Genomic DNA, 57,671 nt, shown 5'->3' with positions numbered 1-57,671 from the left:
GAGGTGACGGGGGTACGGAACAGATTCAGCGGGAAGCCATGCAGTTGGCGAATGTGAATGCGTTGAGGCCGTTGCTCTAGTCCACCGGACAACGTGGCCTGAAATGGCCTCAGCGCACGCAATGCGCGTGGCGCATGAAAAAACAGCCAAAGGAACTAAGGCATGAGCGAACCTAACTACACTGTTATCGCGGAACAACGCAGTCGGCTTGTCCCTAATCGACCGGGTGATCGTCTGGTCGCTATCCCACGTGACATGCCCGGCATCGTGATTTTCTTGCATGGCGTTAACGATCCTGGCGCCTCGTATGAGTCGGTGGAAACCGGGTTGCTTCAAGGCTTGAACGAGCGGCTGCACCGCCCGGATTTATACGCGGGAAGTTATGGCGCTGACTTTGCGGCGGCAAAGGCGATTCCGGTAGAGCGCCTGTCTGCACGAAACAAAGACAGGCTCGACGACCCGGACACCTACCTCTACAAACGCAGCACCAACAAAACCACCCGCAGTTGTTTCATCCCGTTCTACTGGGGCTATCGCGCCGCGCCCGACGAAATCAAACGCGACAAAAACGGCGACCCGACCAAACTGCGCACCCAGTACCAGGACAACTTCGACAACCGTCTGGACCGGCACTTCGCCAAGGGCGGTGGGTTCTTCGCCAACGCCACCAACAATCTGTTGGAAATGTTTGGCGAGGGATTCAACAAAATCACCCGGCACGCCGCTAATCTTTCTCTGCCCAATCCACTGTTCATGGGCGCCAACCCGAAGCGCCGCTATTTCGTCCTGGCCGCCCATCGCTTGGCCATGCTGATCAGCGAAGCGCGCCGCCTGGCCCCCGATGAAACCATCACCATCATGGGCCACAGCCAGGGCACGCTGATCACCCTGCTCGCGCAGGCATTACTGGTGGATCGCGGCCAGCGCTGCGCCGACTGCGCGATCATGGTTGCCTCGCCGTATTCACTCTTACCGAATAAAACCCCGGAAGGCTCCGACACCCTCGGCACCCTGCTTGATATCGTGCAGGCCGTTACCGACACGCCTCACCCAGCACCGCCCCTCACGGCGATGCAATACGCGCAACCCGGTTATGGCGGTCGCACCGGCCCGAACTGGTCGCCCGGACAAGGCCAGCGCCTGGGGCCGGACGACCGCACGGTGGTGTTTCCCGAGCGTGACAATCGCGGCAAGGTGTACCTGTATTTCAGCCATGACGACTCGACCGTGGGCCTGAGCGATGTGAGCGGTATTGGCACCTTCGGGGTGCCGCCGCACTTGCCCGATGGCCAGCCTGCCATGGCCGCCATGCCTTCGGGCTTCTATCAGCGGTTGTGGAGCATGCGGCACCGCAATGAACAGCCGATCTACGTGGGTGCAGCGCCAGCCCTGGTGCCGTTGCGGGTTTGGGGTGAGCGCTACGCGGCGGAATATGATCCCCTCAAAGCGATATTGCAGGCCTCCGTCGGCATCGACGAAACCCGCTATATCAACGGCGAAGCGTTGGTGCCGCCGCATGCGCCGCAGATGTTCGGCGGCGAAGCCATCACGGGTAACCCGACCAGTCCAGGTATCGACGCACCGGACGCGGTGTCGCAGAACAATGCGCTGGGCAATAAAAACGCCACGTTCAAATGGGTTGAAGTGCGCAAAAGCCCACAGCGGGTGGACCTTGATCAGGCGTTGATTGCCTGGAATCAGGATAAACACCCGGATGACCAGACCCGTGTGCTGCGCCAGGGGATGTCGGGCAACCCGATGCTCAGCCCGGTCGGTCATTTTTTAATAGAACGCGAAGAAACCCCCAACGAAATCCGCGCCCGTCTGGCGGTAGATCCCGAGGAATGGGACAACAACAGCTATCACTCGGCAGTGTTGCGCAGCCCGGAAAACCATCGGTGGGTGACGGCGATGGATGTGGCGGTGGGGCAGGGTAAATGTTTGGACGATCCGCAGATTCGGGAGGTGTTGATTGCGATGGGGGATTGGCGGACGGATGAAAAAACATTCGAAAACGAAATTACACAAATGCCCGGATGGCCAAAGTTAAGTGCTGAGGCGCAGGCATTGGTTACCGCCAACTACAAGTATTACGACAAAGGAACATTCCCCTCCCCTGAACTGGTGCCAATGACGCCCCCGCCCATGGTCAGAAGACCCGGCAATCCAGGAGGTCAATCATGAGCAGCCGACCGCGTTTAACGGTTTTCCTCTGGATCGGGTTCGTACTGGTTCTCGGGTGGCTGACGTTCGTGACCCACGAAGTGATGAAATATATAGAGATTGAAGAGATGACGATGAGATCCGTTGGGCTGCCCACTCTCGCTGGGCTTGCTGCCATTTTTGGTGTGGTGGCGTTGCTGTATGGCGTGGTGTGGGGTGGCAAGGCCGTGATGCAGTGGGCCAATGGCGGCGCTGCTGTTGTTGCGCAACCCGTGCCATTGACCGCGGAGCAGATTGCCGAACGTGAACGGACTTATGCGTTGGAGATCAGGGCGGCGGGCTTGGCGGTGGATGAAAACCAGCAATCCGGTATTTGGCGCCTGATTCAAAAGAAAAACGACAACTTCAGTTCAATCCATTCACAGAACGCTCAGGATTATCCTTATAGTGCGGGCACCCGACGTGATGATGCCGCGATCAATACCCGCGCCGCTTTCCGCCATTCCGCCCGCGATGCCGTGGCCTACTGGCCCTTGCCGACCTTTGCGCTTGGTCCTCTCAAACGCCTCAATAGTACTGGCTCTGCGAGCAATATTTGGAGTGGCCGAAATGCCGCCACGCTCGGCGTGACGCTGTTTCTCTGGCAAGACGCAGACAACACTACTCACGCCCAACCCATGATCGAAAAGCTGTTTCAGTTTTTTGATGACAACCCAGAAGTACCAGAGGCATTGATCGTTAGCGAAGATGGCGATACGACGCGCAACGGTCTTCGGGTTACCGGAACACCAGGGATGCAGGATGGCTATGCGGTGCCCAAAGTCTATGAAGCCATGACCGGGCTGTTGGTCTCACGCTCAGACAGGGTCGATCAATACCTGCGTCCATTCGCCACCAACGAGGAAGAGGACAACCAGAACAAGCGCACCGACATGGGCAAGTTATGGGCGTTTTACTGGAAGCACACCTATGCATTTGATGATGTCTATGAAGCAGAAAAACGTGCCGAAGGTTTCAAAGCCCCCAATGGCCCCGGCACCATGTCCAGCACCTACTGGCACGCCCAACTCCCCGAACTCTGGCAAACCCTCAGCAATCGCGGCCCCGGCCGTTTCGAACCCACGCCCTGGCTACCCGTGCGCTGGGCCGAACATCAGGTCAAGGAATTCGACGCCGCGCCCATGCTCGGTTACCTGCACCGCCCGATAAAAGTGGCGATGACCGACGAAAACGGCAAACCCCTCAAGCCCGCCCTCCAGGTCAAAGCCCTGCAAGGCGCCTGGCTCCAAGCCCTGAACACCCTGCCCGAAGGCGCCGCCCCGGTGCGGGTGTTCTACGACAGCACCGACAACATCGAAGGCCTGATCGCCCTCAACAACGCGTTGCACGGCCTGAACACCGACGGCACCGGCATCGAACTAGGCAACGTCGAAGAAGGCTACGACCTGGGCCGTCGCCTGGGCAATACCGGCGTCAGTAGCGCACTGGTCGCCATCAACCTCGCCAGCATGGCCAGCTACCTCGACGGCGGCACCAGCGCAGTGGTCTACAACGGCAGCGACGGCAGCACCACCGTACAAATGGTCCGCCCACCCGACGACGCCACCAAAGCAAAAAACGCGAAAACACGCTGGGCCGACCCCTTCCTCTTTGGCGCGCCGGGAGTGACGCAATGAAACGGCCTATCTGGGAGGACAGCATGCTTTCTGGCTTTGATACCGCTTGCCCGTGTTTTCAAGTACGAGCCGCAACAGCTACAGATAAGTGCCAGCCTCTGCATGACCTGCGAGAGCAAATCGGGCGTGCCAATTCAATAATACGTAAGGAGCGAACATGAGCTCTGATCAAAAATCAACTACCGGCGAGCGTGCTTTTCTGATTCTTGTAGGTATCGGCATATGGCTACCTATTATCGGTGTTGCTCTTTTATATATGACAAATGATCGCTCGCTGAACGGTGCATTGGCCTTTGCTTATTTCGTTATCCTTTTAGCGAAAGTGGAATTGGGTGGCATCCTGCTTTTACTCATCTACGCCGCGTGGTTTAAGCCCTGGAGGCTTACCGGTACGGTGCGTGATACATTCTATATCCACGTATTTGCCGCGAGTCTCGCCGTGCTTATTCCAGCGATATATTTCGTGCCTCTGGTGATTCGCGGTCACTGAGTTGAGTGCCTCTCTAGGTTCACATGTCGTTTCTTTTCAACTTCGACCCAGCCGGAGTCACGTAATGAAACAACCCGTTTGTTTAGGCGACGCCACCAGCAGTGGTGGTGAGGTCGTCGAGTGCCAGCTTGCAGGCACTCACCAGATCAACGGCAAAACCGTAGCCGTGCTCGGCGACAAAGTCACCTGCCCGTTGCATGTGGGTATCTACGCGTTCACGGAAGGCCATCCGCATCGACGCATGAACGGCCTAAGCATCGTCATGGATGGGCATCGGCTGGAATGCGGCTGTCATGGGGTAGCGAGCCACGCAGCCAACGTGCAGTTGGGTTGACTGCGAACTTAATACGTTTGGATTTGACCATCAACTTCGTTCCTGGGATTGAAGCAATATCATGTGCTTTCACCAAGGTGACCAGGTTTATCAATAGCTTAGGTTATTTTCCTACTTAAACAGATCCCGGTATGATCAATGACGCAGCAAGCGGAATAGGCCGTAGGGGTGTCCCCTGATCGGAGCGATGCAAAGATCAAGACAGTCCTACGAGCGCTAAGGGCAAAGCCAGCGTCTTGGAAAAAACACAAGTAAAATCAGGCCGCTACGGCAGGTTTATACTCTTAGCGTACGATTTTTTCCGAATTCTGTAGGCTCCGCGTGATAACCCTTGAGCTTGTCGGGGGCTGGCCCGCGCAAGGCGGTCACCCGCTCATTATCGGCATCCGGGTAGCTGGCGAGTGCCAGCCATGTCAATGTTCGATTCAGGCGCAGGGCGCGCAGGTCATTAGCGTTCTGGCGCAACCACCAGGCACAGAGGGAACGGGCTTGTTCCTGCAACGTACGCAGCAACTTGCTGGCGTCTTTTTCGTTGTCCACCACCGCTTCGGGTTTGAGCAATTGGCTGGTCGCCAGCTTGACCTGCGCAATGACGCCACTCAATCCCACCGCCGGGGTGTCGCCCTGCGCAGCCCGCTCCAATCGCTGGGCCAATTGCCTGCGTATCGGCAGCAGCAGCGGCGCTTCATCCCCCAAGTGCTTGGCCCACAGCTCATCGAGGCATATCAGGTGCTCAAGCACGGCACGGAATAGAGGCTGCTGGCTCTGCAGCGGCGGGCCCTGCATAAACAGGGGGTCAAGGCGCAACACCAACCATCCGAATGCCGCGCCGCGGGTGCGCGGTTTTTCAGGGTAGACCACCGACCAATGATGCTCGCAGAGATAACGCAGCAACCCGAGCCCGGCCAGTAAGCCTGGGAAGGATTCACGCTGGTGCAGCGCCCAGGTCAGCCAGACGGCCACCTTCAGGTCCTTGGACTGCTGGCGTAACAGGATCTCGCTGGTTTCCAGGACCTTATGCCAATCGGGCTGACCGTTGCCATGAATCGACTGCACCTTGGCCAGCTCTGATTCCAAGACTTCATACTCACTTGAAAAGCGCATATCGCTGCCCGCAAAACGTGTTTGCGTACACGGCGACCGTGCAACTTCAAGCCAATAATCACACAGCTCGTCCGAATAAGACATTTGGCACCGCGCGCAACTAACCGAGAAAAAAAGGCCAACTAATCGCATTAAAACTGCTTATCAGAAAGCCATCTTTACCTTGCCGAAACCCCTGCAAAGCTCCCAAACCTTAGCCACGCCTATAACATTCAGCAAGCGACGAAATTACACTTAATCCTTTTCCTACAAACATCCTAAATCGACGAATGCGCAACTTTTTGCGCAATTAAACAACCGTAGATGCTCGTCCTCTTCGAAAACTGTAAGTTTTACCAAGCGATCTACCTGAGCAACTAAATGCGCACCACTGCGCAATCAAATACCTTCCAAAGCAATCAAAAACCGCCTATCTCATAGAAACTCCATGCGCATATAACGCCGCCCCCTACTTTTATTGGGCAACGTACTTTCAGGCACGCTTTTTGTTAGAGGTATTTGCCCAGTCGGCACAATTATCGGTTGGGGCTACCTCATTAATCAGGCAAGGAAACCCGTCATGCCAACACCCGCGTATCTCTCCATCACCGGTGCCAAACAAGGTTTGATTACGGCAGGCACGTTTACCCAGGACTCGGTAGGTAACATTTATCAGGAAGGCCATGAGGACCAGATCCTGGTCCAGGCCTTTGCTCATCAGGTGATCATTCCCCGCGATCCGCAGTCGGGCCAGCCAACGGGACAGAGGGTCCACAAGCCTTTGATGATCAGCAAGGTCTTCGATAAGTCTTCACCATTGCTGTTCAGCGCATTGACCAGCGGCGAAGAGGTCAAGTGTCGGCTGGAGTGGTTGCGCACCTCGTCGGCCGGCACCCAGGAACACTACTTCACCATTGAGTTGGAAGGGGCGACCATCGTTGACATCCAGTCACGCATGCCCAATTGCCAGGACCCGGACAACGCCCATTTCACGCACCTGGAAGATGTGTACTTCACGTATCGCAAGATCGTGTGGACCCATGAAGTGTCCGGGACATCGGGGTCTGATGACTGGCGCAGCCCGGTTGCGGGCTAGATAGGATTGATACAGAAACGGCGCCAAGGAAGACGCCGTTCCTGCCAGTTGGCTACACCATCGCCAACGCATGCTTGCGCTTGGGCGCGCCAAACACGTGATCGATAGCGTCCAGGTCGTGCTCATCCAGTACCAGCTTGGCGGCGGCTGCGTTGAGTCGCACGTGCTCCGGGGTGACGGCCTTGGGTATCGCGATCACACCGTCCTGGCGCAACACCCAGGCCAGGGAAACCTGGGCGGGCGTCACCTCGTGGCGCCGCGCTATCTGCTTGAGGGTCGGGCTGGCCAACAACTCGCCACCCTGGGCGATCGGGCAGTACGCCATCAAGGGCAAGTGATGCTGTTGCCACCAGGGCAGCAGGTCGAATTCGATACCACGCTCCTCGATGTTGTAGAGCACTTGGTTGGTGGCGCAGGCTGGGGATGCGAGCTCCTGCAGGTCGGCCACGTCGAAATTGGAGACGCCCCAGCGGCCAATCTTGCCGGCCTCGCGCAAGCGCTCGAAGGCGTCGACGGTTTCTTCAAGAGGATATTGGCCACGCCAGTGCAACAGATATAGATCAATGTATTCCGTGCCCAGGCGCTGGAGGCTGGCTTCACAGGCACGGGGAGCGCCTTTGTGACTGGCGTTGTGCGGGTAGACCTTGCTCACCAGGAACACCTGGTCACGCCGACCGCGAATCGCTTCGCCGACGACTGTTTCAGCACCCCCCTCGCCATACATTTCGGCAGTATCGATCAGGGTCATGCCCTCATCAATGCCCAGTTGCAACGCCGCGACTTCGGCGCGGTGCTGGTCGGGGTTTTCGCCCATGCGCCAGGTTCCCTGGCCGATGACAGGGACGGGAACGCCCGCCAGATCAATGGTACGCATGACAACCTCCTGATGAGTTCGCGGATTAACAGTGTGGCATTGACCGGACAAAAGGGTTCAATCGAAGTATGGTTAGCCTTTGCCAAGTCGCCAGGAAGAACCTGCAATGCTGTTTGTCGTCATGCTTGGGGGCAAGCACCCTCGCGCAAAGATTGAAGTGCACGATGTGGTATTCGCTGTGGCCGACACGCTGGAAGCGGCCTACCCGCAATTACGCGCCGACTGGTTCGGCAGCCCCAAGGGCGTGCATATCGATTCGTGGATGGCAGTGGACGGCGTCGACGGCTGGAAAGTCGAGATAAGCCACCTGGCACCGGCTGCCAGCGCGCATCACCTGTACTTCATCAACCTGGGTGGTTATGAAGCCAACAGCTTTGGCGAGGCTCACCACTACCTGCTGGTGGTCGCACGCAACAAGCAGGAAGCGATGAGCAAAGGCAAGCAACAGATGCTGCGTCACTGGTCCCAGGCCCATACTGACGCTGTGATGGATATAGACGACTGCCTCCCCATCGACCTGGTGGATGGCCGTTATCTGCACTTGGTGCAAGGCCCGCATCGGCCCATCATCCAGCAAAACGACTATATCGTCCTGCTTTGAACGCTTATGAGCGCTACGCCGAAGCAGCTGAACAATGGACAGATGCCTACCCAGGTTTAGCGCAGCACCCGAAACCCAGTGGAACTTTGCCAGGAAATAACCGCCTGAATCCGGTACGCTCACCCTTTTTACTCAAGGAGTTACTTCCCATGGCCAAAGCCACCGCCCGTCACATCCTCGTTTCCACTGAAGACAAGTGCAACGAACTCAAGGCCCAAATCGAAGGCGGCGCCGATTTCGCAGAAATCGCCAAAGCCAACTCCAGCTGCCCGTCCAGCCGCGACGGCGGCAACCTGGGGTCGTTCGGTCCAGGCCAGATGGTAAAAGAGTTCGACACTGTCGTATTCAGCGCCCCGGTCAACGCCGTGCAAGGCCCGGTGAAAACCCAGTTCGGCTACCACCTGCTGGAAGTCACCAGCCGCCAGGACTGATCCAGTCTGCGCTGACGCTATAAACAACGGCCCGCCTTTTGGTGGGCCGTTGTGCATGTGACGACTGGCGACGCTGATGCCGTTAGCGTACAAATCCCTTTTCTACTTCACACGGCGTTCAAGGCTGACAATGCGATTGGCTTTTTCCTACCTTTTTAGCTCGACGCTGGTCCTGTTGCTGACCAGCACCGCCCTGATTGCGGCGCCCCAACCTTACCTTACGGTATACGGCGAACCGGCCAAGTACCCCGCGGGCTTTAGCCATTTCGACTACGCCAACCCGAATGCCCCCAAGGGCGGTAGCCTGAGCCGATCAGCGATCGAAATCGGGCGCTTCGACCATGTGCTGCCGTATATCGACAAAGGCATTGGTGTTTCCCAGGTCGATGGCTGGCTCTATGCGCCACTGGCACAGCGCTCCCTGGATGAGCCCTACACGGTCTACGGCCTGGTCGCCGAGAACATGGAGCGCGCCGACGATGGCCTGTCGCTGCGCTTTTTCCTCAACCCCAAGGCACGCTTTGCCGACGGCAAACCGATCACCGCCGAAGACGTGCGCTACAGCTTCGACCTGTTGATGACCCAAGGCAGCCTGCGCTTTCGCACGCTGTTCGCCGACGTCACGCACGTCGACGTCGAGGGCGAGCGCCAAGTGCGTTTTGACTTCTCTAGCAATGAAAACCGCACCCTGCCCCTGGACATTGCCACCCTGCCCGTCTTCCCGGAGCACTGGTGGAAAACCCGTGATTTCGCCAATGGTGGCGGTTACGAGGCCCCGCTGGGCAGCGGTCCGTACAAAATCAGCAAGATCGACTCCGGCAGCACCATCATCTTTACACGCGACCCGAATTGGTGGGGCAAGGACTTGCCTGTCAGCCGTGGCCTGTACAACTTCGATCACCTGAGCCTGGAGTATTTCGGTGACACCGAAGTGGCCCGCCAGGTCTTGCGCGGCGGCGCCTACGACTTCAACCGCGAGTTTTCCGCCACCGGCTATTCCATCGGCTACAACGGCCCGGCCCTCGACGATGGCCGCTTGCAACGCGCGCATTTGGCCAAGCAGATGCCGCAAGCGGCCCAGGGTTATGTATTCAACGTGCAAAAACCGATGTTCAAGGACCGCCGCGTGCGCCAGGCGCTGGCGATGCTGTGGGACTTCGAATGGGCCAACCGGCAGATGATGCGCAACATGTACATCCGCCAGCAGAGCTTCTTCTCCAATAGCCCGCTGGCTGCCAGCCAGCTACCAAGCAAAGAAGAGCTGGCGATTCTCGAGCCCTTGCGCGGCCAGGTCCCCGACGAGGTCTTCACCCAAGTGTTCAAGGCGCCGGTGACCGATGGCAGCGGCATGGTTCGCGACAAACAGCTGCAAGCCCTGGCCTTGCTGGAAGACGCCGGCTGGAGACCTGAAGGCGATAAGCTGGTGAACGCCGAGGGCGAGCCACTGGCGTTCACATTCCTCAATACGCAGAACGGCCTTGAGCGTCTGCTGCTGCCGTACAAACGCAACCTGGCACAGATCGGCATCACCTTGAATATCCGCCGTATTGACGCTTCTCAGTACGTGAATCGGATCATGACTCGGGATTACGACATGATCGTGATCGGCTTTCCCGTCACCACGTCGCCAGGCATGGAGCTGTACAACTACTTCGGCTCGGCTGCGGCCTATGACCCCGGCGCCAATAACTACATGGTGCTCAAGGATCCGGCCGTCGACACCTTGATCAAAGGCCTGGTCAAGGCCGACACCCAGGCGCAGATGCTCACCTACGCGCATGCCCTGGACCGGGTATTGCAATGGAATTACCTGTGGATCCCCAACTACTACCCACCGGGCACCTCGGCCGCGTGGTGGAACCGCTTCGGTCGCCCGGCCATCGAGGCGAAGAACGACGAAGCCCTGGAAACCTGGTGGGAAATCAGTCCCACGCCACTGACCAATGAACAAATGACAGCCGAGCTGAAAAAACGCGGAGGTTCGCGCTGATGTTTGCCTATATCGTTCGGCGCTTGTTGCTGATCATCCCGACGTTGGTGATCATCCTGCTGGTGAATTTCGTGATCGTACAGGCCGCCCCCGGCGGTCCGGTTGAGCAAGCCATCGCCCACCTGCAAGGCATCGGCGGCGGTGGCGTCGGTGGTTCATCCGGCGAAGGCATCAGCAGCGGTTCCCGCGCCAGTCGTGGCCTGGACCCGAAGTTGATCAAGGACATCGAAAAACAATACGGTTTCGACAAGCCCGCGCCGGAACGCCTCTGGCTGATGCTCACGAGCTATGCCCAGTTGGATTTTGGTAACAGCTTCTTTCGCGGTAAAACAGTGATCGACCTGATCCTGGAAAAAATGCCAGTGACCATTTCCCTTGGTTTATGGGCAACGCTGATCACCTACCTGGTGTCGATCCCCCTGGGAATTCGCAAGGCCGTGCGCCATGGCAGCAGCTTCGATGTGTGGAGCAGCACCGCCATCGTCATTGGTTATGCAATGCCGGCGTTCCTGTTCGCGATGTTCCTGATCGTGGTGTTTGCCGGCGGCACCTCGCTGAACTGGTTCCCGGTGCGCGGGCTGGTCTCGGAAAACTTCGAAGAACTGAGCACCGTGGGCAAGATCGCCGATTATTTCTGGCACCTGGTATTGCCGGTAACGTCGTTGGTGATTGGCGGTTTCGCCACGCTGACGATCCTCACCAAAAACTCGTTTCTCAATGAAATCACGCGCCAGTATGTGGTGACCGCACGCGCGAAGGGCTTGAGCGAAAGACGCGTGCTGTACGGCCATGTATTTCGCAACGCCATGTTGCTGGTGATCTCGGGCATTCCCCAGGCGTTTATCAGTGTGTTCTTCGCCGGTTCCTTGCTGATTGAAGTGATCTTCTCCCTCGACGGCCTGGGCCGCATGAGTTACGAAGCCGCCGTATCGCGGGACTATCCGGTGGTATTCGGCTCGTTGTTTATCTTCACGTTGTTCGGCCTCTTGATAAAACTGATCGGTGACCTCTGCTACACCCTGGTGGACCCGCGTATCGACTTCGCCGCGAGGAACGCCTGATGCTTAATCTGTCTCCCGTTGCCCGTCGGCGTTTCGAGCGGTTCAAGAAGAACCGTCGCGGCTGGTGGTCGCTGTGGCTGTTTATCGGCCTGTTTATCCTGACACTCGGCGGCGAGTTGATCGCCAACGACAAGCCCTTGGTGCTGAGCTTCAAGAACGAGCTGTATTTTCCGGTGTTCAAGCGTTACACCGAGCAGCAATTCGGTGGTCAGCTGCCGTTCCAGGCCGACTATCGCAGCGATTACGTGCAAAAGCTGATCAAGCACGACGGCGGTTGGATGCTGTTCCCACCGATCCCGTTCAGCGATGACACGCCCAACTACGAGCTGACCCGCCCTGCCCCCAGCCCACCTTCAACGGTGAACTGGCTGGGCACCGATGACCAGTCGCGGGATGTGTTGGCGCGGGTGATCTTTGGCGCGCGGGTGTCGATCCTGTTTGCCTTGGCGCTCACGGCGATCAGCGCCGCCATCGGCATTGCGGCGGGTGCCTTGCAGGGCTACTACGGTGGCTGGGTGGATTTGATTGGCCAGCGCGTTCTGGAGGTGTGGTCCGGGCTGCCGGTGCTGTACCTGCTGATCATCCTTTCCGGCTTTGTCGAGCCGAATTTCTGGTGGCTGCTGGGGATCATGGCGCTGTTTTCCTGGCTGGCCCTGGTGGATGTGGTGCGCGCCGAGTTCCTGCGCGGGCGCAACCTGGAATACGTCAAGGCCGCACGCGCGTTGGGGTTGGGTGACGGCAAGATCATTCGCCGGCATATCCTGCCCAACGCGATGACCGCGACGTTGAGCTACCTGCCGTTTATCTTGACTGGGGCGATTTCGACCTTGAGCGCGCTGGATTTCCTGGGCTTTGGCATGCCGGCAGGCAGCGCGTCGCTGGGCGAACTGATCGCCCAGGGTAAACAGAACCTGCAAGCGCCGTGGCTGGGCCTGACGGCGTTTTTCACCTTGGCGCTGATCCTGTCGCTGCTGGTATTTATCGGCGAGGCACTGCGTGATGCCTTCGACCCCCGTTCGTGAGTGCTCCCGTATGAACCTGATCGAAATCCGCGACCTCAGCGTCGCGTTCAGTGGCCAGACCGTGGTGCGCAACCTGAGCCTGGATGTGCGCCCCGGTGAATGCCTGGCGCTGGTGGGCGAGTCGGGCTCGGGCAAGTCGGTGACGGCCCATTCAATCCTGCAATTGCTGCCCGAAGCGGGTACGCAAACCACAGGTTCGGTGAAGTATCGTGGCCAGGAATTGATCGGTGCCTCAGCGGCAACCCTGCAAAAGCTGCGCGGCAACCGCATTGCGATGGTCTTTCAGGAGCCGATGACCTCCCTCAATCCACTGCACAGCATCGAAAAGCAGATCGGCGAAACCCTGCTGGTGCACAAGGGCCTGGGCGGTAAGGCGGCGCAGGCGCGCATCCTCGAATTGCTTGAGCTGGTGGGCATCCAGAAACCCCAGGAGCGGCTCAAGGCCTACCCGCACCAGCTCTCCGGTGGTCAACGCCAGCGGGTGATGATCGCCATGGCCCTGGCCTGCGAGCCGGAGTTGCTGATCGCCGATGAACCCACCACCGCCCTGGACGTGACCGTGCAGCGCAAGATCCTGCTGCTGCTCAAGTCCTTACAGCAACGCCTGGGCATGTCGCTCCTGCTGATCAGCCATGACCTCAACCTGGTGCGCAGCATTGCCCAACGCGTGTGCGTAATGCACGCCGGGGAGATTGTCGAACAGGCCGACTGCCAAACCCTGTTCAATTCGCCTCAGCACCCTTACAGCCGCCTGCTGCTGGATGCTGAACCGGCCGGTGATGCGCTGTGCAGCGATGAGCGCGAGACGGTGTTGCAGGTCGACGACCTGAGCGTGCAATTCCCGCTGAGCAGCGGCCTGTTTCGGCACAAAACCTATCTGCGTGCGGTGGATGGCATCAGCCTCAGCGTGCAGCGTGGCAAGACCCTGGGGATCGTCGGCGAGTCTGGCTCGGGTAAATCCACCCTGGGCCAGGCGATCCTGCGTTTGCTCGATTCCACCGGCAGCATCCGCTTCCAGGGTGCAGCCCTTGACCCGCTGAATAACCAGCAAATGCGCCCATGGCGCAAGCAGATGCAAGTGGTGTTCCAGGACCCTTACGGCAGCCTCAGCCCACGCATGACCGTGGAGCAGATCATCAGCGAAGGCCTGGAAGTACACGCGCCGTGCAGCCTGGCCGACCGCGATGCGCAGGTGGTTCAGGTGCTCGAGGACGTGGGCCTTGACCCTGCTAGCCGGCACCGCTATCCGCATGAGTTTTCTGGCGGTCAGCGCCAACGTATCGCCATCGCCCGCGCCCTGGTGCTCAAGCCGGCGCTGATGCTGCTGGACGAACCCACCTCGGCCCTCGATCGTACGGTGCAGAAACAAGTGGTGGCACTTCTGCGTGAACTGCAACAGAAATACGGCCTGACTTACCTGTTTATCAGCCATGACCTGGCGGTGGTGCGCGCCATGGCACACGACATGATCGTGATCAAGGACGGCAAGGTGGTGGAGGCCGGCGCGAGCCACCAGGTGTTTGATTCACCGCAGCATGCCTATACCAAAGAGCTTTTAGCAGCGGCGCACATTCCCTTATAGGCGTGCGCGCCCACAAGGATCGCGATTCCATGTCCAATTTGTGTTGGTAGCCTAAACATGAACATCACCGATAACCTCAAGGACTACCAACAGGTTCGCGGTCTGGCCATCCAGTCGCTGTTCGAGATTATCGAGCAGTCCAGCGAGGGCACAGTGATTGTCGACCGCGACGCCAATATTGTCTGGATGAACGAGCGTTACGCCAAGCGCTTCGGCCTGAAAAGCGCTGACGAAGCCATCGGCCAGCCCTGTGAACAGGTGATTTCCAACAGCCTGCTGCGCCAGGTGGTGCGCAATGATCAGCCGATCTTGCTGGATATCCAGGACACGCCCAAAGGCCCGCTGGTGGTAATGCGCCTGCCGATCCACAACGACGCAGGCGCAGTGATCGGGGCGATTGGTTTTGCCTTGTTTGATGAGCTGCGCAACCTGTCGCCATTGATCGAACGTTACCTGAGCATGCAACAGGAGCTGGCCTCCACTCGCTCATTGCTGCGTTCGCGCCAGAGCAAATACAACTTTGCGCACTTCATCGGCACCAGCGCCGCCAGCCTTGAAGTGAAACGCCGGGCGCGGCGCAGTGCGAGTGCCGAATCGCCGGTATTGTTACTGGGGGAAACCGGCACCGGCAAGGAGTTGCTCGCCCAGGCGATTCACGGCGCCTCCACGCGGGCGCACAAGGCCTTCGTCAGCGTCAACAGCGCGGCGATTCCCGCAGACCTGCTGGAAGCCGAGTTCTTCGGCACCGCACCGGGCGCGTTTACCGGTGCTGACCGCAAGGGCCGTCCCGGTAAATTCCAGATCGCCCAAGGCGGCACGCTGTTCCTCGACGAGATCGGGGACATGCCCCTGCCGCTGCAAAGCAAATTGCTGCGGGTATTGCAGGAAAAAGAATTCGAGCCAGTAGGCTCCAACGAGATGCTGCACAGCGATGTGCGTGTGATTGCCGCGACGTCCATGGACCTGGAGGCGGCGATCAAGCGCGGCGAATTTCGTGCGGACCTGTATTACCGGCTGAATGTGCTGCCCATCCAGGTACCGCCGTTGCGTGAGCGGCTGGAGGATGTCCCGGCGCTGAGTGAGGCAATCCTTGAGGAACTGCGTAGCCAGCATGAACTGGATCATGAAGCGTTAGCGTTATTGGCGCAGCATGCGTGGCCGGGGAATATCCGTGAGCTACGTAACGTGCTGGAGCGCGCGGCGTTGTTGAGTGATGACTTGGTGTTGGATGCCCGGGAAATTCGTGCGGCAATTGGTACGTTCACCCCGGTGCAGCGTGGCAGTGCGGTGGTGCCGGTGGAGGGGGAGAGTTTCGGTGCGGCGCGGGAGCGGTTTGATCGGCAGGTGATAGGGGCGGCGTTGGAGGCGTGTGAGGGGAATGTGGTGGAGGCGGCGAAGCGGCTGGGGCTTGGGCGGTCGACGTTGTATAAGAAAATGGTGGCGTTGGGCATCAGCGAGTCTCAATAAAGAGACATAACTCTCGAATTCAAGACAATCTAATGTGGGAGCTGGCTTGCCTGCGATCGCTGTGGTTCAGCTTGCATATAGGCTAGCAGGAAGACCGCTATCGCAGGCAAGCCAGCTCCCACATTTGAACTGCACCTGTCTCAAATAAGAGACAAACCTTAGAGCTGTTGTTTGAAATATCTTAAATATCATTATATTTCAATAGCTTGTGATCTTGGCACACATCTCGCTATAGCCCTCCTTCAAGCCTCACCCCACAAAAATAACAACCCGATGGAGACACACCATGAGTGTGATCATTGCCCTGGCAGCCCTGGCGCTGCTGATGCTGGCTGCCTACCGTGGCTATAGCGTTATCCTGTTTGCCCCCATCGCCGCCCTCGGCGCTGTGCTGCTCACCGACCCGTCCGCCGTCGCCCCTGCGTTTACCGGGGTGTTCATGGAGAAAATGGTCGGATTTATCAAACTGTATTTCCCGGTGTTCCTGCTCGGTGCGGTGTTTGGCAAGCTGATCGAGTTGTCGGGCTTCTCGCGCTCGATTGTCGCCGCCGCGATCCGCTTGCTCGGCACGCGCCAGGCGATGCTGGTGATCGTGCTGGTCTGCGCCCTGCTCACCTATGGCGGCGTGTCGCTGTTCGTGGTGGTGTTTGCGGTGTACCCGTTCGCGGCGGAGATGTTTCGCCAGAGCAATATTCCCAAGCGGCTGATACCGGCAACCATCGCCCTCGGTGCGTTTTCGTTCACTATGGACGCCCTGCCCGGCACGCCGCAGATCCAGAACATCATCCCCAGCACCTTCTTCAACACCACCGCCTGGGCCGCGCCGTGGCTGGGGCTGGTCGGCACAATCTTCGTGTTCTGCGCCGGCATGCTGTACCTCGCGCGCCAGCGCAATAAGGCGCAACGTGCCGGTGAAGGCTATGGCACCGAACTGCGCAACGAGCCCGAAACCGCTGAGAACCTGACCCTGCCCAACCCATGGATCGCGCTGTCGCCGCTGATTCTGGTGGGGGTGATGAACCTGTTGTTCACCCACTGGATCCCGCAGTGGTACGGCAAGACCCACAGCCTCAGCCTGCCGGGCATGAGCACACCGGTGACCACCGACATCGCCAAGCTGACCGCAATCTGGGCGGTGCAGGCGGCGTTGCTGGTGGGCATCATCATGGTGCTGGTGTTCGGCTGGTCGGCGATCAAAAGCAAGCTGGCCGAAGGCAGTAAAAGTGCGGTCAGCGGTGCGCTGCTGGCGGCGATGAACACCGCCTCGGAATACGGTTTTGGCGCGGTGATCGCCTCGTTGCCAGGCTTTTTGGTACTGGCAGACTGGCTCAAAGGCATTCCCAACCCGCTGGTCAACGAAGCAATTACCGTGACCCTGCTGGCCGGTATTACCGGCTCCGCGTCGGGCGGCATGAGCATTGCCCTGGCGGCCATGTCCGAGAGCTTTATTTCGGCGGCCCATGCGGCCAATATCCCCCTTGAAGTGCTGCACCGGGTGGCGGCGATGGCCAGCGGCGGCATGGACACCCTGCCCCACAACGGCGCGGTGATCACGCTGTTGGCGGTGACTGGCCTGACCCACCGCGAAGCCTACAAGGACATTTTCGGCATCACGATCATCAAGACCCTCGCGGTGTTTGTGGTGATCGGTACTTTCTACGCCACCGGCATTGTGTGAGGTTTTCATGACGACATTGAACGGCAAGACCGCTCTGGTCACCGGCTCCACCAGCGGCATCGGCTTGGGCATCGCGTTGAGCCTGGCAAAGGCCGGGGCCAATCTGATCCTCAACGGCTTCGGCGACGCCGGCGCGGTGATCGCGCAAGTGCAAGCGTTTGGCGGCAAGGTCGGCCATCACCCGGCCGACGTCAGCGACCCGGCGCAGATCGCCGACATGATCGCCTACGCCGAGCGTGAATTCGGCGGCGTGGATATCCTGGTGAATAACGCCGGCATCCAGCACGTCGCGGCGGTGGAAGACTTCCCGGTTGAGCGCTGGGACTCGATCATCGCGATCAACCTGTCCTCGGTGTTCCACAGCACGCGCCTGAGCTTGCCGGGCATGAAAGCCAAGGGCTGGGGGCGCATCGTCAATATCGCGTCGGTGCACGGGCAAGTCGGTTCGGTGGGCAAGGCGGCGTATGTGGCGGCCAAGCACGGCGTGATCGGACTGACCAAAGTAGTGGGCCTGGAAACGGCAACCAGCAACGTCACGTGCAACGCCATCTGCCCTGGCTGGGTGCTGACGCCGCTGGTGCAGAAGCAGATTGATGATCGCGCCGCCAATGGCGTGGACCCGCAGCAGGCGCAGCATGATTTGCTGGCACAGAAGCAGCCGTCACTGGCGTTTGTCACGCCGCCGCAGCTGGGTGAGTTGGTGCTGTTTTTGTGCAGCGAAGCGGGTAGCCAGGTGCGCGGTGCGGCGTGGAATATGGATGGCGGTTGGCTGGCACAATAAACACAGACTTCCACACCAATGCAGATCCAAATATGGGAGTGGCGGTGCGACGATTCGACTTGCTCGCTCCCACATTGGATCTATGTTGTCTCGTAGATTTGTATAAGAACAAGAGACTCGCGCATGTCCGACATCCTCTGGCAACCCTCCCCGGCACGCATCGCCAACACGCGCATGGACCAGTTCCGTCGCTACCTCAACGAACGCTACAGCGTGCAGCTCAGCGACTACCCGGACCTGCACCAGTGGAGCATCGACCAGCGCGCGGATTTCTGGCGGGCGATCGTGGCGTTCTTCGACGTGCAATTTCGCAGTCCGCCCACGGCCGTGCTGATCGAAGACACCGAGATGCCCAGTGCCCACTGGTTCCCCGGCGCCACGCTGAATTTTGCCGAGCACCTGCTGCGCCGCCGCGACGATCACCCGGCGGTGGTCGCCATCGGCGAAGACGGCCAGCGCGAGCAATTGACCTACGCCGAACTGGCTGCCCATGTCGCCGGCCTGCAAAAAAGCCTGCGCGCTGCCGGCGTCACCCAGGGCGACCGGGTTGCCGCGTGCATGCCCAACACCTGGCAAACCCTGGTGGGCATGCTCGCGACCACCAGCCTGGGCGCGATCTGGTCGTGCTCATCGCCCGACTTTGGCACCCAGGGCGTGATCGACCGTTTCGGCCAGATCGAACCCAAAGTGCTGATCACCTGCGCCGGTTACCGCTATGCCGGTAAGCACATCGACCAGACCGCCAAGCTCAATGAAATCCTCGAGCGCCTGCCGTCCCTGGAACAGTTGATCATTGTGCCTTATGCACGGCCCCAGGCGCGGGTCGAGGACTACCGCACCCACGCCAGCATCTCCCTGTGGCAGGACGCCTACCAAGCCGGTGGCGAGCCGGAATTCGTCGCCGTACCGTTCGATCATCCGCTGTACATCCTCTATTCCAGCGGCACCACCGGTATCCCTAAATGCATCATCCATGGGACCGGCGGCGTGCTGCTCACCCACCTCAAGGAACACGGCCTGCACGCCGACCTGTCGCGCGAGGACTGCCTGTTCTACTACACCACCTGCGGCTGGATGATGTGGAACTGGCTGGTGTCGGTGCTGGCCATCGGCGCCACGGCGGTGCTGTATGACGGTTCGCCGTTTCACCCGGGCCCCGAGCGGCTGATCGACCTGATTGACGCGGAAAAGATCAGCGTGTTCGGCACCAGCCCCAAGTTTCTTGCCACGCTGGAAAAGTCAGGCCTGCAACCGCGCATGACCCACGACCTGAGCAGCCTCAAAGGCCTGATTTCAACAGGTTCACCGTTGTCGCCGCAGAGCTACGACTACGTGTATCGCGAGATCAAGCGCGAGTTGTGCCTGTCCTCCATGTCAGGCGGCACCGATATCGTCTCCTGTTTTGTGATCGGCAACCCAGTGTTGCCGGTGCGGCGCGGCGAAATGCAGTGCAAGAGCCTGGCAATGGCCATTGAAGTGTGGAACGACCAGGGCCAGCCACTGATCGGCGAAAAAGGCGAACTGGTGTGCACCCGGCATTTCCCGGCCATGCCGATCGGCCTGTGGAACGACCCGGAGCGCCATAAACTGCGCGCCTCGTATTTCAGCCAGTTCCCCGGCGTATGGGCCCAGGGTGACTACGCCGAACAGCGGCCCAATGGCAGCCTGCTGATTCACGGGCGTTCCGACGCCGTGCTCAACCCGGGCGGCGTACGCATCGGCACGGCAGAGATTTATCGCCAGGTGGAAAAAGTCCCACAGGTGCTGGAAAGCCTGGCGATTGGCCAACGCTGGCAGGACGACGTTCGTGTGGTGCTGTTCGTGCGCCTCAATGACGGTGTGGACCTGGACGCAGCCCTGGAGCAACACATTCGCCAGGTGATCCGCGCCAACACCACACCACGCCATGTACCGGCGAAGATCCTCGCTGTCACCGATATCCCCCGCACCATCAGCGGAAAGATCGTTGAATTGGCGGTGCGCAATGTGGTGCACGGCGAGCCCGTGAAGAACACCGACGCCCTGGCGAACCCGCAGGCGCTGGAGCAGTTTCGCAATCGCCCTGAACTGGCTGAAGGATGAAAGGTTTCAGCCCCGGCGCACTGTTTTGAAGACAAACCCCGAATGCATGCTATTTTTCGGGGGTAGTCACTCATTCCCACGTCACGGGATAATGGGTGTTGTCATCTTTCAAAGCGTTACGCTCAGGGCTTTTACATGAAGGGAACATCCACCGGTAGCGAAGCCGCCGCTTTAATTGCGCGGCTGGACTGGACGCAAAGCCCACTCGGTGAGGCCAATGATTGGCCACAAAGCCTGCGCACTGCCCTGGATATTGTCGTGCACTCGCCGATGCCGATGCTGCTGCTGTGGGGCAGCCAACTCACGCAACTCTATAACGACGGCTTCGCACTGCTGGCGGGTAACAAACACCCCGAAGCCATGGGCAAACCCGCGCACCATACCTGGCCGGAGCTGGAAAGTTTTGCCGCGCCGGTCTACGACGCTGTGCTCAGCGGCGAGGTGCGCACGTTCAGCGAGCAGCGCTTCGTGCTGCAACGCAATAATCGCGACACCGAGATCTGGCTGGACCTGACCTACAGCCCGGTCCGCGATGAAAGCGCCAACGTGGCTGGCATCCTGGTCACCGCCATCGAAACCAACGAACGCCGCCGGGCCCAGCACAACACGGAACAACGCCTGCAACTCGCCCTGGCGGCCACTGACGCCGTAGGCACCTGGGACTGGGATATCGGCGAAGACCGTTTTATTGCCGACGCGCATTTCGCCTACCTGCACGGCGTCGAGCCCAGCGATGCAGGCCTGCTGCCGATCAGCGACTACCTGAAAGGCGTGCACCCCGAAGACCGTGGCACGGTGACGCGCAGCATCAAACACTGCATCACCTTCGGCACCGAATACGCTGAGGAATACCGCCTGCTGCAGGCCGATGGCAACGTGCGCTGGGTGTTTGCCCGGGGCCGTTGCTACAAGGACCATCAAGGCCGCCCGGCGCGGTTCCTCGGTGCCGCATTGGACCTCACCGAGCGCAAGCACACCGAACAGGCCCTGCGCCACCTCAACGAAAACCTTGAGGAACGCGTGGCCCAGCGCACCCAGGCGCTGGCCGAGTCCAACCAGCGCCTGCAAAACGAAATGTACGAGCGTGAGCGCGCCGAAGACGCCCTGCGCCATGCGCAGAAAATGGAAGCGGTCGGCCAACTCACCGGCGGTATCGCCCATGACTTCAACAACATGCTCACCGGTATCATCGGCAGCCTGGACCTGATGCAGCGCTATATCACCGCCGGGCGCAGTGATGAGATCGGGCGTTTTACCGATGCTGCCGTGTCGTCCGCCCATCGTGCGGCCGCCCTCACCCACCGCTTGCTGGCGTTCTCACGCCGCCAGTCACTGGACCGACGCCCGCTGAACCCGAACCAACTGGTGACGTCTCTGGAAGATTTGTTCCGGCGTACCACGGGCGCGCATATCTCGCTCAAAGTGCAACTCGGCCATGACATCTGGCCGGTGAACACCGATGCCAGCCAACTGGAAAACGCTTTGCTCAATTTGGTAATCAACGCCCGCGATGCCATGCACGATGGCGGTGAAATCCTGATTGAAACCGCCAACAGTTACCTGGACGGCTCCGACATCACCACCCTTGAACCGGTCAAGGCTGGCGACTACGTGATGCTGGGCGTGTGCGACAACGGCACGGGCATGGCGCCGAAGATCCTGGCCAAGGCGTTCGACCCGTTCTTCACCACTAAACCCATCGGCCAGGGCACCGGCCTGGGGCTGTCGATGATCTACGGGTTCGCCCAGCAGTCCGGCGGCCACGTGACCATTCAAAGTGATCCGGGCCAGGGCACGTGTGTGCGCCTGTACCTGCCGCGCCTGTACGGTACGTCGCTGGAAAGCAGCCAGCCGCCGCACCTGAGCGAAGCCCCGTTGGCGCTGGCGGGTGAGGCGGTAGTGGTGGTCGAAGACGACCCGGCGGTGCGCATGCTGGTGGTCAATGTGCTCGATGAACTGGGCTACACCGCGCATCAGGCGGCGGACGCACGGGCTGCACTGCCGCTGCTGGAGTCGGACCTGCGCGTAGATTTGCTGGTCACCGATGTCGGCCTGCCGGGCATGAACGGCCGGCAGTTGGCGGAAATTGCCCGTCAGCAGCGGCCCGGTCTCAAGGTCCTGTTCATGACCGGGTACGCCGAGAAAGCCGCTGAGCGCCAGGGCTTTCTGGAAGACGGCATGAACATGGTTGCCAAACCGTTTTCCATCGACCTGCTGGCCACGACAATCCGCAGCATGATCAGCGTGGACGAATGAGTTCAGGCATAATCGCGCGCCGTCGCACACCTGGTAGAGATCAATGAAAGCCCAAGCCCGTCATATCCTGGTGAAAACCAGCGAAGAAGCCGAACAACTCAAGCAGCGCATTGCCAAGGGCGAGGCGTTTGACGTGCTGGCCAAGAAGTACTCCACCTGCCCGTCTGGCAAGCGTGGCGGCGATCTGGGTGAAGTGCGGCCTGGGCAGATGGTCGGGGCGATTGATGCGGTGATTTTCAAGAAGCCGGTGAAGGTGGTTCACGGGCCGATCAAGAGTAAGTTTGGGTATCACTTGGTGCAGGTGTTTTACCGGGACTAAGGGGTTGGCTTTGGACCGCTTTCGCGAGCAAGCCCACTCCCACAGTTGACCGCATGTCATCTGAAGGAATGCAGTCAACTGTGGGGCTTGCTCCCGAACCGCCGCAGGCGGCCATTCATCAGGGAATCAAAGCTCCGGACACCTGGATCACCCGACTCGCCAACCGATGCCCAGCCAAGGCGGCCTCTTCGGGTGAGCCCCCCTTGAGCCGACCAGCCAAATACGCCGCACTGAACGAATCCCCCGCCGCCGTCGTATCCACCACCTTCTCCACCTTCAGCGCGGGCACTGCGAACCGCTCCCCTGCACAACGGATCAAACACGCGTGCGCCCCGCGCTTGAGCACCACCTCAGCAATCCCCGGATACGCTGCGAATACCTGCTCACTGTCGGCATAACCAAACAACGCGCGCTCGTCATCCTCGGTCAACAAGGCAATATCCACCTCGGCCAACACTTGGTGATACGCCGCCCGTGCCGCCTCGACACTGGCCCACAGGCGCGGTCGGTAGTTGTTGTCGAATACCACCTTACCCCCGCGTCGACGGGTTTCGATCAAGGTTGGCAGCAAACGCTCACGGCCGATTTCACCCAGTACCGCCAGGGTAATGCCGCTCAGATACACCACGTCGTAGTCCGGCAAGGCGGCCAGGATCGGCTCGGCCGCAGGCGTAGTGAAGCACTCGCGCACGGCGGCTTCGTTACGCCAATAGAGGAATTTACGCTCGCCATTGGCATCGGTCTGGATGCAATACAAGCCTGGCAAACGCCCGGGCAGGCGCTGGACCCTGCCCAGGCCCAAGCCTTCTTGCGCCCACTGTTGGCACATGGCGTCACTGAAGCTGTCATCGCCCAGTGCGGTGACGTAGTCGACGTGAGCGGTGTCGCCCAGTTCACGGCGCAGGTAGACCGCCGCGTTAAGGGTGTCGCCGCCGAAGCTCTGGTGCAGGCTGCCGTCGGCGCGGTGTTGCAGTTCGATCATGCATTCGCCGATGAGGGCGATGTGGGGTTGGGGGGGCATGGCATATCTCTCGAGTGGGCTGATGGCCCCTTCGCGAGCAAGCCTGCTCCCACAGTTGACTGCATGCCTACAGATAAAATGCGGTCAAGGTGGGGGTGGGCTTGCTCGCGAAGGGAGTGACACGGTCTAGAAGCAGGTATGCAAAGACTCAATCACCTGCAACTGCTCATCCACCAGGCAACCCACTTGCCACTTGTCAAAGGTCAGGCAAGGGTGGGAAGTGCCGAACGAGATGATGTCGCCAATACGCAACTCCACCCCCGCGGCGACAGTCATGAATGCGTGCTGATCCATCACTGCCGTGACCTTGCACGCGCCCACATCATCGCCTTCCGCCGGAACGATACCGGCCTTGTAGCGCTTGAGCGGCACCGGCAAACCGGCGTCATAGGCGACGTCACGCTTGCCCAGGGCGATCACCGCAAAACCCGGCTCCGGCATAGACTGCACATGCGCCCAGACTTCCAGCGCCGGGCGCAGGCCTTCGCTGAGGTCGCTACGGCGGTCAAGCACGCAGCATTGCGCCTCTTTGTAGATGCCGTGGTCGTGGGCCACGTAGCTGCCAGGGCGCAGCACACTGAGGAAGCGGCCGGCGGCGTTTTGCGCCTCGAAAGACTCGGCGATCAAGTCATACCAGGCCGACCCCGACGCGGTGACGATGGGCTTGGGCAGGTCGAAAGAGCCGTTGTTCTGCAGGTCAACTGCCAAGCGCACCAGGCTGGCGGCGAACTCACGGATGCCGCTGATGGCGTGCTCGCCATGGATCACGCCTTCATAGCCTTCGATACCGGTAAGGGCCAGGGCGGGCTGGGCCTTGATCGCCTTGGCCAGATCACGGACCTCCTGCTCGCTACGGCAACCGCAACGGCCACCGACCACGCCGTATTCGATCATCACGTTGAGGCGCAAACCGCGAGCGGCGAAAAACAGGCCGAGGTCGGCGACGTTATCCGGGTGGTCGACCATGCAGTGGAAGTCGAAATCCTTGTCGGCCAACAGGTCAGCGATCAACGCCATGTTTGGCGCGCCCACCAGTTGATTGGCCATCAACACACGGCGCACGCCGCCGGCATAAGCAGCACGGACCTGTACGGCGTTGGCCAGGGTGATGCCCCAAGCACCCGCTGCGATCTGGCGCAGGAACAGTGCCGGCATCATGCTGGTCTTGCCATGGGGCGCGAGCTCGGCGCCGCTCTTGCTGACAAAGTCCTGCATCCAGCGGATGTTGTGTTCCAGGGCGTCACGGTGCAGCACCAGGGCGGGCAGGCTGACGTCACGAACCAGGTGGGCACCGACGGCAGCCGCGCCCTTTTCAACGGCATTGATGGCAGACATGGAAAACTCCTATTCGTTGATGCGCCGGGCCAGGTGGTTGGCGCTGTCGATCAACACCCGGCGATAGTCGTTGTAGTTTTTGAGCGCGTCGGCGCGTGGGGCGACGATGCACAGGGTCGCAATGCTGATGCCTTGGGCGTCCCGTACCGGGGCGGCAAAGCAATGGGTAAAGGTGTCGGCCACACTGTCGAAGGAAAAGAAGCCATCAAGGGTGGCCTGACGGATTTGCGCCAGGAAGGTCTCCAGCGATAGGCGCTCGCCATCCGGCAGGATGAAGTCGTCGGGATCGATCAGATCAATGATCTGCTGATCGCTCAAGTGCCCCAGCAGCAGGCGTCCGGAGGCGGTCCAGGGGATCGGTGCGTTTTCGCCGATGTCCGAGGAAATCCGGAAATGCCGCTCGCCTTCGCGCATCAGCGCCACCGTGTATTTGCGCCCGTTGAGCAGGCACATCTGCGCGGTTTCGTGGGTTCGGCTGACGATTTCCTGCAAGGCGTGGTCGGCCTCGCGGGTCAGGTCGAAATGGCGCAGGTGCGCCTGGCCGAGAAAGTACAGTTGGCGACCGAGGTAGACGTGACCGTCCTTGCCCACCGTTTCGAGGATGCGTCGTTCGAGCAAGGACGCGACCAATTCGTAGACGGTGGATTTGGGGCTGCCGATGCCGCTGGCAATATCATTCGGGCGCAGGGGTTGGCCGATTTCCTTGAGGAAATCGAGGATATCGAATGCACGGTCCAGGCCCTTGGCGCGGCGTTTGATGGTGTCTTCGGTCATGGCGGTTCTGGTCTCGTTCAAAACGTTACTGTCAACACAGGCCCCTGTGGGAGCGGGCTTGCTCGCGAATGCGGTGGATCAGCTATAGATGCATTCACTGAAACACCGCTTTCGCGAGCAAGCCCGCTCCCACATTTGATCTCGAGTGGTCTCAAGAGTGGGGGCATTTAGCCTTTTTTCTTGTAGGCCACGCAATCAATCTCGACCTTGCAATCGACCATCATGTTCGCCTGCACACAGGCACGTGCCGGGGCGTGTTCCGGGGTGAAGTATTCGCCGAATACCTTGTTGAAACTCCAGAAGTCCCGGGGGTCTTCCAGCCATACGCCGACGCGCACGACGTCTTTGAGCTCGTAGCCGGCTTCTTCGAGGATCGCCACCACGTTGCGCATGGTCTGGCGGGTTTGCTCGATAATCCCGCCGGTGATGATTTCGCCGTCCACCGCAGGCACTTGGCCCGAGACGTACAGCCAGCCGTCCGCTTCCACCGCGCGGGCGAAAGGACGTGGCTGGCCACCGCCGGCTGTGCTACCGGCACCGTAACGAGTGATGCTCATAAAAATAGGCTCCTGATTAAAAACGAATGTTCTTGAGAAATTCCGCCAGGCGCGGCGATTGCGGGCGTTCGAAGATGTCCTTCGAGGTGCCCTGCTCTTCAATGCGGCCCTGGTTCATGAAAACGATTTTGTCCGAGACTTCATAGGCAAAGCGCATCTCGTGGGTAACCAACAACATGGTCATGCCCTCTTCCGCCAGGCCCTTGATCACGCTGAGCACTTCGCCCACCAACTCGGGATCGAGGGCCGAGGTGACTTCGTCGAACAGCATCAGGCTCGGGTTCATGGCAATCGCGCGGGCAATGGCCACACGTTGTTGCTGCCCACCGGAAAGCTGGCCGGGGAAGTGGTTGCGACGCTCTAAAAGCCCTACGCGGTCCAGCCATTTTTCCGCCAGCGCGACGGCTTCGTCCTTGCCCATTTTCTTGACCTTGAGCAGGCCAAGGGTAACGTTCTGCAACGCAGTCAAATGTGGGAAAAGGTTGAATTGCTGGAACGCCATGCCGGTCATCGCACGGTGCTGGGCGATCACCCGTTCAGGATGACGTACGCGCTTGCCGGCAATCTCGCTGTAGCCGATGGACTCGCCATCCAAGGTGATCTGGCCGCCCTGGAACTCTTCGAGCAGGTTGACGCAGCGCAACAGCGTGGTCTTGCCCGAGCCGCTGGAGCCGATCAAGGTCACCACATTGCCGCGCTGCATGGAGAGGTCGACGCCCTTGAGCACTTCGACTTCGCCGTACTGTTTGCGCAGGCCGCGAATGTTCAGCAGCGGTTGGGTTGTTTGAGGTTGGTTCATGGCAAGGCCACCCGCTTTTCAATGTAGCGACCGAATAATTCGATGGCGTAGTTGATGACAAAGAACAGAAACCCGGCGAACAGGTAGAACTCCAGGGTCATGAAAGTGCGTGCGATCACTTGCTGGGTGCTCAGCAGCAGCTCGGCCACGCCGATCACCGAGAGCAAGGTCGAGGCTTTGACGATTTCCGTCGAGGAGTTGACCCAAGTCGGCAGGATCTGGCGCAGCGCCTGGGGCAACAGCACGTAGCCCAGGGACTGGTAGAACGTCAGGCCAATCGCCCTGCCCGCTTCCAGTTGCCCACGGGGAATGGCTTGCAGCGCGCCGCGCACGATTTCCGATACGTGGGAGCCGCAGAACAACGTCAGCCCGACCGCACCGGCCTCAAACGCGCTGATTTGCCAGCCGAGTGCCGGCAGCATGTAGAAACACGCCAGCACCAGTACAAATACCGGTGTGCCACGGATCAAGTCGACATACAGACGAAACGGCGCACGCATCCAGAATTTGCCGTAGGTGAGGATCAACCCGGCGACGATGCCGATCAGGGTGCCAAAGATAATGGCCAACGCCGAGACATACACGCTGGCCTGGAAGCCCGCCCAGAGCGTCTCCCGGGCGATCCACAACTCATGCAGCCAGCTTGGGGATTGGTACATGGAAACCTCGCTTAACGACGGATCGCCAGGCGCTGTTCCAGGTAACGGAGCAGCATGGCGATGAGGTAACAGGCAGCCACGTAGAGCGCGGTCGTGACCATCCAGGTTTCAATCACCCGGTAGCTTTCGACGTTGATCTTGCGGGCGTAATAGGTCAGCTCCGGCACCGCGATGGCGGCGGCGAGCGAGGTGTCCTTGAACAGCGAAATGAAGTTGTTCGACAGCGCAGGCAGCACGTTGCGCAGCATCACCGGCACGGTGATGTAGGCGCGGATACGCCACTCTCCCAAGCCAATGGCCAAGCCGGCTTCACGCAGGCCCTTGGGAATGTTCAACAGCCCGGCGCGGAACACTTCCGTCAGATAGGCACCGGCGTAAAGCGACAAGGTGAGGATGAACGAGGGGATCTTGTCCAGGCGGATACCCAGACTGGGCAAGGCGAAGTAGATCAACAGGATCAGTACCAGGATCGGCGTATTGCGCACCACCGTCACATACACCGAGGCGAAGATTCGCAGCGCGCCGTGCCTGGATAGCATGGCAAACGCCATCAGCAGGCCAATCACGCAGCCGATGGCGATCGACAGCAATGCCAGTTCCAAGCCCAGGCCGAGCCCCAACAGCAAGGTATCGAAATCGCGCCAGACGGCGGCAAAGTTCAACTGATAGTTCATGGTCGACAGTACCTGAATGGGGGCGCCGCTCGCGGCGCCCCGACTTTCATGAATTACTTGAACTCAACCGGGAAACCGATCGCCGGCTCCGGCAGATCAACGCCGAACCACTGCTTGAACGAGGCCTTGTAGGTGGGGAATTCCACACCGGTCATGGCTTCATGCAACGCGGTGTTGACGAAGTTCAGCCAATCCTGATCGCCACGCTTGACGGCGCATGCATAGGTCTGCGGGCTCCAGGCGTAGGCCGGGCTGCGGTAGCGGCCTGGGTTCTGCACCATCAGATATTTGACCGAGGACTGGTCGGTGGCGGCGGCGTCGGCGCGGCCGGAGTTCACGGCCTGGTACATCAGGTCGACGCTGTCGTACTGGTCGACCTTGGCCTTGGGCAAAGCCTGATGCACCAGCTCTTCGGCGTACACGTTTTGCAGCACGGCCACAGTCACGCCATCGCCGCCCGCCTGCAGGTCTTCAATCTCTTTGTACTTGCTGTTGTTTGGCAGCAGCAGGCCCACGCCTTCGCGGTAGTACGGCAGGGTAAAAGCCACTTGCTGCGCGCGGCTGGCGGTGACGGTAATGAACTGACAACTCATGTCGACCTTGTCGGTCAGCAGGTTGGGAATGCGTGCGTCGGACGACTGCACCACAAACTCGACCTTGCTTGGGTCGTTGAACAAGCCCTTGGCCACGATGCGGCCGATGTCGATATCAAACCCCTGCAACTTGCCATCCGCTCCCTGGAAGTGCCACGGCGCATTGGTACTGCCTGTACCCACGATCAGGTGCCCCCGTTTGAGCACGTTATCGAGCTTGCTGTCCGCCGCTTGCACAAGGCTGGCGAGGGAAGCCGATGCGACGAAGAGAAAAACACACGCTTTAAACACGGAAGGTCGGTGATGCATGACAAGCACTCCAAGAGATGTGTATTCCGCTATACCGGAACATAGTATGTAACAACGGAATAGACAGCAGGAAGTGTGCCACACGTAGTAACAGAAAAATATGATTGAAATAAATTCGTTATGAATCAGTTAGATGAGTATTTTTTCGACGAGGCGTTGCGCCATCACCTGAAATGCCCCTGCTACCCAAGGCCCCCACAACGGTGATCAGCCCCACTGGGGTGCGCCATAACAGTGTTACCGCGCACCCGTGCAGTGCACGCCCACCATTGAAAAATCCTTGCCCTGGGCTAGCCTTGGCATATTCATGTCGATAAGGACCCCGCCCTGATGAAGCTACGTCTCAGCCTGTTTCTGCTGGCCTTCCTGGTGACCAACGGCGCCTCCGCCAGCAAAGATCGTCGTGACTGCAAGGAAGAACTGCGCAAGCTCAACGAAGCCTTCAGCACTCGCTACACGAGCCAGAATCACCACGGCTATCGCGAAGCGAAGGCCTCCAGGAACAACTTGGAATACAAGAAATGCGCGAGCCAGGCGCGCAAGGCGCGGGAACGCTTGGAGCGTAAGGAGGACCTGTGAAGATTGACAGTAGACGAGGGTGATTGCCGGGCTTAGCGTTGACAAAAACCAGCGCTGCCCGGGAGATCATTATGGAGATTGCTACGCAAAAAATTTCTGATGCCAAACACTTTCAAAGGGTGCTGAATACGCCACGCCCAGTGTTCATTCTGTTTATTTCCGACCACTGCCCCGCCTGCGTGAGCGCAGGCCCCTTGTTCGAACGGATTGCCTCAAGACATCCCTGGATAGTGAGCATCGTGCTTAATTGCGTGAAAACGCCGAGGCACCCAAGCGTAATGGGCACCCCAACGTTGCTGATCTACCTCAACGGAACCTTGATGGAGGTGTTCAAAGGTTTCGGTCCTGAGCAAGAACAGGTGCGGTTTGTGACAGATACGTTCAAACGTTATGACCAGCGCAAGGTCGCAAAACCACCTGCGTTACCCGCCGCTCCTCCACCGCCGCCACCGTCAAGCGCCAGCCTTCATGCTCCAGGCTATCGCCCACCACCGGCAAACGGTCCAGCAGGCTCATCACCAGGCCGGCCAACGTCTGATAGTCCTCGGTCGCAGCAGCCTTGAAGCCTGTGCGCTGACTAACCAGATTGAGGTTCAACGCACCATTGGCGCGGAAACCATCGCCCTCCTCGACGATATCCGGCCCCTCGACCTCACTGGCATCCGGCAACTCACCAGCAATCGATTCAAGAATGTCGGTCATGCTCAACACGCCCATGAAATCACCGAATTCGTTGATCACAAAAGCGATGTGGGTCGACTCCTGACGCATCTGCTCCAGGGCGTTGAGGATCGAAAAACTCTCCAGCAAGTTGATTGCACGGCGCGCCAAATGCTCCAGGTTAGGTTCGTTGCCGGCCAGGTACTCCTTGAGCAGCTCCTTCTTGTGCACAAAGCCTAGGGGCTCATCGACGGCACCGTTGCGAATCAACGGCAAACGCGAGTAGGACGAATGCATCAATTTTAGGCGGATAGTGTCGGGATCGTCCGCCAGATCGATACAGTCAACCTGGGCACGCGGCGTCATCAGCGTGCGAATCGGCCGTTCGGCCAGTTGCAGCACGCCACTGATCATCACGCGTTCACGTCGGCCAAACAGCGGACCTTGCGTCGCATCAGACTCGCCGAGCAAATCGGCCACGTCTTCGCCCACCTCTTCCACCGCGAGGCTGCGGCCGCCGAGCAAACGCATCACCGCGTGAGCGGTACGCTCGCGCACCGGCAGCACACCTTGCGCCGACTTCTTGCGACGGGCGCGGGCAATCTGGTTGAACACTTCGATCAGGATCGAGAAACCAATGGCGGCGTACAGGTAGCCCTTGGGAATATGGAAGCCCAGGCCTTCGGCGGTCAGGGCGAAACCGATCATCATCAAGAAGCCCAGGCACAGCATGATCACGGTCGGGTGCGCATTGACGAAGCGGGTCAACGGCTTGCTCGCCACGATCATCAGGCCGATGGACACGATCACCGCGATCATCATCACCGCCAGCTCGTCCACCATGCCCACGGCGGTAATCACCGCATCCAGGGAGAACACCGCATCAAGCACCACGATCTGCGCCACGATTGGCCAGAACATCGCGTAGGCGACGTTACCGGTTCGCTGTGTGACATGGCCCTCCAGGCGCTCGTGCAATTCCATGGTGGCCTTGAACAGCAGGAACACACCACCAAACAGCATGATCAGGTCACGGCCGGAGAAGCTCTTGTCGAACACCTCGAACAGTGGCTGGGTGAGGGTCACCAACCAGGAAATACTCGCCAACAGGCCCAGCCGCATCAGCAGCGCCAGGGACAAACCGATCAAGCGCGCACGGTCACGCTGCTCGGGCGGCAGCTTGTCCGCCAGGATCGCAATAAACACCAGGTTGTCGATGCCCAGTACCAGTTCCAGCACAATCAAGGTCAACAGGCCGAGCCAGGCCGTTGGATCCGCTAACCATTCCATCTATAAAGCCTCTTCAATCGAATTTCAGAATGCCAGACACGGCAAGGCACGGTCAGGGGCCCGGGACAAGACTAGCAGTCGGAATACGGGGTGCTTCAGCGGGAATAGCAGCAGCGGTTGTCTTGGGGAAAGACGACTGGGAGGCTCCGAGAGGGTGTTCATGCAAATCCTGCAATGACAAAAGGATCTGAATCGTACAGGCGAATCCGAACCTCTCCACAACCCAAACTATTACAAGATCTGTAAAACCTGCCAAATTAATACGACCACATGATCATCAATTGAAATTAATATCACGCGAAAACATTAAAAATAAGGCAATAACCTCATAAAAAATCCAATAATTTGCAATATTAGGCCTATTTTCAGGTTTCATGCGAAAAAATTTGACTGATCAGATTTTCATTTGCTAAACATATGATCACAACAAGGCAATGCATGAACGACTGACCACAACAATAAATAGGTGCTCATCATGAAACCTGGTTCGACCATCGCCGCCGCAGCGGCCCTCACCCTACTCGCCAGCAGCCTCGCCCTGGCCGCCGACGGCAAGACCTACAAGGTCGGTGCCGCGGTCTACGGCCTCAAGGGCCAGTTCATGCAGAACTGGGTACGCGAGCTCAAGGAACACCCCGCCGTCAAAGACGGCACCGTGCAACTGACCGTATTCGACGGCAACTACGACGCACTGACCCAGAACAACCAGATCGAAAACATGGTGACCCAGCGCTACGACGCCATCCTGTTCGTGCCCATCGACACCAAGGCCGGCGTGGGCACCGTCAAGCAAGCCATGAGCAACGACGTGGTGGTCATCGCCTCCAATACGAAAGTAGCCGATGCCTCCGTACCCTATGTGGGCAACGACGATGTGGAAGGCGGCCGCTTGCAGGCACAAGCCATGGTCGACAAGCTCAACGGCAAGGGAAATGTGGTGATTATTCAGGGCCCGATCGGCCAGTCGGCGCAGATCGATCGGGAAAAAGGTGAACTGGAAGTGCTGGGCAAGCACCCGGACATCAAGATCATCGAGAAAAAGACCGCCAACTGGGACCGCGCCCAGGCCATGACACTGACTGAAGACTGGCTGAACGCCCACCCCAAAGGCATTAACGGCGTGATCGCGCAAAACGATGACATGGCCCTAGGCGCCGTACAGGCACTGAAATCCCACGGCCTGACCGCCAAGGACGTACCGGTCACCTCCATCGACGGCATGCCAGATGCGATCCAGGCGGCGAAAAAAGACGAAGTCACCACCTTCCTGCAGGATGCCCAGGCTCAATCCCAAGGCGCGCTGGACGTGGCCCTGCGTGCACTCGCCGGGAAGGACTACACACCACAATCGGCGATCTGGGAGCGCTACGCCAAAGACGTGAAATGGGCCGATGGCACCGCGAAGAACTACATCTTGCCCTGGGTGCCCGTGACTAACGCCAACGCCGACGCGCTGTACAAGCAAGTCAGCGGCGCCAAATAAACCATTGCCGGTTGATCGCTCCCGTGTCCGCACGGGAGCGATGAGTTCACTTTTGCCCCGAGGCCCGCCATGTCCACCGTTACCGAACGTTCGCAAGAACAACTATTCCCGATCATCCCGAAAACCATGCAGGCAGTGGTCTGTTATGGCCCGGAAGATTATCGTCTGGAAACCGTCGATGTACCTGTGCCCGGCCCTGAGGAAATCCTCACCAAGGTCGAGCTGTGCGGCATCTGCATGGGCGATATCAAGACCTATCGCGGCGCGCCCTCGTTCTGGGGCGATGCCGAGCAGCCGCGCTATGTGAAACCGCCGATGATCCCCGGCCACGAATTTGTGTGCCGTGTGGTCGCCCTGGGCCCCGGCGCGGAAAAACGCGGTGTGAAGGTCGGTGATCGGGTCATTTCCGAGCAGATCGTACCGTGCTGGGGCTGCCGCTTCTGCAATCACGGCCAGTACTGGATGTGCCAGAAACACGACCTGTATGGCTTCCAGAACAATGTGCAGGGCGCCATGGCCCAGTACATGATTTTCACCAAGGAAGGCATCATCCACAAAGTCCCGGACGCCATCGCTCCGGACGAAGCCATCTTGATCGAACCTCTCGCCTGCTCGCTGCATGCCGCCGAGCGCGCCAATGTCGACTTCGATGACGTGGTGGTAGTCGCTGGCGCTGGTACGCTGGGGCTGGGCATCATCGGCGCAGTGCGCATGCGTAATCCGAAAAAACTTATCGTGCTGGACATGAAACCCGAACGCACCGCGCTCGCCCTACGCATGGGCGCGGACGAAGTGTGGAACCCGGCGGACGTTGACGTGCTGGCGAAGATCCGTGAAATCACCGACGGCTACGGCTGCGACATCTACATCGAAGCCACCGGCCATCACAAAGCGGTCAACCAGGGCCTGGCGATGCTGCGCAAGCTGGGGCGTTTCGTTGAGTTCAGCGTATTCAATGACGAGGCGACGGTGGATTGGTCGATCATCGGCGACCGCAAGGAACTGGACGTGCTCGGCTCGCACCTGGGGCCCTACATGTACCCACGCGCCATCGACTTCATCGGCAACCGCAAGATCGACATGCGCGGCGTAGTCACCCACACGTTCGCCCTGGCAGACTTCAAGGAAGCGTTCGCAGTGATGGAGCGCGGCGACAAGTCCCTCAAGGTCGTACTCGAGCCTTAACCGTCACCGCCAAACCAATGTGGGAACGGGCTTGCTCGCTCCCACAATGGATTCAACTAAACGCTCAGAATCGAGTTACCAAAATCGCTGCTGGGTCAACCGGCTCCACCAGGTCAGCAGAACCCGGTCTACCGAGCCACTCGCCGCCAGGCCAACCCGCTCCTGCAAGCTCTTGCGCTCGGCGTAGTGCAGGTGGAACACCTCGGCGGTCTTGGCCTTGGTGGCCAGGTATTCGTCGCTGGTTTGCAGCTCATCGACCAATTGCTTGTCGAGCGCAGCAACACCCAGCCACACTTCTCCGGTCGCAACATCATCGATTGCCAACTGCGGGCGATAACGCGAGACGAAATTCTTGAACAATTGGTGAGTGATGTCCAAGTCTTCCTGGAACTTCTCGCGGCCCTTCTCAGTGTTTTCGCCAAACACCGTGAGGGTGCGCTTGTATTCACCCGCGGTCAGCACTTCGAAGTCAATGTCGTGTTTTTTCAACAGGCGGTTGACGTTGGGCAACTGCGCCACCACGCCAATGGAGCCAAGGATGGCAAACGGTGCACTGATAATCTTCTCGCCAATGCACGCCATCATGTAACCGCCGCTGGCTGCGACCTTGTCGATGCACACGGTCAACGGTACGCCCGCCTGACGGATACGCGCCAGTTGCGAAGACGCCAAGCCGTAGCTGTGGACCATGCCGCCGCCACTTTCCAGGCGCAGTACGACTTCGTCCTTTGGCGTGGCCAGGCTCAGCAGTGCGGTGATTTCATGGCGCAGGCTCTCAGTGGCCGAAGCCTTGATATCGCCGTCGAAATCCAACACAAACACCCGTGGCTTGGCCTCGGCTTTCTGTTTGCCTTTCTTCTTTTCAGCCTTGCCTTCGGATTTTCGCAACGCCTTGAGCTGGTCTTTGTCGAGCAGGCTCGACTCCAGGCGCTCACGCAGGCCCTTATAGAAATCATTGAGCTTGCTGACCTGCAACTGGCCGGCGGATTTGCGACGACCTTTGCTGCGCAACGCCGCGAAGCTGATCAGTACCACCAGAATAGCGACCACCAGGGTAACGGTCTTCGCCAGAAAGCTCGCGTATTCGGCCACAAAATCCATAGTTCTCCTTACAAGTGCAGTGCGCCAGGCGCGGATGGCCCCAGCATACCGACGGTGCTTGCCGTGAGCCAGCGCTCAAACCGCCACCAGGCGCCCTCCAACGCACTTTTAAAACAAGCGTATGTTTTTTCATTGACAGCTTGAAGGCATCCTCATAACCTCGCCAGACTTTCAACGTACCGGGAAAACGGACGTGGGCAGCATCTATCTGATTCGACATGGCCAGGCCTCCTTCGGTGCAGACGACTATGACGTCTTGTCGCCCGTCGGCGTGGAGCAAGCGCAAGTGCTCGGTCGCCACCTGGCGGACATGGGCCTGGTGTTTGATCGCTGCGTGGCCGGCGACCTGCGCCGCCAGCAACACACCGCCACCGCCGCCTTCGAACAATACAGCGCACTGGGCCTGCCGGTACCGGCATTGGAAGTCGACAGCGCTTTCAACGAATTCGATGCCGAGGCGATCATTCGCGCCCTACTCCCTGACCTGCTCAGCCACGAACCCGAAGCCCTGGAGATCCTGCGTAATGCCGCGCAGAACCGCAGCGAATTCCAGCGCATCTTCGCCTTGATCATTGAACGCTGGCTGGCCGGCACCTATGACACGCCAGGACTGGAAAGCTGGTTGGGTTTCGTCGAGCGTGTCCAAGGCGGCCTGCAACGTATTCTTGAAGCGGCGGACAACACGCAGAAGATCGCGGTGTTCACCTCCGGCGGCACCATCACCGCCCTGCTCCACCTGATTACCCGAATGCCCGCCGCCCAGGCGTTCGAACTGAACTGGCAAATTGTTAACACCTCGCTCAACCAGCTGAAATTCCGCGGTCGCGAGGTGACACTGGCTTCCTTCAACAGCCATACCCACTTGCAACTGTTGAGGGCGCCGCAGCTCATCACCTTCCGATGAACTGCGGCCAACCGTGACCCCAAGGTCACTGGACTCTACCCTAAAGGATCGAAACCATGACTGACGTAGCCAAAGCTGTAGAAGCAATGAAAGCCAAGTTCAACCCAAGCGCTGCCGAAGGCCTGGACCTGGTGTTCGGTTTCCGTATCGACGACACGAAGAACTTTTCCCTGGTCGTCAAAGACAAGACCTGCGAGCTGCAGGAAGGCGAAAACCCGGACGCCCAAGTGACCCTGGTCATGGACAGCGAAACCCTGGAAGGCATCGTCGACGGCTCCACCGACGGCATGCAGGCCTTCATGGGCGGCAAGCTGCGCACCGAAGGCGACATGATGCTGGCGATGAAGCTGAGCGAGCTGTTCCCTTCCTGATTCACGGGTAACCCTGGATCCCTGTGGGAGCGGGCTTGCTCGCGAATGCGGTGGGTTAGTCACATATTCGTTGACTGACCCACGCATTCGCGAGCAAGCCCGCTTTTTATTGTGCGGTGTGACTCAGATTTTCGGCTGCAGCAACAACGCCACCAACGCACTCCACCCGGTCTGGTGCGACGCGCCCAGCCCACGCCCGGTCTCGCCATGGAAATACTCATGGAACAGCACCAAATCACGACTCTCCGGATCCGCCTCCAACTGCGCATACCCCGCCATCGACGGCCGCAGGCCATTTTCATCCCTTAGAAACAACCGGGTCAGCCGCTGACTGAGGCTCTCAGCTACTTCCTCCAGCGACGACAGATAACCACTGCCCGTCGGGTACTCCACCGAGAAGTTATCCGCGTAGTAACGGTGGAACTCGCGCAGCGACTCAATCAACATATAGTTCACCGGCATCCACAACGGCCCCCGCCAGTTGGAGTTACCACCGTACAAACGCGAGTCGGATTCGCCTGGCTGATAGCAGGCACTCAGCGTGGTGCCATTCATCTTCAACGCCATGGGTTGCTCGGCGAAGGCCTTGGACAAGGAGCGCACGCCAAAGGGCGCCAGAAACTCGCTGTCATCGAGCATGCGCCGCAGCAGGTCTTTGGTGCGCTCACCGCGCAACAGCGCCAGCAGCAGGCGATTGCCCTGCCCCGGCTCATTCCAGCGCGAGACCAGCTTTGCCAAGTCCGGCCGGTGATGCATGAAACCCAAGAGCCGCTCGCGCAACCCCTCCAAACGTTGATGCTCGTGCTGTTCCAGCACCAGTACGGCAAACAGCGGCATCAGGCCGACGATGGAGCGCAGGCGCACCGGCTCGTTCTGGCCGTCGGGGCGGTGCAGCACATCGTAGAAGAACAGGTCCTGCTCATCCCACAGGCCTTCGGCACTGTCGTCGACGCGGTTGATAGCGCCGGCGATGTACAGGAAGTGCTCGAAAAACTTCACCGCGATGTCGACGTAGACGACGTTACGCTTGGCCAGCTCCAGGCCGATGCGCATCAAGTCCAGGGCATAGGCCGCGACCCATGCCGTACCGTCGGCCTGATCCAGTTGGTAACCCGGAGGCAACGCGGCCGAGCGGTCGAACAAGGCGATATTGTCCAAGCCCAGGAAACCGCCCTGGAACAGGTTGCGGCCCTCGGCATCCTTGCGGTTCACCCACCAGGAAAAATTCAGCAGCAACTTGTGGAATATCCGCTCAAGGAAATCCATATCGCCTACACCGTTCAGCGTCTTGTCCTGCTGATACACCCGCCAACTGGCCCAGGCATGTACCGGCGGGTTGGCGTCGTCAAAACGCCACTCATAGGCCGGCAACTGGCCGTTGGGATGCATGAAACGGTCTTTCACCAGCAGCAACAGCTGTTGCTTGGCGTATCCCGGATCGATCAGCGCCATGGCCACCGCCTGGAAGCCCTGGTCCCACGAGGCATACCACGGGTACTCCCAGGTGTCGGGCATGGAGAGAATGTCGAAATTCGACAGGTGTCGCCAATGAGTGTTGCGGATAAGCAGGCGCTCGGGCGGTGGCGCGGGTTGCGCCGGGTCGCCGTCGAGCCATTGGTTTACGTCGAAATAGTACAGCTGCTTGGACCACAGCAGTCCGGCCAACGCCTGGCGCTGCACATTGCGCGCATCGTCGCTGGCCATGCCGTGTTGCAAAGCGGCGTAGAACTCGTCGGCCTCCTGGCGGCGCTGTTCGAACAGCTTGCGCGCGTTGACCTGCGGCGCGTCGACGGGAGCAAAACGCAGGTAGAGGGTTTTACTGTCAAGGCCGTCCAGCTCGAGAATGAAGCGCGCCGCGACTTTGGTGCCGCTGTCACGACGAATCGCCGCTTGAACACCCTCGACCACGTAATCATTGATCCCGTCCTTGAAGGGGCCTGGCGCCGGTTGCCCATGCAGCCTGGGATAGTTGCTTTCGTTCTCGCAGAACAGCCACTCCACCCCATCCTGGCCCCAGGCGCTGAGATGACGATCAGGCAGTTCATGATGGCGCGCCAGCACCGACTCTGCATCCAACGTCAACAGCGGCCTGGGCGCATCAATGGTCCAGCTCCAGTCATTGCGCGCCCACAGTTGGGGCAGCACCTGCAAGCGGGTCGGCTGGTCCGAGCGGTTCTTCACGGTGACCCGCATGAAGATGTCGTCGGGCTGATGCTTGGCATATTCGACGCTGACGTCACAGTAACGGTTGTCTGCGAACACCCCGGTGTCGAGGATTTCGTACTCGGCATCCTCCAGGCCACGGCGGGCGTTCTCACTGATCAGGTCGGCGTAGGGAAAGGCTGCGTGGGGATATTTGTAGAGCATGCGCATGTAAGCATGGCTCGGCACGCCGTCGACGAAAAAGTACAGCTCCTTGACGTCTTCGCCGTGGTTGCCCTCGGCGTTATTAAGGCCGAACAGGCGCTCCTTGATGATCGCATCGCGCTCGTTCCACAGGGCCAGGCCCAGGCACCAGCGTTGCGCCTTGTCGCTGAAACCCGCCAGGCCATCTTCGCCCCAGCGGTAGGCACGGCTGCGGGCATGTTCATGGGGAAAGTAAGACCAGGCGTCGCCGTCGGCGCTGTAGTCTTCGCGCACCGTGCCCCATTGGCGTTCGCTCAAGTAAGGGCCCCATTCGCGCCAACGCTCGGCATCCGGCGTCGCCAGGCGTTGGCCTTCGATGGTTCCAACTATTCGGGTGTCGGGTGCGGCCGCCATTGGGTCCTCCATCGCCTACCAGGTCAGAGGCAGTGTAGAGCCCAATGACGCCCGGGTGCACATGAAGACTTAGAAGATGGCGTACGTGTAGTTGAAGATCAGACGGGTTTGATCCTGATCGGCAGTGCCGGTGTTTTTACCGTGGTAGATGCCGGTACGGAAAGTGGTACCGAAGCCTTTCAGCGGACCTGGCTGCACGACGTAATCCAGGCGGAAGTCGGCTTCGTTTTCTTTCTGGTCAGGGCCGCCGGCGGCTTTCGACTTGATATCCGTACCGTCCAGGTTAGCCACGGACGCTTTCAGGCCAGCTACGTAAGCCTTGAAGTCATACGAATACTGGCCAAAGTTGATCTGCTCGCCCGCGCGGGAGAACTGGCCGACCACAGCGTCGGTGAACAGGTACAAGTCGCTGCCACCGGCGCCTTGCGCATGCGGGTCGGCCAGGCTGCCCTGGTTGACCCACACAAAGCCGCCGTCGTCACCCACACCAACGTCGTCGAGCATCAAGCTGCTGCCGCCCAATTGGTAGGTGAAGGCCGCACTGTAGGTTTTGTTGTCGACTTCGCCTGCGTGCTTGGCGTAGCCACCGTTGTTATTGAACGGGTAGCCGTTCTTGCCGTCGCTGCTGCTGTCGAAGTAGCGCAGGTCGTTGTTGGTCCCCGGACGGTTATCCGCGCTGTAGTACATGGTCCGCGAACTAATCGCCGCATGACTGTCCTCAAGGAAACCGCTGTGACCGTTACCTGTGCCCAGAGCGCCGATCCCGAAATCATCAGCGTAAGCCTGTTGTTCATTCATTTGCAGAATGAAGTCCTGAGGATTCTTCGTTTGCAGGCAAGCCTTGCGCTCAACAAACTCCAGGCAACGGCCACCCTCATCGCCATAGCCATCAGGAATTTTTCTATGCCCACCACCGCACATGTCAGCCCCGACGAGATCCGCAAGGGTTTTTCCAAGGCCATGTCCGACATGTATCGAGATGAAGTTCCTCTGTATGGCGCGTTGATGGAGTTGGTGGCCGAGACCAACACCCGTGTGCTCGACGCCGAACCGAGCTTGGCGCAGCAACTGCAACGCACCAGCGAAATCCAGCGACTGGACATGGAACGCCACGGAGCGATCCGCCTGGGCACGCCTGCAGAGCTGGCGACCATCAGCCGCTTGTTTGCGGTGATGGGCATGCAGCCAGTGGGCTATTACGACCTGACCCCGGCTGGCGTGCCCGTGCACTCCACCGCCTTTCGCGCGGTGCATGAACAGGCGCTGCAGACCAGCCCGTTTCGCGTATTTACCTCATTGCTACGCCTGGAATTGATCGAGAATTCCGACCTGCGCACCTTCGCCGAAACCGCCCTGGCCAAACGCTCGATCTTCAGCCCTGGCGCCCTGGCGCTGATCGAACAGTCGGAAAAGGACGGCGGCCTCAACCCCGTGGATGCGGATGAATTCATCCGCCAGGCGTTGGAAACCTTCCGCTGGCACCACACCGCTACCGTCACCGCCACGCAGTATCAGCAATTGAGCGGCCAGCATCGCCTGATCGCCGACGTGGTTGCCTTCAAAGGCCCGCATATCAACCACCTGACCCCGCGCACGCTGGACATCGACCAGGTGCAGGCCGCCATGCCCGGCAAAGGCATCACCCCCAAGGCGGTGATTGAAGGCCCACCGCGCCGTAATTGCCCGATCCTGCTGCGCCAGACCAGCTTCAAGGCCCTCGACGAACCCATCGCCTTCACCGACGCCAAAGGCAGCCACAGCGCACGCTTCGGCGAAATCGAGCAGCGCGGTGTGGCGCTCACACCCAAAGGCCGTGCGCTGTACGACCGACTGCTGAACGCCGCGCGCGACGCACTGGGCGCCTTCCCGAATGAGGACAACGCCGCACGGTATAGGCAATTGATGGAGCAGCACTTCCAGGCCTTCCCGGATAACTACGGGCAAATGCGTGAACAGGGCCTGGCGTACTTCCGCTACTTCGTCACCGAGCAAGGCTTGGCGGCGCGCGGCACAGCGGATCAACCGCGCACCCTGGAAGCACTGATGGTGGCAGGCCACATCGATGTGGAGCCGTTGGTCTATGAAGATTTTCTGCCGGTGAGCGCGGCGGGGATTTTCCAGTCGAACCTGGGGGATGCAGCGCAAAGCCACTACGCGGCCAATTCGAACCAAGCCGAGTTTGAAAAGGCGCTGGGGCGCCGGACGATCGATGAATTGAAGCTATACGCCGAGACTCAGCAGCGCTCTATAGACGAATGCACCCTGGCGCTGCTGGCCTGAATGAAGTACCCACCCGGCTCACCGGCGCAATCCTTACGCCGCCACAGTCCCCAGAGCCGGGTAGGCGGTGGGCATCATAGGCGGTGAAGGGAACCCAGTCCCTCAGAGAATCCTGAATAAATATGTCCGCGCCCTGTGGGAACGCGGACTGTCGCTTAAGCCAACTTTGCCGCAATCTCGTCTTTGATCAACAACCGCTTCTTCTTCAGTTTCTCCACATCCTCATCGCTGGCGCTTGCCGATTCCGCCTTCAATACCTCCTTGTCGGCGTCGTCGTATTGAGTGAGCAGCGAATCCAGGCGTTTGTCGCTCGCCCTGCGTTCGTGAACGACTTCCTTGCTCAACCCCAAGTCCTGATACAGGTCGTGTTTCACTGGCATGGCGTACCTCCGCAAGTTGATCAATGGCTTACGCCCTAGAAGCTAGACCATTGCGAGGGGTCTTGTCATGTTCGGGGTCAACACACCCCCGTTCGTCGCGGCACCGGCGATGCGATCAAACCTTCCTGGCGCCCCGCCCTCCACTGTAGATAGTCACTCGAGGGAGACCGGTTTCATGACTCATGCTGCCACCGCTGTCGACACGCAATGCATCAACACGATCCGCACCCTGGCCATGGACGCCGTGCAAAAGGCCAACTCCGGCCATCCGGGCACGCCCATGGGCCTGGCACCGGTAGGCTATACGCTGTGGAGCCGCTTCCTGCGTTACCACCCGGAACATCCCGACTGGCCCAACCGTGACCGCTTTGTGCTGTCAGTGGGGCATGCGTCAATGCTGCTGTATTCGCTGCTGCACTTGGCCGGCGTGGTCGAGATTGATGAACATGGCAAACGTTCCGGCCAGCCGGCGATCAGCCTGGACGATATCAAGCAGTTCCGACAGGCCGGTTCGAAAACCCCAGGCCACCCTGAGTACCGTATGACCACCGGGGTCGAGACCACCACCGGCCCACTTGGTCAGGGTTGCGCCAACAGTGTCGGCATGGCCATGGCCGAGCGCTGGCTGGGAAAACGCTTCAATCGCGACGCTAAGGTGTTGTTCGACTACAACGTCTACACCCTGTGCGGTGACGGCGACATGATGGAAGGCATCAGCAGCGAAGCCGCGTCGATGGCCGGGCACTTGAAGCTGGAGAACCTGTGCTGGATCTACGACAACAACACCATCAGCATCGAGGGTCATACCGAGCTGGCCTTCAGCGAGGACGTGATCAAGCGCTTCCAGGCGTATGGCTGGCACACCTTGCACGTGACCGACGCCAACGACTTGCAGGCGTTGAGCGCGGCGCTGGAGACCTTCAAGAGCAACACCGGTGCGCCCACCCTGATCGTAGTCGACAGCGTGATCGGCTATGGCTCGCCGCATAAACACAACACCGCCGCTGCCCATGGCGAGCCCTTGGGCGATGAAGAAATACGGCTGACCAAAGCGGCTTACGGCTGGCCGCAGGATTCGAGTTTCCTGGTGCCCGACGCAGCCCGCACGGTGATGCGTGATGCGCTGGTGGAGCGCAACCAGCCGTTGTATGAAGCCTGGAACCAGCACCTGTCGCAGCTTGAGCAATACGAGCCGAAACTGGCCGACGAGCTGCGCCGTATGCGCGCCGGGGAAATGCCTGAGCACTGGCAGGACGATGTGCCTCACTTCGACAGCGACCCCAAAGGCGTGGCCAGCCGTGCCGCCGGTGGCGAAGTACTGAATGCGTTTGCCGAGCAAATCCCCTGGTTGCTGGGCGGCTCGGCGGACCTGTCGCCGTCGACCAAGACCCATCTGACCTTCGAGGGCGCCGGGCGTTTCAGTGCCGACGACTACAGCGGACGCAACCTGCACTTCGGCATTCGTGAGCACGCCATGGGCGCGATTGCCAATGGCATGGCGCTGTCCTATCTGCGGCCGTACACCTCGACATTCCTGGTGTTCAGCGATTACATGAAGCCGCCGATTCGTCTGGCGGCGATCATGGAGTTGCCGGTGGTGTTTGTGTTTACCCATGACTCGATTGGCGTGGGTGAAGATGGGCCGACGCACCAACCGATCGAGCATCTCACGCAGTTACGCGCGACGCCGGGGCTGTTGACCCTGCGACCCGGTGATGCGAATGAAACCCTGGAACTGTGGAAGGTGGCCCTGGCGCAAACCCATCGACCGAGTTGCATGGTGTTGTCGCGCCAGCCATTGCCGACGTTGGACCGTACGAAGTATGCAGCGGCGTCCGGCGCGGCCAAGGGGGCTTATGTGTTGGCGGGTGGCGATGAGCCCAAAGTCCTGTTGTTGGCGACGGGCAGTGAAGTCAGCCTGGCTGTGGCGGCGTATGAGCAACTGAAAAGCGAAGGGATTGCTGCGCAGGTAGTCTCCATGCCCAGCTGGGAGTTGTTTGAAGACCAGGACCAAGCCTATCGCGACAGCGTATTACCGCCGGCAGTGAACGCTCGGGTGGTGGTCGAACAGGCGGGGCCGTTGGGCTGGGATCGGTATGTGGGGCAGAACGGGGCCAAAGTGGTCATGAACAGCTTTGGCGCGTCGGCACCGTTGGCCAAGTTGCAGGAGCAGTTTGGGTTTACGCTGGAGAATGTAGTGAAGCAAGCCAAGGCACAAATCCAACTGACCCGACACTAATCAAAACTGTGGGGGCTGGCCTGCCTGCTCCCACAGTTGATCTTCAGTGTCTGTTAGCTCAGCTCCCGGGCCAGGAACGGCGCGGTGCGGCTGGTTTTGCTTTGGGCGACTTTATGCGGCCTACCGCTGGCAACCACTGTCCCGCCCAAATCGCCTGCCCCCGGCCCGATATCAATCACCCAATCACTCTGCGCCACCACGCGCATCTCATGTTCCACCACAACCACCGTATGCCCCGAATCGACCAGCTGATTGAGCTGGCTTAGCAAGCGGTCCACATCCCGCGGATGCAGCCCCGTCGTGGGCTCATCCAGCACGTATAACGTGGCGCCCCGCGCATTGCGTTGCAACTCGGTCGCCAGTTTGATGCGTTGCGCTTCGCCGCCCGACAGCTCGGTCGCCGGTTGCCCCAGGCGCAGGTAACCCAGGCCGATATCCCGCAGCACTTGCAATGAACGCAACACACTGGGTTGTTCGGCAAACACGTCGACCGCCTGCTCCACCGTCAGCCCAAGCACCTGGGCGATGCTCAAGCCCTGCCATTTGATCGCCAACGTCTCGGGGTTATACCGCGCGCCGTGGCAGGTCGGGCATGGCGCGTACACGCTGGGCATGAATAGCAGCTCGACGCTGACAAACCCTTCACCCTCGCAGTTCGGGCAACGGCCCTTGGCGACGTTGAAGGAGAATTGGCCGGCGTCGTAATGACGTTTCCTGGCTGCCGGCGTGGCGGCGAACAGTTTGCGCACGTTGTCGAACAGCCCGGTGTAGGTCGCCAGGTTGGAGCGCGGGGTACGGCCGATGGGTTTCTGGTCCACCTGTACCAGGCGGCGGATCAGCTCGAGCCCGGCGCTGATACGTCCACCGCTGGTTTGCGGCGTGTCGTCTTCCAGGCTCGGCTCTTCGTCGCTTTCCACCACACGGCCGAGGCCGCAGCCTACCAGCTCCAGCAGCGCCTGGCTGACCAGGCTGGACTTGCCCGAACCGGAAATCCCGGTGACTGCGGTGAAGCAGCCCAGCGGAAAGTCGACGTTAAGGGCCTTGAGATTATTACGCGTCACGCCGTCCAGTTTCAGCCAGCCGGAGGGCTCGCGGCGTTCCTGATTCGACACGCGTTTTTCGGCGAACAGGTATTCACGCGTCTGCGACGCCTCCACCTGCGCCAGCCCCGCCGGCGGCCCGCTGTACAACACTTGCCCGCCATGCTCACCGGCCGCCGGGCCCACGTCGATCAGCCAGTCGGCGCGGCGCATGGTTTCCAGGTCGTGCTCCACCACAAACAACGAGTTGCCCGCCGCTTTCAAACGATCCAGCGCGGTGAACAGCGCCTCGCCATCTGCCGGGTGCAGCCCCGCCGACGGTTCGTCCAGCACATAGATCACGCCGAATAATTGCGAGCCCAACTGTGTAGCCAGGCGCAATCGCTGCAACTCTCCGGACGATAAGGTCGGTGTGCTACGCTCCAGGGACAAATAGCCCAAGCCCAATTCGGTCAAGGTACTGACCCGCTCGAGCAAGTCCTGGGCGATACGTTGTGCGGCCAGGCGTTTTTCCACCGACAGCTTCATCTTGTCCTGCCCCGCCGCCACCGGCCGCAGCAACTCGGCCAGTTGCGCCAATGACAACTGCGACAACTCACCGATATCCACCCCGGCGAACTTCACCGACAGCGCGGCCCTGGTCAGGCGTTTGCCCTCGCATAACGGGCAAGCGCTGCCCTGCATGAACTGCGAGACGCGCTTTTTCATCAACGCGCTTTGGGTGTGGGTGAAGGTGTGCAGGATGTAGCGCCGCGCACCGCTGAAGGTGCCTTGGTAGCTGGGCTCAAGCTTGCGTTTGAGCGCATCGCGGGCCTGTTCGGGGGTGAAGCCAGCGTATACCGGGACAGTGGGGGTTTCTTCGGTGAACAGGATCCAGTCGCGTTGCTTTTTCGGCAGGTCGCGCCACGGGATATCCACGTCATAGCCCAGGGTCACCAGAATGTCGCGCAGGTTCTGCCCTTGCCACGCTAACGGCCAGGACGCCACTGCGCGCTGGCGAATAGTCAAAGAGGGATCGGGCACCATCAATGCCTCGGTCACTTCGTACGCGCGGCCAAGGCCATGACATTGCGGGCACGCACCTTGCGGCAGGTTCGGCGAGAAGTCCTCGGCGTACAGCATCGCCTGGCCCGGCGGGTAACTGCCGGCGCGGGAGTACAGCATGCGGATCAGGCTCGACAACGTGGTGACGCTGCCCACTGACGAGCGCGCACTCGGCGTACCACGCTGCTGTTGCAGGGCCACGGCGGGCGGCAGGCCTTCGATGCTGTCCACATCCGGCACGCCGACCTGGTCGATCAGCCGCCGCGCATACGGCGCCACCGACTCAAAATAACGCCGCTGCGCCTCGGCATACACCGTGGAAAACGCCAGGGACGATTTGCCCGAACCCGAGACGCCGGTAAACACCACCAAGGCATCCCGTGGAATATCCACATCAACGTTTCGCAGGTTGTGTTCGCGGGCGCCGCGTACGCGGACGAAACCAGTATGTTGGGCGGTGATCGAGGGGATGTTGCGCTGTGAAGTCATGGACAACCTTGTTGGGCGGCAAGCACGCTGCGGACCCGTTGCGTCAGGGCCTCGGGGCTGTAGGGTTTGCTCAGCAGATGAATCTCGGGACTCAGCAAATGATTGCTGGAGAGAATGTCGCGGGTGTGGCCGGAAGTGAACAGCACCGCCACGGGAGGTGTTTGCGCGCGAGCCCAGTCGGCCAGGTCGGTACTCTTGACGCGACCGGGCATCACCACGTCGGTGAAAATCAGCTCCGGCGGTACACCGGCCTGTAGCATCTTCATCGCGCGGTCACCGTCTTCGGCCGAGAGCACGGTATAACCCGCCTGCTCCAGCAGTTCCACGACCGTCTCGCGCACGTCTTCGTTGTCCTCGACCACCAGGATTGTTTCATGGCCATGGGCATGCGGCAGAGGCTCGTCACAGGCGTCCTCGCACTCCTCGCCGAGGCTGCGCGGGAAATACATCTGCACCACGGTTCCGCGCCCTTCCTCACTCCACACGTCGACATGCCCGCCGCTCTGGCGCACAAAGCCAAACACCATGCTGAGGCCAAGGCCGGTCCCATGCCCGTTACGCTTGGTGGTAAAGAACGGCTCAAACACCCGCGCCAGGATCGCCGGCGGCATGCCCACGCCGATATCGGTAACAGCCAGGCGCACGTACTCACCGGGCTTGATGCTTTTACCCGCGCAATCGCCGGGGTTGAGGATGATGTTCGCGCCGGTGATATGGATCACACCCTCACCTTGCATGGCGTCGCGGGCATTGATCGCGAGGTTGAGCAGTGCGTTTTCCAACTGGTTGCGGTCGACGTTGATGCACCACGAATCCTTGGGCAACTGCACATCGATGTGGATGGTTTCCCCAAGCGCCCGTTGCAGCAGCTCGCCCAGGCCCGCGTAGATGCGTTGCGGGTTATACACCGCCGGTGACAACGGTTGGCGTCGGGCGAATGCCAGCAATTGCGATGACAGCTTGGCACCACGATCCACCGCCGCAATGGCCGCCGCGACACGTCGCTGCACCTGCACGTTGTCCGGCTCGTAGCGGGCGAGCAGGTGCAGGTTGCCGGCGATCACTTGCAGCAAGTTGTTGAAGTCGTGCGCCACGCCGCCGGTCAGGCCGCCGATGGCTTCGAGTTTCTGCGACTGGCGCAACTTATCCTCGGCGGCAGAGCGCGCCTGCACTTCGGCGGCCACACGCTGCTCAAGGTTATGGGTGAGCTCCTGGCGCACCTGCTCGGATTTCACCAGCTCGGTGGTCTCCACCACAATCGCCAACACTCCTGCGGGTTGCTGACTGTCGCCGGCGACAGGGCTGTAATAGAGATCCAGCCACACGGTTTCCGGTTTGCCGTTACGCAACAACACCAGGTCTTTGTTATTGAACGACAAGGTCCCGCCCGCCAGGCAGGTGTCCAGCACATGACGGTTGAAGTCGGCCACTTCCGGCCAGCCCAGTTCTACCGGCGTGCCCAGCAGGTACGGGTGGCGGCCACCCGCAAACACCGAATAACTGTCGTTGTAGATCATGTACCCCGCGCGGCCCCACAACATCACCATCGGCACGGGTGATGCAAGCATCATCTGCACGTTGCAGACCAGGCTGGTGGACCACTGTTCAATGGCCCCCAGCTCGGTGTCCGACCAATCGAATGCACGGATCCGCCGGGCCATTTCACCGGCCCAGCCTTCACAGCCGTGAGAGTTGGATAAAAATTGCATCGGTTGGCTCTGCGCTAAGAGAAGACGGTCGCAAAAATTTGGAGCGCGTCGGACGCGGATGGTTCATCTCTTATAATTTAGGGGGTTACGCCTCCACAAGCCCCCGCCTCAGTGAAAGTCCCGGCTGAGCACATTTATCCCTTCCAACAGTGGTGTCAGGTCGGTAAGCCGGCCGGCGATCAGGTGCCGCACTTCACCCACTGCTTCCCAGCGCCCGTCCACTTTCAGCAGGCGCGAGCCCACCAGCGCCTGGCGCTGACGCTCAGCCAGGTCGCGCCAGACCACCACATTGAGGTTACCGAATTCATCTTCCAGGGTGACAAAGGTCACACCGCTGGCGGTGCCTGGGCGCTGCCGACCGGTCACCAACCCGGCGACGCTGACGTTGCGCCCATGCTCGACCAGCATCAGCTCTTGGGAACTGCGGCAACGCCGCTTACGCAATTGCGCGCGCAACAACGCCAACGGATGCGGGCCAAGGGTGGTGCCGACCGTCGCGTAGTCAGCGTACAGGTCCTCGCCCACTGTCGGTGCCGGCAACTCGACCACGGCTTCGTCGGGGCTGGGCAGGCCGGCAAACAGCCCGAGTTGCTTGTGCACCCCCGCCACTTCCCAACGCGCCTTGTGCCGGTTACCGGCCAGGGCGCGTAAGGCACCGGAATCCGCCAGCAACGCCTGCGCACGCGCATCCAGTCCGGCGCGTTCGTCCAAGTCAGCGATGTCGCTGAACGCCCGACGTTGGCGCGCCGCTTCGATGCGCCGCCCATCTTCTTCGCGAAACCCCGAGATCATGCGCAACCCCATGCGGATCGCCGGCTGCGCACCGTCGATGGGTTCCAGGCTGCAATCCCAGTCGCTGGCCTGCACATCCACCGGGCGAATCTGCAGACGATGGCGCCGCGCATCCTGCAGGATCTGGTCGGGACTGTAGAAGCCCATGGGCCAGCTGTTGATCAGCGCACAAGCAAACGCCGCGGGTTCATGGCATTTGAGCCAGCAACTGGCGTAGGTCAGCAAGGCGAAACTGGCGGCGTGGGATTCAGGGAAGCCATAGCTGCCAAAGCCCTTGATCTGCTCGAAGAGCTGCGCGGCAAACTCTTCGCTGTAGCCGTTTTTCAACATGCCAGTGCGCAGGCGTTGCTGGTGCGGTTCCAGGCCTCCATGGCGTTTCCAGGCAGCCATGGAGCGGCGCAATTGGTCGGCCTCGCCGGGGCCATAGTCGGCGGCGACCATGGCGATTTGCATGACTTGTTCCTGGAACAGCGGAATGCCCAGGGTGCGCTCGAGCACGGCTTTCAGTTCCGGCGAGGGATAGGTCGTCTCCTCCTCCTTGTTACGCCGACGCAAATAGGGATGCACCATGCCGCCCTGGATCGGCCCCGGCCGCACGATGGCGACCTCGATCACCAAGTCATAAAACGTCTGAGGCTTGAGCCTGGGCAACATCGACATTTGCGCCCGCGACTCGATCTGGAACACGCCGATGGTATCGGCCTTGCTGATCATCGCGTAAGTAGCCGGGTCCTCCTTGGGCACCGACGCCAGGCTCAAATCCCGGTTGCGATGGCGGCGCAGCAGGTCGAAACAGCGGCGGATCGCGCTCAGCATCCCCAGAGCGAGAATATCCACCTTGAGCAGGCCGACGGCGTCGAGGTCGTCCTTGTCCCACTGGATGATCGTGCGCTCGGCCATGGCCGCATTTTCCACCGGCACCAGGGTGTCCAGCGGGTATTCGGAAATCACAAAGCCGCCGGGGTGCTGGGACAGGTGCCGGGGGAAGCCGATCAGTTGCTGAGTGAGCGTGAGCACACGACGCAAGATTGGGCTTTCGGGGTCAAAGCCGGCTTCACGCAGGCGCGCCAGGGGCGGCGTGTCGTCGCTCCAACGCCCGCAACACTCGGCCAGCGCATTGATCTGGTCCGGCGGCAAGCCCAAGGCCTTGGCCACATCGCGTACCGCGCCGGTCGCGTGGTAACTGCTGACCACCGCCGTCAGCGCTGCACGTGTGCGGCCGTAGCGCTGAAACACGTACTGCAGCACTTCTTCACGGCGTTCGTGTTCGAAGTCCACGTCGATGTCCGGCGGTTCATTTCGCTCCCTGGAGAGAAAGCGCTCGAACAACATGCTCGTCAGGCTTGGGTCGATCTCGGTGATGCCCAAGGCAAAACACACCGCCGAGTTGGCCGCCGAGCCCCGGCCCTGGCACAGGATCGAACGGCTGCGGGCGAACTGCACAATGTCATGCACCGTAAGGAAGTAGCTTTCATAGCCCAGCTCGCTGATCAGCTCCAGTTCGTTGTTGATCTGCTGCAAGGTCTTGGCGTCGACACCCTGCGGCCAACGCTGGGCGATGCCTGCTTCAGTCACGGCGCGCAGCCAGGATTGGGCGTTGTGGCCGGTGGGGACCAATTCGCGTGGGTAGTGATAGCGCAATTGGCTGAGGTCGAAGGTGCAACGGCGGGCGATGGCCTGGGTTTCATCGAGCAGCGACGCGGGGTACAGCGTGCTTAACGCCTCCAGGCAACGCAGGTGCCGCTCGCCATTAGGGTGCAGCCGCGTGCCGGCCTCGGCCACTGGCACGTGATGACGGATGGCAGTCATGGTGTCTTGCAGGGCGCGGCGACCGCGCGCATGCATATGCACATCGCCACAGGCCACCGCCGGGATTTTCAGGCTGGCCGCCAGTGCCAGGCGCTGCTCTAGGTGGCGCGCATCGTCCTGGCCGCAATGCAAATGCACCGCCAGCCACAAGCGCCCGGCAAAGGTGCGGCGCAGCCATTGGATCTCGGTTTGAGTGTTGCTGTCTTCGGCGACCCACAGCGCCAGCAGGCCGGGCAACGGTTGCTCGAAGTCTTCCAGCAGCAGGCGATAGCTGCCTTTTTCGGCACGCCGCCTGGCCAGGGTGATCAAGCGGCACAGGTGCTGGTAGCCGCTGAGGTCTTGCACCAGCAGCACCAGTTTCGGGCCGTTCTCGATGCGCATCTCGCTGCCGATAATCAGCGGCAGCGCCACCGCCTTCGCCGCCTGCCAAGCGCGCACGATGCCCGACAACGTGCATTCGTCGGTGATCGCCAAAGCGCTGTAGCCCTGGCGCTTGGCCCGTTCGAACAACTCCAGCGCACTGGATGCACCGCGCTGGAAGCTGAAGTTGGACAGGCAGTGCAGCTCGGCATAGCTCATGCAAACCAGCCTTGCAGCCACAGGCCATCGCTTTGCCCCACGGTGCGATAGGCCCAGCCTTGCTGGCCGGCGCGGGTCTGGACGAGGTAGTAATCACGGCGGATATCGGCGCCGTCCCACCAGCCGGATTCGATGCGTTCCGGGCCCATGAGGATGTGCACACCGTGATCGGCCAGCAGCGTGGGTTCGTGCAGCAGCCAGCCGGGCCGTTGTACTTTGTTCAAGGCCTGGCACGGATTTTTATCCGCCGCCGCTTGCCAGGCGCATTCTGGACGATGGTCGGCGTGAAAGCGCAGGCCCTGCACTGCCTCATCCCCCAAGCGCGCGCGCAGGCGCTCGCGCAATTGTTCCCACGGCAGGGTCTGTTGCGGGCGGTCGTCGAACAGGTCATGGCGTTGCGGCACGAACACTGGCAGGTCCTGGGCCACCAGGCGAAAGCCGCGTACCGGTGAGGTCACTTGAACGTGCTCCAGGCGGCCACGGGCCAATTCAAACAGCATCGCCGGTTCACGCTCGGCGCTGAGCAGGCCGACCTTGATCACACTGTCCGGCGCCTGGGCGTGTTCCAGGTGCAGGTCGAAACGCTGCACGCCACTGTCGCGGCCGCACAGAAACGCGGACAGATCGCCGGTCAACCGTCTTAAAGGAAACAGCAGCGCCTGGTGGGATTGCACATCGAAATTCAGCTCGATACGCACATCAAACTGGTCCGGCGGCTGGTAGAACGCCAAGGCCAGCGGCCGCTGCCCGGTCAGTGCATCCAGGTGCTTGAGCAAACTGGCATCAAAACGTCGCGCCAAGGTATGCCGGGGCAACGCCTGCACCTGGGCCAGGCGGCGCAGGCCCATGCGCGAAAGGGCCGTGGCGGCCTGTGGTTCGAGCCCGGCGCGGTCGATGGGCAGCGGCGCCAGGGCCTGCATCAGGACGTCATCGGTAACCGCCAGGCCATCATCGATATTGGCCAGCACCCGCGCGGCGGCCGGGTTGGGCGCCGCGACGATACGGTGACGAAAGCCCAGTTCGGTCAATTCCTTGCGCAAGCGCGCTTCAAACCGCGGCCACGGCCCGAACAGCCCCAGGCTCGATTCGATCTCGAACAGCAAGGCCCGCGGGTAATACAGGCTGACTTGGGAGCTGAACTGGTAGGCCCAGGCGGCGAGGAACTGTTGGTAGCGCTCGATCTCGGCAGGGTCGTATTCGGCGCTGGCAAAGGTCTTGGCCAGGGCATTCGCAGCCGTCAGGGATTGACCGGGGCGCAGGCCCAAGGCGCGGGCGGCGTCATTGACGGTTTGCAGCACGCGTTGCTGCGGCGTGCCGGCCAGCAGGGCCAGGGGTTGGTCCGGTTCGGGGTGCACACGCAGCACCCCGTCCAGCGCCAATTGCGGGAAAACAATACACACCCAGCGCATGGCAACCTCAGTGCCCCGCCAGCGCAATCGGCGCCGGATGGGCCAGGCCGCCCCGGCACTTGAGCACTCGCACCTGCGCGGGCTTGGCCTCGACCGCCAGGCGCAAGGCGGCGGGCGATGAGTTGATCGCCTCGCCCAAGGCGCGCCAGGCAAATGCCAGGGTCTGCCCGGTTTCCGCCGCGACTTGCAGGCGACGCAGCGCCCGGTCATCAGCCTTGCGCGGCCAGCACAACACCGCGCCGCAACTGCCGGAACGCAGGCATTGCTCCACTGCCCATAAGGCGTCGCGCTCCTCGGCCTGGATCACCGAGAGCAGGCGCAGATCGATCCCGGCGTTCTGCCACGCATGCGGGTAGGGCGTATGAGGCGGCGCCACCAACACAATTCGCTCCCCCGCCTTTGATAAGCGCGCCAGGGTCGGCAGCACCAGTTGCAGCTCACCCACACCGTCCTTGGCCATGAGGATTTCACTCAAGGCCGCCTCCGGCCAGCCGCCCGTGGGCAACACCGCATCCAGCGCCGCCAACCCCGTGGGATGCACACTCGCCGGCGGCGCGGCGGGTCGGCCTTTCCAGACACGCCCGCCATTGAACAGCGTGTCCAGTGCAATCACGGCGCTCATCAGCCTTGCCTCACCAAACCGCAGAACACGCCTTCGATGGCCAGGTCCTGGTCGGGCTCCACCACGATAGGCTGATACGCGGGGTTGCGCGGCAGCAGGCGCACGCTGTCGCCATTGCGTTCGAACCGTTTGATGGTCACTTCACCGTCCAGGCGCGCCACCACAATCTGCCCATTCAACGCCTCGGCACTGCGTCGTACGCCCACGAGGTCACCATCGAGGATGCCGTCCTCAATCATTGAGTCACCCTGCACCCGCAACAGATAGTCCGGAGTTTTTGCGAAGGTAGACGGGTCGAGTTGCAGGCGGCTGTGCACTTCGGCATCGGCGCCGATGGGCAAACCGGCAGCGACTCGACCGAGCACCGGCACATCCAGCCATTCCGGACGCACCGGTTGATTGAGCAGGCGAATGCCCCTGGCCTGGTTAGGGTTGACCTCGATAAACCCGGCTTCGGTCAGCGCCAGCACATGCTTGCGCGCCACGCTGCGCGAGGCAAAGCCGAACGCCTCGGCAATCTCGGCGAGGCTGGGTGGCTGGCCTTGCTGCGCGATGCGGTCACGGATAAAGGTCAGGATGGCGGTACGGCGTGGGGTCAGAGTCGTCATGGAGTACATTTGTACTCTTTTGGGAAATTTCTGACAATAGCCGCCAGTCGCGTGGAGGAAGGACGAGCGTTGTCGAAACGTCCCACGTGATGGTCGGATTACCTCTACTCCCCTCCCCTGAAAAGGTCCGCAAAGTCCTTCGCCTGAATACACAGTGCGAGGGATTGCAGATGGCGTTTTTTGTGTGGGCCCCAGCTGATGGGGCTGCTTCATGATAGGCCTAACCAGCCAAGCTATTGGCTATTTGGTGCTGGCCACCATGGATTCGAAGGCGCGAGACGTCGAAGCCGTTATCAGCGACTTCAAGCGCTGCCTTAATCACTACGACGCCTGGGCCGAGAATTTTTTCAGCTTTTCGGCATTGGATATCGAACAGGTATTCAAGGTCGGGGATGAAGTGACGCTGGTCGCGCCGATCAGCCCTTCGCTTTTTCCCAGCACCACCACCGCAACCTGCCAGGCCAACGGCACGCTGACCCTGGTGCATATGTTCCAGAGTTCACGGTTCGTGCCCATTGGCAGTACGCCCGTGATGGTGCAACGCATCGACCCCAACGGTGGCCCGCTGGGTGAGCCGATCCATAAGACGATTGGCCCCAGCGGCATTCTCGAAATCACAGAATGTGATCGCAACCAGCAGTACCGGGTCAGCTTCTACCCCACTGTTTCCAAAGCGCATTTCAAGGCGTTGTACGCCTCTTATCAGTCGGTTATCGCACCGCTGGAAGGTTGGCTGCGCGCGGAATGGAGCAGCACCTTCGAGCCGCTGTGGAAGGGTTATTCCGAAGCCAACTTCCTCAAGCGCTACCTCTCACTGCATCAAGGCTATGCCCGCGGGTTTGGTGAGGCGTTGCATTCGCTGTGGGACACCATCAAGCAGCTGTTTCAGTGGCTCTCAGACCCGCTGGGGCATGCCGAAAAACTTCTGCATTACCTGTCTCAGGACCAATTTGAACAGCTGCTGAAACTCGGCACCGAAAGCATCGCTAAGGGCTTGTTAGTGCTGAGCGATGAGCCGCTGCTGTTTATCTATCTGTCGGCGATGGTCAGCTGGATGCGCCTGTTGCCGCCGGCGTACATGAACGAGTTGCTGGGGGAAATCAGCGCCGAGGTATTGATCAATTTGTTGCTGAGTCTTGCTACTGCCGGGATGGGCATGGCGGTGCGCATGAGTGCGAAGGTGCTGGGGGGCATCAAGTCTCAGCGAGCGGGCAGGTGGTTGGAACATATGGCTGGGCAGTTCGGGAAGGCACGCGTGGAAGACCATGCAGAGCTGGCCAAACCGATTCTGCTGGGGGGGCCGGCGACGCCGATCAGGGTGATTCCGGATGTGCCGCTGAAGGTTGGGGATCAGGTGGTTTCCAATCCGGTGCCGATGGTTAGGGACAAGGTGGAACAGCGGACGGTGTTGGTGCGAAAGGAACCTGTCGACGATGCCCCTGCGGTTGCGAAAAACCCAGCTGGCGATGCGACGGCTTCTTCGGATAAGACCGCAACCAATGGCTGCCCGGTGTCGATGGTCACTGGCGAGGAACTGCTGACACTGACCGATGGCGCACTGGACGGGATTTTGCCGTTCGAGTGGACTCGGTTGTACCGCACCAGTGCGGTGGAAGTGGATTGCGGGCTGGGGTTTGGCTGGAGTCATTCGCTGGCGCATCGGCTTGCTGTTTCCGGTGACTCGGTGGTGTGGACGGATCATGAGAATCGCTCGACTACCCTGCCCTTGCCGACAGTTTCTCGGCCCGCGATCACCAACAGTCTTGCCGAAGCGGCGATCTACTTGGGGTCTTTGCCTGATGAGTTGGTGCTGGCTCAGGCATCGCGTTTCTACCATTTTCGCGACGGTGTGCTGACTGCGATCAGCGATGCGTATGACAACCGGTTGCGCATTTTTCGCAATTATCTGGGGCAGATCGAGCGGCTGGACAACGGCGTCGGGCGCTCGTTGTTTTTGCGCTATGCATCGGGCCGCATTGTCGCGGTGGATTACCAGGTTGAGCGGGCTGTGGATGACGGTCCGTTTGTCTGGGTGACGGAGCAGAAGGTTGTTTCCTATGCCTATGACGATGCCGGTCGGTTGGTTTCAGCGACCAATGCTGTAGGCGAAAGTGAGGTTTATCGGTACGACGATCAGCACGTCATTCTTGAGCGCGGACTGGCCGGTGGGGCGAGCTTCTTTTGGGAATGGGAACGGTCTGGTAAGGCGGCGCGGTGTGTCCGGCATTGGGCGAGCTTTTCGCAGATAGACACGCGGTATGTGTGGGATGACAACGGCCAGGTCACGGTTCATAACGCCGATGGCAGCCAGGAAGTCTACGTGCATGACCAGCGGGCGCGGCTGGTACAGCGCGTGGACCCGGATGGTGCCGAGCACTTCAAGTCCTACGATGACAAAGGCCGGCTGACGGTTGAGCAGGATCCTCTCGGCGCGATAACAGCCTACCAATACGACGACGCTGGGCGCTTGGTGGCAGTGTTTCCAGGGGATGATGAGCCGACTTCCTACGAGCATGACAATGGCTTCGTACGGGTTGTAAGGCGGGGTCTGGCGGTTTGGAAATACGAGCGCAATGATCAGGGCGACGTTACGCGTAGGACCGATCCAGACGGACACTCCACGGACTACAG

At 60.3% G+C, this 57,671-nt stretch carries 45 protein-coding genes and 3 pseudogenes (1 of these 48 running past the window's edge); 27 read left to right on the top strand and 21 right to left on the bottom strand.

Translation table 11 applies throughout. The features are described 5' to 3' along the window. The 5 genes from AACY52_RS20025 to AACY52_RS20005 all read left to right on the top strand — a co-directional run. On the top strand, positions 1-80 hold the 3' end of the coding sequence (locus AACY52_RS20025; RefSeq protein ID WP_339415888.1) for a type VI secretion system tip protein TssI/VgrG. It extends 2,530 nt beyond the left edge of the window; the window shows 80 of its 2,610 coding nt (coding positions 2,531-2,610); its start codon lies off the left edge, out of view; it ends in the stop codon at positions 78-80. A gap of 82 nt (positions 81-162) precedes the next feature. Then, positions 163-2,184: a DUF3274 domain-containing protein gene (locus AACY52_RS20020; RefSeq protein ID WP_339560722.1), complete on the top strand. Its 2,022-nt coding sequence runs from the start codon at positions 163-165 to the stop codon at positions 2,182-2,184. After that, positions 2,181-3,839, top strand: a complete 1,659-nt coding sequence (locus AACY52_RS20015; RefSeq protein ID WP_339427595.1) for a DUF2875 family protein — start codon at positions 2,181-2,183, stop codon at positions 3,837-3,839. The genes AACY52_RS20020 and AACY52_RS20015 overlap by 4 nt, the downstream gene beginning before the upstream one ends. 157 nt (positions 3,840-3,996) lie before the next feature. Beyond that, complete coding sequence (locus AACY52_RS20010) at positions 3,997-4,329, top strand: hypothetical protein (protein WP_339415887.1); 333 nt, start codon at positions 3,997-3,999, stop codon at positions 4,327-4,329. A gap of 64 nt (positions 4,330-4,393) precedes the next feature. Continuing rightward, a complete protein-coding gene (locus tag AACY52_RS20005; RefSeq protein ID WP_339415886.1) occupies positions 4,394-4,663 on the top strand; it encodes a PAAR domain-containing protein in 270 nt (89 codons plus the stop codon). A gap of 324 nt (positions 4,664-4,987) precedes the next feature. Here the strand turns inward: AACY52_RS20005 and AACY52_RS20000 are convergent. Next, positions 4,988-5,851, bottom strand: a pseudogene (locus tag AACY52_RS20000) (type VI secretion system ImpA family N-terminal domain-containing protein); the annotation flags it as partial. Between the two features lie 475 nt (positions 5,852-6,326). On the opposite strand from AACY52_RS20000, the gene AACY52_RS19995 reads away from it, so the two are divergent. Beyond that, complete coding sequence (locus AACY52_RS19995) at positions 6,327-6,842, top strand: Hcp family type VI secretion system effector (RefSeq protein WP_339415885.1); 516 nt, start codon at positions 6,327-6,329, stop codon at positions 6,840-6,842. Between the two features lie 52 nt (positions 6,843-6,894). On the opposite strand, the gene AACY52_RS19990 is transcribed toward AACY52_RS19995, so the two are convergent. Continuing rightward, positions 6,895-7,716: an aldo/keto reductase gene (locus tag AACY52_RS19990; RefSeq protein WP_339415884.1), complete on the bottom strand. Its 822-nt coding sequence runs from the start codon at positions 7,714-7,716 to the stop codon at positions 6,895-6,897. A gap of 106 nt (positions 7,717-7,822) precedes the next feature. On the opposite strand from AACY52_RS19990, the gene AACY52_RS19985 reads away from it, so the two are divergent. The 12 genes from AACY52_RS19985 to AACY52_RS19930 all read left to right on the top strand — a co-directional run bounded on the left by AACY52_RS19985 (position 7,823) and on the right by AACY52_RS19930 (position 22,986). Next, positions 7,823-8,317 carry a DUF1543 domain-containing protein gene (locus AACY52_RS19985; RefSeq protein WP_339415883.1) on the top strand — a complete coding sequence of 165 codons (495 nt, stop codon included), beginning with the start codon at positions 7,823-7,825 and terminating at the stop codon, positions 8,315-8,317. Between the two features lie 149 nt (positions 8,318-8,466). Further along, positions 8,467-8,748 (top strand): peptidylprolyl isomerase, encoded by a 282-nt coding sequence (locus AACY52_RS19980; RefSeq protein ID WP_339415882.1) that lies wholly within the window; start codon positions 8,467-8,469, stop codon positions 8,746-8,748. 130 nt (positions 8,749-8,878) lie between these two features. Further along, on the top strand, positions 8,879-10,738 hold the full coding sequence (locus AACY52_RS19975; protein ID WP_339560721.1) for an extracellular solute-binding protein: 1,860 nt from the start codon (positions 8,879-8,881) through the stop codon (positions 10,736-10,738). Further along, a complete protein-coding gene (locus AACY52_RS19970) occupies positions 10,738-11,799 on the top strand; it encodes a microcin C ABC transporter permease YejB (protein WP_339560720.1) in 1,062 nt (353 codons plus the stop codon). The genes AACY52_RS19975 and AACY52_RS19970 overlap by 1 nt, the downstream gene beginning before the upstream one ends. Continuing rightward, on the top strand, positions 11,799-12,821 hold the full coding sequence (locus AACY52_RS19965) for an ABC transporter permease (protein ID WP_339427597.1): 1,023 nt from the start codon (positions 11,799-11,801) through the stop codon (positions 12,819-12,821). Before AACY52_RS19970 ends, AACY52_RS19965 begins: the two co-directional genes overlap by 1 nt. Positions 12,822-12,831: 10 nt before the next feature. Then, complete coding sequence (locus AACY52_RS19960; protein WP_339415877.1) at positions 12,832-14,403, top strand: ABC transporter ATP-binding protein; 1,572 nt, start codon at positions 12,832-12,834, stop codon at positions 14,401-14,403. A 57-nt stretch (positions 14,404-14,460) separates the two neighbouring features. Beyond that, entirely contained in the window at positions 14,461-15,870 is a 1,410-nt protein-coding gene (locus tag AACY52_RS19955) for a sigma 54-interacting transcriptional regulator (protein WP_339415876.1), read from the top strand. 286 nt (positions 15,871-16,156) lie between these two features. Then, complete coding sequence (locus AACY52_RS19950; RefSeq protein ID WP_339415874.1) at positions 16,157-17,548, top strand: GntP family permease; 1,392 nt, start codon at positions 16,157-16,159, stop codon at positions 17,546-17,548. 7 nt (positions 17,549-17,555) lie between these two features. After that, complete coding sequence (gene hbdH / locus AACY52_RS19945) at positions 17,556-18,329, top strand: 3-hydroxybutyrate dehydrogenase (protein ID WP_339415873.1); 774 nt, start codon at positions 17,556-17,558, stop codon at positions 18,327-18,329. 123 nt (positions 18,330-18,452) lie between these two features. After that, positions 18,453-20,411 carry an acetoacetate--CoA ligase gene (locus AACY52_RS19940; RefSeq protein WP_339496844.1) on the top strand — a complete coding sequence of 653 codons (1,959 nt, stop codon included), beginning with the start codon at positions 18,453-18,455 and terminating at the stop codon, positions 20,409-20,411. Between the two features lie 135 nt (positions 20,412-20,546). Then, positions 20,547-22,667 carry an ATP-binding protein gene (locus AACY52_RS19935; protein ID WP_339427600.1) on the top strand — a complete coding sequence of 707 codons (2,121 nt, stop codon included), beginning with the start codon at positions 20,547-20,549 and terminating at the stop codon, positions 22,665-22,667. A 43-nt stretch (positions 22,668-22,710) separates the two neighbouring features. Then, positions 22,711-22,986, top strand: a complete 276-nt coding sequence (locus AACY52_RS19930) for a peptidylprolyl isomerase (protein ID WP_003174397.1) — start codon at positions 22,711-22,713, stop codon at positions 22,984-22,986. 118 nt (positions 22,987-23,104) lie between these two features. Here AACY52_RS19930 and AACY52_RS19925 read toward each other — a convergent pair whose 3' ends face one another. The 8 genes from AACY52_RS19925 to AACY52_RS19890 form a co-directional block, all read right to left on the bottom strand. Further along, a complete protein-coding gene (locus AACY52_RS19925) occupies positions 23,105-24,007 on the bottom strand; it encodes a sugar kinase (protein WP_339427601.1) in 903 nt (300 codons plus the stop codon). A gap of 126 nt (positions 24,008-24,133) precedes the next feature. Beyond that, positions 24,134-25,342, bottom strand: coding sequence for an amino acid deaminase (locus AACY52_RS19920; protein WP_339436608.1), 1,209 nt, complete (start codon positions 25,340-25,342; stop codon positions 24,134-24,136). A gap of 9 nt (positions 25,343-25,351) precedes the next feature. Then, positions 25,352-26,116 (bottom strand): IclR family transcriptional regulator, encoded by a 765-nt coding sequence (locus tag AACY52_RS19915; RefSeq protein ID WP_339415868.1) that lies wholly within the window; start codon positions 26,114-26,116, stop codon positions 25,352-25,354. Positions 26,117-26,283: 167 nt separating this feature from the next. Continuing rightward, positions 26,284-26,673 (bottom strand): RidA family protein, encoded by a 390-nt coding sequence (locus tag AACY52_RS19910; protein ID WP_010210958.1) that lies wholly within the window; start codon positions 26,671-26,673, stop codon positions 26,284-26,286. Between the two features lie 16 nt (positions 26,674-26,689). Continuing rightward, complete coding sequence (locus AACY52_RS19905) at positions 26,690-27,472, bottom strand: amino acid ABC transporter ATP-binding protein (RefSeq protein WP_339415865.1); 783 nt, start codon at positions 27,470-27,472, stop codon at positions 26,690-26,692. Then, a complete protein-coding gene (locus tag AACY52_RS19900) occupies positions 27,469-28,131 on the bottom strand; it encodes an amino acid ABC transporter permease (protein ID WP_339427604.1) in 663 nt (220 codons plus the stop codon). The genes AACY52_RS19905 and AACY52_RS19900 overlap by 4 nt, the downstream gene beginning before the upstream one ends. An 11-nt stretch (positions 28,132-28,142) precedes the next feature. Beyond that, positions 28,143-28,805: an amino acid ABC transporter permease gene (locus AACY52_RS19895; RefSeq protein WP_339415861.1), complete on the bottom strand. Its 663-nt coding sequence runs from the start codon at positions 28,803-28,805 to the stop codon at positions 28,143-28,145. Positions 28,806-28,858: 53 nt separating this feature from the next. Next, positions 28,859-29,707, bottom strand: a complete 849-nt coding sequence (locus AACY52_RS19890) for a transporter substrate-binding domain-containing protein (RefSeq protein ID WP_339415860.1) — start codon at positions 29,705-29,707, stop codon at positions 28,859-28,861. A 330-nt stretch (positions 29,708-30,037) separates the two neighbouring features. Here AACY52_RS19890 and AACY52_RS19885 point away from each other — a divergent pair, with 330 nt between their 5' ends. Next, positions 30,038-30,286 (top strand): hypothetical protein, encoded by a 249-nt coding sequence (locus AACY52_RS19885; protein ID WP_339415859.1) that lies wholly within the window; start codon positions 30,038-30,040, stop codon positions 30,284-30,286. A gap of 71 nt (positions 30,287-30,357) precedes the next feature. After that, positions 30,358-30,639: pseudogene (locus tag AACY52_RS19880) on the top strand (thioredoxin family protein); the annotation flags it as partial. Between the two features lie 28 nt (positions 30,640-30,667). Here the strand turns inward: AACY52_RS19880 and AACY52_RS19875 are convergent. After that, positions 30,668-32,236: a TerC family protein gene (locus AACY52_RS19875; RefSeq protein ID WP_339427605.1), complete on the bottom strand. Its 1,569-nt coding sequence runs from the start codon at positions 32,234-32,236 to the stop codon at positions 30,668-30,670. A 475-nt stretch (positions 32,237-32,711) separates the two neighbouring features. Here AACY52_RS19875 and AACY52_RS19870 point away from each other — a divergent pair, with 475 nt between their 5' ends. Then, positions 32,712-33,719: a substrate-binding domain-containing protein gene (locus AACY52_RS19870; protein WP_339415857.1), complete on the top strand. Its 1,008-nt coding sequence runs from the start codon at positions 32,712-32,714 to the stop codon at positions 33,717-33,719. A 69-nt stretch (positions 33,720-33,788) separates the two neighbouring features. Next, positions 33,789-34,904 (top strand): alcohol dehydrogenase catalytic domain-containing protein, encoded by a 1,116-nt coding sequence (locus AACY52_RS19865; RefSeq protein WP_339506363.1) that lies wholly within the window; start codon positions 33,789-33,791, stop codon positions 34,902-34,904. Between the two features lie 75 nt (positions 34,905-34,979). On the opposite strand, the gene sohB is transcribed toward AACY52_RS19865, so the two are convergent. After that, positions 34,980-36,005, bottom strand: coding sequence for a protease SohB (gene sohB / locus AACY52_RS19860; protein ID WP_339415853.1), 1,026 nt, complete (start codon positions 36,003-36,005; stop codon positions 34,980-34,982). A gap of 193 nt (positions 36,006-36,198) precedes the next feature. Here sohB and AACY52_RS19855 point away from each other — a divergent pair, with 193 nt between their 5' ends. Both AACY52_RS19855 and AACY52_RS19850 read left to right on the top strand, forming a co-directional pair. Further along, positions 36,199-36,909: a histidine phosphatase family protein gene (locus AACY52_RS19855; RefSeq protein WP_339415851.1), complete on the top strand. Its 711-nt coding sequence runs from the start codon at positions 36,199-36,201 to the stop codon at positions 36,907-36,909. A 56-nt stretch (positions 36,910-36,965) separates the two neighbouring features. After that, entirely contained in the window at positions 36,966-37,280 is a 315-nt protein-coding gene (locus AACY52_RS19850) for an SCP2 sterol-binding domain-containing protein (protein ID WP_005788868.1), read from the top strand. A gap of 123 nt (positions 37,281-37,403) precedes the next feature. Here the strand turns inward: AACY52_RS19850 and AACY52_RS19845 are convergent, their stop codons facing one another. Both AACY52_RS19845 and AACY52_RS19840 read right to left on the bottom strand, forming a co-directional pair. Continuing rightward, positions 37,404-40,040: a glucosidase gene (locus AACY52_RS19845; protein WP_339415849.1), complete on the bottom strand. Its 2,637-nt coding sequence runs from the start codon at positions 40,038-40,040 to the stop codon at positions 37,404-37,406. A gap of 69 nt (positions 40,041-40,109) precedes the next feature. After that, positions 40,110-40,691, bottom strand: a pseudogene (locus tag AACY52_RS19840) (OprD family outer membrane porin); the annotation flags it as partial. 252 nt (positions 40,692-40,943) lie between these two features. On the opposite strand from AACY52_RS19840, the gene AACY52_RS19835 reads away from it, so the two are divergent. After that, positions 40,944-42,320, top strand: coding sequence for a VOC family protein (locus AACY52_RS19835; RefSeq protein WP_339439163.1), 1,377 nt, complete (start codon positions 40,944-40,946; stop codon positions 42,318-42,320). Between the two features lie 155 nt (positions 42,321-42,475). On the opposite strand, the gene AACY52_RS19830 is transcribed toward AACY52_RS19835, so the two are convergent. After that, complete coding sequence (locus AACY52_RS19830) at positions 42,476-42,700, bottom strand: DUF465 domain-containing protein (protein ID WP_339415846.1); 225 nt, start codon at positions 42,698-42,700, stop codon at positions 42,476-42,478. Positions 42,701-42,875: 175 nt separating this feature from the next. Here AACY52_RS19830 and tkt point away from each other — a divergent pair, with 175 nt between their 5' ends. Then, on the top strand, positions 42,876-44,939 hold the full coding sequence (gene tkt, locus AACY52_RS19825) for a transketolase (RefSeq protein ID WP_339415844.1): 2,064 nt from the start codon (positions 42,876-42,878) through the stop codon (positions 44,937-44,939). A 53-nt stretch (positions 44,940-44,992) separates the two neighbouring features. Here the strand turns inward: tkt and uvrA are convergent, their stop codons facing one another. The 6 genes from uvrA to lexA form a co-directional block, all read right to left on the bottom strand. After that, entirely contained in the window at positions 44,993-47,512 is a 2,520-nt protein-coding gene (gene uvrA, locus AACY52_RS19820) for an excinuclease ABC subunit UvrA (protein ID WP_339415843.1), read from the bottom strand. After that, positions 47,509-49,221, bottom strand: a complete 1,713-nt coding sequence (locus AACY52_RS19815) for an ATP-binding protein (protein ID WP_339415841.1) — start codon at positions 49,219-49,221, stop codon at positions 47,509-47,511. The genes uvrA and AACY52_RS19815 overlap by 4 nt, the downstream gene beginning before the upstream one ends. Positions 49,222-49,329: 108 nt before the next feature. Next, complete coding sequence (locus AACY52_RS19810; RefSeq protein ID WP_339415839.1) at positions 49,330-52,422, bottom strand: error-prone DNA polymerase; 3,093 nt, start codon at positions 52,420-52,422, stop codon at positions 49,330-49,332. Then, the gene (locus tag AACY52_RS19805; protein WP_339415838.1) at positions 52,398-53,810 is read right to left on the bottom strand and encodes a DNA polymerase Y family protein; all 1,413 of its coding nucleotides are present in this window, start codon (positions 53,808-53,810) and stop codon (positions 52,398-52,400) included. Before AACY52_RS19805 ends, AACY52_RS19810 begins: the two co-directional genes overlap by 25 nt. 7 nt (positions 53,811-53,817) lie before the next feature. Further along, positions 53,818-54,432: a translesion DNA synthesis-associated protein ImuA gene (gene imuA, locus AACY52_RS19800; protein ID WP_339436613.1), complete on the bottom strand. Its 615-nt coding sequence runs from the start codon at positions 54,430-54,432 to the stop codon at positions 53,818-53,820. After that, the gene (gene lexA, locus AACY52_RS19795; protein ID WP_339415835.1) at positions 54,432-55,049 is read right to left on the bottom strand and encodes a transcriptional repressor LexA; all 618 of its coding nucleotides are present in this window, start codon (positions 55,047-55,049) and stop codon (positions 54,432-54,434) included. Before lexA ends, imuA begins: the two co-directional genes overlap by 1 nt. Before the next feature lie 202 nt (positions 55,050-55,251). Between lexA and AACY52_RS19790 the strand changes: the two genes are divergently transcribed. Next, positions 55,252-57,671: DUF6531 domain-containing protein (locus tag AACY52_RS19790; RefSeq protein WP_339560719.1), on the top strand; the 2,420-nt coding region annotated here is incomplete at its 3' end.

The sequence above is a fragment of the Pseudomonas sp. EA_65y_Pfl1_P113 genome (assembly GCF_963970525.1).
GTDB lineage: Bacteria > Pseudomonadota > Gammaproteobacteria > Pseudomonadales > Pseudomonadaceae > Aquipseudomonas > Aquipseudomonas tritici.
The sequence above is the reverse complement of the archived record's forward strand: the minus strand, read 5'-3'. Positions and strand labels throughout refer to the sequence as shown.

Bases quoted from the DNA above. Each gene is read 5' to 3' on its own strand.
- AACY52_RS20020 (WP_339560722.1), top strand. From the start codon at position 163: ATGAGCGAACCTAACTACACTGTTATCGCGGAACAACGCAGTCGGCTT.
- AACY52_RS20015 (WP_339427595.1), top strand. From the start codon at position 2,181: ATGAGCAGCCGACCGCGTTTAACGGTTTTCCTCTGGATCGGGTTCGTA.
- AACY52_RS20010 (WP_339415887.1), top strand. From the start codon at position 3,997: ATGAGCTCTGATCAAAAATCAACTACCGGCGAGCGTGCTTTTCTGATT.
- AACY52_RS20005 (WP_339415886.1), top strand. From the start codon at position 4,394: ATGAAACAACCCGTTTGTTTAGGCGACGCCACCAGCAGTGGTGGTGAG.
- AACY52_RS19995 (WP_339415885.1), top strand. From the start codon at position 6,327: ATGCCAACACCCGCGTATCTCTCCATCACCGGTGCCAAACAAGGTTTG.
- AACY52_RS19990 (WP_339415884.1), bottom strand. From the start codon at position 7,716: ATGCGTACCATTGATCTGGCGGGCGTTCCCGTCCCTGTCATCGGCCAG.
- AACY52_RS19985 (WP_339415883.1), top strand. From the start codon at position 7,823: ATGCTGTTTGTCGTCATGCTTGGGGGCAAGCACCCTCGCGCAAAGATT.
- AACY52_RS19980 (WP_339415882.1), top strand. From the start codon at position 8,467: ATGGCCAAAGCCACCGCCCGTCACATCCTCGTTTCCACTGAAGACAAG.
- AACY52_RS19975 (WP_339560721.1), top strand. From the start codon at position 8,879: ATGCGATTGGCTTTTTCCTACCTTTTTAGCTCGACGCTGGTCCTGTTG.
- AACY52_RS19970 (WP_339560720.1), top strand. From the start codon at position 10,738: ATGTTTGCCTATATCGTTCGGCGCTTGTTGCTGATCATCCCGACGTTG.
- AACY52_RS19965 (WP_339427597.1), top strand. From the start codon at position 11,799: ATGCTTAATCTGTCTCCCGTTGCCCGTCGGCGTTTCGAGCGGTTCAAG.
- AACY52_RS19960 (WP_339415877.1), top strand. From the start codon at position 12,832: ATGAACCTGATCGAAATCCGCGACCTCAGCGTCGCGTTCAGTGGCCAG.
- AACY52_RS19955 (WP_339415876.1), top strand. From the start codon at position 14,461: ATGAACATCACCGATAACCTCAAGGACTACCAACAGGTTCGCGGTCTG.
- AACY52_RS19950 (WP_339415874.1), top strand. From the start codon at position 16,157: ATGAGTGTGATCATTGCCCTGGCAGCCCTGGCGCTGCTGATGCTGGCT.
- hbdH (WP_339415873.1), top strand. From the start codon at position 17,556: ATGACGACATTGAACGGCAAGACCGCTCTGGTCACCGGCTCCACCAGC.
- AACY52_RS19940 (WP_339496844.1), top strand. From the start codon at position 18,453: ATGTCCGACATCCTCTGGCAACCCTCCCCGGCACGCATCGCCAACACG.
- AACY52_RS19935 (WP_339427600.1), top strand. From the start codon at position 20,547: ATGAAGGGAACATCCACCGGTAGCGAAGCCGCCGCTTTAATTGCGCGG.
- AACY52_RS19930 (WP_003174397.1), top strand. From the start codon at position 22,711: ATGAAAGCCCAAGCCCGTCATATCCTGGTGAAAACCAGCGAAGAAGCC.
- AACY52_RS19925 (WP_339427601.1), bottom strand. From the start codon at position 24,007: ATGCCCCCCCAACCCCACATCGCCCTCATCGGCGAATGCATGATCGAA.
- AACY52_RS19920 (WP_339436608.1), bottom strand. From the start codon at position 25,342: ATGTCTGCCATCAATGCCGTTGAAAAGGGCGCGGCTGCCGTCGGTGCC.
- AACY52_RS19915 (WP_339415868.1), bottom strand. From the start codon at position 26,116: ATGACCGAAGACACCATCAAACGCCGCGCCAAGGGCCTGGACCGTGCA.
- AACY52_RS19910 (WP_010210958.1), bottom strand. From the start codon at position 26,673: ATGAGCATCACTCGTTACGGTGCCGGTAGCACAGCCGGCGGTGGCCAG.
- AACY52_RS19905 (WP_339415865.1), bottom strand. From the start codon at position 27,472: ATGAACCAACCTCAAACAACCCAACCGCTGCTGAACATTCGCGGCCTG.
- AACY52_RS19900 (WP_339427604.1), bottom strand. From the start codon at position 28,131: ATGTACCAATCCCCAAGCTGGCTGCATGAGTTGTGGATCGCCCGGGAG.
- AACY52_RS19895 (WP_339415861.1), bottom strand. From the start codon at position 28,805: ATGAACTATCAGTTGAACTTTGCCGCCGTCTGGCGCGATTTCGATACC.
- AACY52_RS19890 (WP_339415860.1), bottom strand. From the start codon at position 29,707: ATGCATCACCGACCTTCCGTGTTTAAAGCGTGTGTTTTTCTCTTCGTC.
- AACY52_RS19885 (WP_339415859.1), top strand. From the start codon at position 30,038: ATGAAGCTACGTCTCAGCCTGTTTCTGCTGGCCTTCCTGGTGACCAAC.
- AACY52_RS19875 (WP_339427605.1), bottom strand. From the start codon at position 32,236: ATGGAATGGTTAGCGGATCCAACGGCCTGGCTCGGCCTGTTGACCTTG.
- AACY52_RS19870 (WP_339415857.1), top strand. From the start codon at position 32,712: ATGAAACCTGGTTCGACCATCGCCGCCGCAGCGGCCCTCACCCTACTC.
- AACY52_RS19865 (WP_339506363.1), top strand. From the start codon at position 33,789: ATGTCCACCGTTACCGAACGTTCGCAAGAACAACTATTCCCGATCATC.
- sohB (WP_339415853.1), bottom strand. From the start codon at position 36,005: ATGGATTTTGTGGCCGAATACGCGAGCTTTCTGGCGAAGACCGTTACC.
- AACY52_RS19850 (WP_005788868.1), top strand. From the start codon at position 36,966: ATGACTGACGTAGCCAAAGCTGTAGAAGCAATGAAAGCCAAGTTCAAC.
- AACY52_RS19845 (WP_339415849.1), bottom strand. From the start codon at position 40,040: ATGGCGGCCGCACCCGACACCCGAATAGTTGGAACCATCGAAGGCCAA.
- AACY52_RS19835 (WP_339439163.1), top strand. From the start codon at position 40,944: ATGCCCACCACCGCACATGTCAGCCCCGACGAGATCCGCAAGGGTTTT.
- AACY52_RS19830 (WP_339415846.1), bottom strand. From the start codon at position 42,700: ATGCCAGTGAAACACGACCTGTATCAGGACTTGGGGTTGAGCAAGGAA.
- tkt (WP_339415844.1), top strand. From the start codon at position 42,876: ATGACTCATGCTGCCACCGCTGTCGACACGCAATGCATCAACACGATC.
- uvrA (WP_339415843.1), bottom strand. From the start codon at position 47,512: ATGACTTCACAGCGCAACATCCCCTCGATCACCGCCCAACATACTGGT.
- AACY52_RS19815 (WP_339415841.1), bottom strand. From the start codon at position 49,221: ATGCAATTTTTATCCAACTCTCACGGCTGTGAAGGCTGGGCCGGTGAA.
- AACY52_RS19805 (WP_339415838.1), bottom strand. From the start codon at position 53,810: ATGCGCTGGGTGTGTATTGTTTTCCCGCAATTGGCGCTGGACGGGGTG.
- imuA (WP_339436613.1), bottom strand. From the start codon at position 54,432: ATGAGCGCCGTGATTGCACTGGACACGCTGTTCAATGGCGGGCGTGTC.
- lexA (WP_339415835.1), bottom strand. From the start codon at position 55,049: ATGTACTCCATGACGACTCTGACCCCACGCCGTACCGCCATCCTGACC.